The organism is Flavobacterium pedocola, assembly GCF_053764385.1.
In genome coordinates this window covers 288358-346028 of sequence record NZ_JBSNCR010000002.1, presented here as the reverse complement: position 1 = coordinate 346028, position 57671 = coordinate 288358, and the positions used below count along the sequence as shown (strand labels likewise).

Sequence of the window (57671 nt, the reverse complement as noted above, 5' to 3'; positions counted from 1 at the left end):
AACGGATAAAGAAGCGTCTAACTCCGGTGTCGAATTGATTTACAAAGATTCAGATTATAAAAAAGACATCGTTACCGTTAAGGACCTGAAGGATAAACTTGCTGAAGAACTTGCTCTTTCCATGCTCAATTCCAGATTGGAAGAACTTACGCATACTGCAACGCCACCGTTTACTTACGGCTATTCTTTTCACGGGAGCTGGACCAGAAAAAAGGAAGCTTTTCAGTCGAATGCAATGATGCAGGAAGGCAATCAGCTTGAAGCTTTAAAAGTTTTGGCCAGGGAGAATAAAAGAGTTCAAAAATATGGGTTTACACAAGGAGAGTTGGACAGGGCAAAATCTGAAATTATGGCTTCCCTTGAAAAAATGTACAATGACAAGGATAAAACGAACTCTTCCTTTTTTGTGAATGAATACCAATCCCATTATTTGGATAACGAACCGGTTCCTGGAATTTCATGGACTTTCAGTAGTTTAAAGCAAATTTTACCTTTAATCAATCTTAAGGAAATTAATGCGCTGGTTGGAAATTTTATCAAAGAAGAGAACCGAGTAATTATTCTGACCGGTCCTGAAAAAGCCAATCTGAAAAAGCCGACGGAGCAGCAAGTTTTGGATGCGCTGAAAATTAACGAGGCAGAAATTACGGCATATCAAGATGTTGCCGTTGCTAAAGGATTGCTGAAAACGGAGCCAAAAAGCGGTACAATCGTAAAGCGTGAAAGCAACGAGAAGTTAGGAACCAAAACGCTTTATTTGTCTAACGGTTCGAAAGTGACCTACAAAAAAACCGATTTCAAAAACGATGAGATTTTGTTTGAGGCGATAAGTTTCGGAGGAAGCAATTTGTATTCAGACACCGATATGAAAAAAGTACAGTTCGCTAACGGTGCTTTAACCGAAGCTGGTTTCTCCGGACTGAAACTGAACGATATCAATAAGTTCATGACCGGAAAAATTGCGAATGTTTACCCTTATATTTTAGGTACAACGGAAGGTTTACGAGGGAATGCAACGCCAAAAGATTTGGAATATTTGTTTCAAATGGCTCATGCCTATTTTATGGACCTGAATTATGACAAAGAAGCTTTTGAAGGTTATAAGCAGAAACAATCGGCGGTGTACAAAAACATGTCTTCTCAGCCGAATTTCTTCTTCCAACAAGAATTTTATACGTTTCTGAATAAAGAAAACCCGCGTTTCAACGGATTGATTCCAACGGATAAAACCTGGTCTGAAACTGATTATAAATTGGCATATGACAAATACAAAGAGCGTTTTTCCAATGCCGGCGATTTTGAGTTTTTCTTCGTTGGAAATGTAGATGATAAAGCAATGGAAGAATATGCTACTAAATATTTGGCTTCTTTGGCTGGAAATGCAAACAAAGAAAAAGCTAAAGATTTAGGGTATCGATTACTGAAAGGCGAACACAAAAAAGTGGTGAACAAAGGAAAAGATCCAAAAAGTAATGTAAACATTATGTATTACGGTGATGCACAGTATTCTGCTAAAGAAGCATTTGCCATGCAGGCTTTAGGGGAAATCCTTACCATTAAATTAGTGGAACAGTTGCGTGAAAATGAAAGCGGGGTTTATGGCGTGAACGCTCGCGGAAGCATGAGTAAAGTTCCGTACGGCTATTATAATTTCAATATTATGTTTCCTTGCGGACCGGACAATGCAGAGAAGTTAACGACTTCGGCTTTAAATGAACTTCAGAAAATCATCGCTAATGGTCCTGAAGCTAAAGATCTGGCTAAGTTTAAAGAAGCAGAAGTGCAGGAATTTAAGAAAGAAAGCAAGGAGAACAAATTCTGGTTGTCCAATTTCACCCGCTCGTTCACTAATGATCAAAGCGCAGAAGAAGTGTTGAAATTTGAAGAAAAAGTAAACGCTTTAACCGCAAAAGAAGTTCAGGAAGTGGCTCAAAAATACCTTACCAAAGACAAAGTAGTGGGGATGCTGATGCCTGAAAAATCATAATCAAAGCAAATCAAACGAACAGTTTTAACGAAAAAGTGCTGCAATTGCAGCACTTTTTTATTTATAACAAACCGGAAGGATTTCTCCTTTGGCCAGACAATATTTTGCTACCAGATCCGGTGAAATTTTATGGGTATAATCTTCTTCGGTTACTTTAAAGCCGATACTTCTTAATTTGTCGAAATAATCTCTTCCGTAAACACGTACATGGTCGTACTGTCCAAATATTTTGGCACGTTCTTTAGAATCGGTAATGGTATCATCTGAAAACGTTACGGCTCTTGACAGATCCTGCGGAATCTGGAAAATACCCATACCGCCCGGTTTTAAAACACGGTAAAGTTCCTGCATCGCTTTGGTATCGTCCGGAATGTGTTCCAAAACGTGGTTACAGAAAATAATGTCGTATGTGTTGTCTTCAAACGGAAGGTTGCAGATGTCGGCTTTTACATCGGCCAGAGGAGAAAATAAATCTGTGGTTGTATAGTCGATGTTGGTCTGCTTCTTAAAACGTTTGTAAAATTCCTGTTCCGGTGCGAAATGCAGTACTTTTTTCTTTTCCGTGGCGGTGAAAAAATCGGTTTCGTTTTTCAGGTACAGCCAAAGTAAACGGTGTCTTTCCAGGGATAAAGTGCTTGGGGACAATACATTGTTTCGCTGTGTGCCATATCCGTAAGGCAAAAACATACGGAAACTTTTTCCGTCAATAGGATCGATAAAGGTGTTCCCTTTCAGCAGAAAAGCCAAAATCGGTCGGACAACAATGCTTAAACGGATAAGAATTGGTCTGGGAATCGTATTTAAGATGAACTTGAAAAGTTTTTTCATGGCTTAAATGTACTTTTATGCCTTATGTGGTTTTGAACAGATAAGTCACATAAGTAACTTAAGTTTTATAAAGTTAAAGGCTGTTTTCTGAATTCGTTTTCTTCGTCGGAAGTAATGCCCAACGCCTGATAAATGTATCCGAAAGTGGAAAGCAATTCCGGTTTTCCGTCAACAATAGCCACGTCGTGCTCGAAATGCGCCGATGGTTTACCGTCAGCCGTAGTGATCGTCCAGCCGTCTTTATGCTGTTTGATGTTTTTGGTACCCTGATTGATCATCGGTTCGATGGCTACCACCATTCCCTCCTGAAGTAATTTTCCGCGTCCTTTTTTGCCATAGTTGGGCATTTCGGGCGCTTCGTGCATTGTACGTCCGATGCCGTGACCTACCAGCTCGCGAACTACGCCGTATCCGTTGTTTTCACAGTATTTCTGAATGGCGTTTCCGACATCTTCGGTACGGTTACCTGTTTTTAATTCACGAATACCGACGTAAAGTGATTCTTTGGTTACTTTAAGCAGTTTTTTGGTCGCTTCACTTACTTCACCTACTTCAAAGGTATAGGCGTGGTCTCCGTAAAAACCGTTTTTGAGTGCGCCGCAATCTACCGAAATAATATCGCCGCTTTCTAAGGGTTTGTCATTTGGGATCCCGTGAACGACTTGGGAATTAGGGCTCATGCATAAAGAATTCGGAAAGCCGTACATGCCTAAAAAAGCAGGAGTAGCACCATGATCACGGATGAAAGCTTCTGCGAGTTTGTCCAAATACAGGGTGCTTACTCCGGGTTTGATTTCCGAAGCAATCATGCCTAAAGTTTTGGAAACAATCAGCGCACTTTCGCGCATCAATTCAATTTCTTCACGGGTTTTAATGATAATCATAAGCCTAAATTTCAGTTGACAAAAGTAACCAAATTTAACTAAATGTGAACAAATTATCTTTTCAGGGAGAAATGTCCGCTGAATTCCTTTTCAAGGCCGTTCTTTTTGTATTTCAATCGGAACCAGTAATCGGAGGAAGGCAGCATTTTTCCGTTGAAGGTGCCGTTCCATCCTTCCCCGTTCGGATTTAACTGCTTCACCAGTTTGCCGTATCGGTCGAAAATATAGATTTCAATGGAGTCTAAAGCCTTAACGCCTCCAATTTTCCAGGTATCGTTGTAATTGTCACCGTTAGGGGTAAAAAATTTAGGGTAATCCACCACGATGATATTGGCGCTTAAAGCACCACAATTGTATTTGTTGCTTACCGTGATAGTGTGTTCACCGCCGGCAACATTAGTAAAGACGTTGCTGGTTTGCCAATCGCCGTTGTCAATAGAATACAGATAGTCGGGTGATGCAGGTGTTGCTATGGCCGTAATAGTGTTTTCCAGTTCGAAAGCGATTAATTCATCCGGTTGACCGTTTATGGAGTCTGGGATATAGGAATTGTTTACAGTAAAGTTAAGTGTTCGGGAACACGCTGCCGGATTGACTTTGTTAGTGATTTTTACCGAATAGTTTCCGGGAATATCCGTTTGGAACAAAGTTGAGGTTTCCCCAGGAATTTCACTTCCGGTTATCGCATTAAAACCGTTGAACCAAACGAAATCAAAATCGTCTGAAGACAATTGCGTATCGATCACCGCAGCAGTAACAGGAGTATTGTTTTTGTTTACACAAACAATATAAGGAAGACCTGAGATATTATCGACTGGGTAAATGTAAATGCGGGTTACATTTGAATCGGCAAAATTACAGGGAGCGTTGCTTACCCTTACAAAATAATCGCCGGGTTCGGTTGGCGTGTAGTTCTGACCGGTAGCGCTGGGTATAGGGTTGTTGTCCTGATACCACTGATAGGCCAGGACATCTGTTGTTGTGTTTAAACTGGCTTGATTTGTAATGTTTGCCTGTAAAACCGGATTCGTGTTCAAACACACGCTATTGGTGTGGGATACGTTTACCTGAGGTGTTGTATGAAATTTCAAAGTGATTTCATCGGTACTAACTCTTAGGTTGGCGATGATAACCGTAGGGTCGGTACTGTCATAAGCTGTTGTTTCAACTTTATAAACCCCGGATTCGGAAACTGTTAGCGTATTAGTGCTTGACGTTGAGTTGGTTATGGTGTTGATGAGGGTGTTGTCTTTGTACCATTTGTAATTGAATCTCAGGTTAGACGGAAGTCCAGGGAAATCACGTACGTCAATTCGGGCCACAATATCTTTGGTTTCCGGTTTGCAATAATCGATCTGTGTTATTTCGTTAAGCGTATTGTTAAGAATGTCTACTGCGGAAAGGAAATCGCAATTGGAACTCCCAGTTCCTCCGGTTTGGGTAATGGTGATGCTTCCCGGCTGGTTGGAATAGTTGTCAATCAGCAATACATATAATTGTCCGGTTACGGCATTAGGTAAAGTTACCGTTTCAACGCTGTCCGGAGCCCAACTGCAATCGACTTCTGTTGTGGGGTTAAGTTGGTTGCAGATGTTGTTCAGGTTGTTAAAAGGGCCCCAAAGGATAAAATCTACATCGGTTCCGCTTCCGCCATTGTTTACCTGGCTGATTTGAAGGATGATGTCTCCGCTGGTCTTGATTTCCATGAAGAACCAGGTAGGGCCTCTGAAGGGTTGAGGGATACAGGTTGAGGTAAAACTCTCATTGTTGGCACCCGTTGAATTCTGGAAAGGGATGTTGGTGGCACACGATTGGTACAATTGGTAATTGGCTTCCAACTCGGCACACGACGAAGCGCCTTCCTGAGCGTTTAATAGGGTTGCATTCAGCAAAAACAGTAACCAAAAAAGGTTAAATACTTTTGTCATTTCAATATGAAAGTTAAGTTAGGCGTGCAAAAGTATTGATTAATTCTGATACGCGTGTTTATATGGTTGGTTGGTTAGTATTTTTAACATATCCTTTTCAATACTTTCCATCGGGCTTTCCACTATTCGTTGCAGTTCCTTTTCATTTTTGTAGAAGATGAAAGTGGGTACATTGGTGATGTCGAATCCGTTTTCCAGTTTTTCAGGGGTTGTTTTCGATTTGTCAACGGTGATTAAGGTCACTTTATTGTTATCAAAACCGATTTCTTCCAGAATTTTATAGAATTCAGGGATTCTGTGCTGGCTGTCTTCACACCAGGTTCCCATAAAAACCGTTATGGAAACACCGTCCAGATGTTTTTTCAGTTCGGCAACAGTTGAAGCGCCGGGCTTGTAATTGTCGTGATTCGGGATGAACCATATCGAATACGGAACATTCAGAAGGGCTGCTTTGTGTTGTTTTCCAATCAGCATCTCGTTGGATTGTACGGTGGTTACTTCTGAAGTCATTAATGGTTTTCTTTGTGCCTGGCCTTTGCTAAAAGCAAAGGTCAAAACTAAAATGAAGATGATTTTTTTCATAATTACAGTAAAGAATGTCTTGTCATTGATTCGGGTTTTTCAACACCCATTAACGCTAAAATTGTTGGTGCGATGTCGCCCAGGACGCCATCGTTAATATGTTTTAATTCTTTGTCAACTAAAATAATTGGTACGGGGTTGGTCGTGTGTGCCGTATTGGGAGACCCGTCGGGATTGATCATGGTTTCGCAATTTCCGTGATCGGCAATAACGATGGTGGTATACCCGTTTTCCAGTGCGGTTTCAATCACTTCTTTCGCACAAGTATCTACAGCTTCGCAGGCTTTAATCGCGGCTTCCATTACACCGGTATGCCCGACCATGTCACCGTTGGCGAAATTCAGGCAGACAAAATCCACTTCGCCTTTTTTCAGTTCGGGAATCAAAGCATCTTTCAGTTCATAAGCGCTCATTTCGGGCTGTAAATCATAAGTGGCGACTTTGGGTGACGGACATAAAATTCGGCTTTCCCCGTTAAAAGGTTCTTCGCGACCACCGGAGAAGAAAAACGTTACGTGCGGGTATTTTTCGGTTTCGGCAATCCTGATTTGTTTCTTTCCGTTGCGTTCCAGTACTTCGCCCAGGGTTTCGGTGATGTTGTCTTTGTCGTAAATCACATGAACGTTTTCGAAAGTGTCGTCGTAATTGGTCATCGTGACATAATACAACGGCATTTTGTGCATGTTCTGTTCGTGGAAGTCCTGTTGCGATAAGGCTTCGGTAAGTTGTCTTCCTCGGTCGGTTCTGAAGTTGAAGAAAATTACCACATCGTCTTCCTTGATGGTAGCAATCGGCTTGTTGTGTTCATCGACCATTAAAATAGGTTCGATAAATTCATCGGTCACGTGATTGTGATAACTCGCCAGTATGCTCATCACCGGATTGATGGAATGCGTGCCGATACCGTTTACAATCAAATCATAGGCCTTTTTTACACGTTCCCATCGTTTGTCACGGTCCATGGCGAAATAACGTCCCACGATCGAGGCCAATTTAGCCGACGAATGCTTCAGGTAATTGTTTAAATCTTCAATGTATTTTGCTCCGGATTTCGGGTCTACGTCACGTCCGTCGGTAAAGGCGTGTACGAAAACGTTTTTCAGTCTGAAATCATTAGCCGCATCCAGCAAACCTCTTAAATGTGAGGTATGGGAATGCACGCCACCATCGGAAACCAAGCCTAAAAAGTGAACATTTTTGTTGTTTTGCTGGGCGTAAGCAAAAGCGTCATGCAATACTTTTTCCTGGTTCAGGGTTTTGTGCTGTACCGCCAGATTGATTTTGGCCAGATCCTGATAGACAATGCGCCCGGCTCCTAAGTTCATGTGGCCCACTTCGGAATTCCCCATTTGGCCTTCCGGTAAGCCTACGTTTAAACCGTCCGTTCTGAGGGAAGCGTTCGGGTATTGGGTATATAAACGGTCAATAAAAGGCGTGTTGGCATTATCTATGGCAGAAACTTTCGGGTCGGGCGATTTTCCCCAGCCGTCCAGAATCATCAGTATTACTTTCTTGTTCATTGTGTTGAAATTTGAAACAAAGATAACGAAACCCCAACGTAGCTGAAAATCCCTTTAGACTTTTTTACTCCATCCCTTCATCTGGTTGTAGTCGATAAAATAACGCAGACTGATCGAAAAAGTATTGTTAAGATTGTCGCTAACCGTATGATTCAGGTTGTCGATGATGTTTTTGTTCACCCGTCTTTCAAAATGGGTGGCATTGTTGCGGTACAATACCGAAATCTGGCTACCCGGGGCAAACCACCAGGAGTAGGAGAGGTCGAAATTCCAGATTTTGAAATTGTTGTCCTGGTTCTGGTTGTAAGTGGTGTTGGCTTCATAATGGCCGTCATCGGTTAAATTCATGAACTCCAGACTTTCGGTGTAGGACCAATAATAGCGTACTTTTAAATTGAAGGTCATTTTGTGGCTTAGCGAATATTTTCCCGTGATCGAATTCTCAATGGTGTTTCGGTCCCGGTTGGCAAAAATAATAGCACCTGTCGAAGCGTCTTCATCAACCCATCCTTTTTCGGAATTCTGCCTGTCGTGCTTAAAGTTGTAGATCAGCATTAAGCGGTCGCTAAAACGGTAGCGCGGGCCGAAATAAAATCCTATGTTATGGCGTATTCCCTGATCGTAGCGGTCGTACCACATTCCGGTATCAAGGGCAAAAGGGTTGTTGTAATTGGTTGAAATATCAAACCAGCTACTGATATACCGTGGGTTGTATACAAAACTGCCTTTTTTTCTCGGCTGGTAGAAATCGTAGGTTTCAAAAGGGCTTGCTTCCATGCCGCCGCCGAAGTAGTGGTTTTTTTTGCTTGTTGAATTTACAATGACGTTAAAGTTGGCTGCCTGCGCTCTGCCGGTAGCATTGTTGAATTCTGCGTAAGAATTGGCGCTGATATTGAAACTGTTGAAAATTTTCGTCGGGTTTAAGATCTGATAATTGACAGACGCATAAATGTTATGGTAATTGGTGATGAAATTGATCCCCATGTCATTAATGTCGTATTTGTCGGAAACGTATTTGCTGTTTACCGAATACCTGTATTTTCCACTTGTTTTGGAGAAATTCAGAAAAGTGGCAAAACCGTTTCTAACGGTATGAATGTCGTTTACATGACTGAATTTAGCATCACCGGAAAGTTTATAGGTATTGGCTTTTGTGTTTAAATCGAAAAGTAAAGCGGAAACATTCGCATCCCGAAATTCGCCGTTGCGTATTACATTGGTATTTACAAGACTAACCGAAGAATTTTTACGGAAACGCTGGTCCAGGACCAGAATGTTGTAATTGGCCAGTGGTTCTACTGTTTTGCTTGAGTATTCGTATTCGGTAATAGGAGGGATGTTCGGGTCTGGATTTACTATGGTTTTTTGTTTCTCGATGGTAACATTTGTTTTTTCAGTAATGGCATTTAAGACCCCGATTCCTAATCCTTTGGAGGTTCTTCCAGATACTTTCATTGCATTAAGAAGATTGATGCTGGCTGGGTAATCCAGTACTGTTTCGTCATCTTCCAATTCAAGATCGGTGTTGGGTTCGCCCCCTATTCTTCTGGAATAGAAAAGGCCACCTTTGTTGAACAGGTCGGTGCCTTCGGTGAAAAAAGGTCGGTTTTCATTAAACTGCTGTTTGAACGGGCCAAGATTCAGCACAACATTGTCGAAGGTTGTCTGCCCAAAATCCGGAACCAGGATGGCGTCGAGTGTAAACGAATCGTTGATGCCGTATTTGATGTCCATTCCGGCTTTGAATTTGTCTTCGGAACCGTTTTTGTTCGTGTTCAGATAATAGGAAGAATAAGGTATGAAAAACAAACGGGTTGGTGTTTCGATGTTTTCAATGCCTTCCAGTATTCCGGCCTGTTGGATAACCGTCCCGATTTTGTTGTCGATATAGTTCCAGGTGAATTTCTGTCGGTCCCGACGGATTTCGCGGAAAAAATTAATGCCCCAAACCTGTTTTTCTTTTTCGGAGAAACGCAAAGCGGCATAAGGGATTTTCATTTCCACTACCCAGCCGTAATCGGTCAGGGATACACTGCTGTTCCAGATACCGTCCCACGAAAAGTCTTCGTTTTTTTCCGTGGCAAGCGCGTCCATTTGCGTACCGGCCGCACTAACAAAAAACCTGAAATCCTGCTGTCCGTCATTATAACCGTTCACGAAAACCCCAAAAAAATCGGAAGTTCCAAAATTATCCCGTTCGGTGATTTCTTTTAAAATTTTAGAAGGATCGTCGTAAAGGACCGCACCTATATAAATGCCTTCATTGTCATAAAGCACCTTGACTTCAGTTCTCTTTTCGTTTTCCAGTGGTTTACCATTGTCAGGGGTGAACATGATGAAATCGGAAGCGGTTTGTGCGGAATTCCATTCTGCTTCAGACAGTTTGCCGTCTATCGAAATCGTGTTGTTTTTTTTGAAGGCGTAAACCGTCTTTTTCTCTTTAGGTTTGTTTTTCTCTTCATTTTCGACCGTTTGACAAAAACCTGAAAAAGAGCTGATTAGTGTGATTGTGAATAAAAAAAAATTGCGCATTTTTTTAAATTGATGATTGATATGTCAAATGTACTGAAATATGCCGTGATTGTTGAGATTTAAGAAATGTTTAACGTCTATTTACAAATAAAAACATCGACGAAATGTTAAAATTTACCGATAAAATGCAAAAAAAATTTGGATGGTATTGTTTTTTATTTAATATTTGCTACAACCTAACACCAACTTAATTAAAAGATTATCAATGATTTACAAAATTTTGCCAGTTCTTTTTGCTTTGCTTGTATCGTTCAAACCCATCGATGTAAAAAAAGGCAATGACCCAAAACTTACGGCAGCTAATGCGAAAGTTTCGTTAGAGGCTAAAGTGAAAAATTTGTACAGTTCGCTTGATGTGAAATCCTTCCAGATGCCCAATATGGAATGTTTTTCAAAAGCGGTAGAAGGTTACTTTCAGTTGAAAGAGCAAGGAGTTATTCAAAAGGAAATTTTGACCATTATCGACTTCAGTCTTTCGTCTACCCAAAAAAGACTTTGGGTGATTGATATGGCGACCAATTCTGTGTTGTTGCAATCCGTTGTGTCACACGGAAGAAACAGCGGTATGGAATTCGCATCTTCTTTTTCCAATGAAAACAATTCCAATAAAAGCAGTTTAGGTTTTTATGCAACCGGTGAAACCTATAACGGGAAACACGGTTTGTCATTGAAATTGGACGGATTGGAGTATGGGATCAATCATAATGCAAGAAACAGAGCGGTAGTAATGCATGGTGCGGATTATGCGTCAGAAAGCGTAATCAGAGAACAGGGCAGATTAGGAAGAAGCCAGGGTTGTCCGGCAATTCCTTACGCTATCCACAAAGAAATCATTGAGCTGGTAAAAAACAAATCGTGTTTGTTTATTTACCATCCTTCAAGAACATATGAAGCACAGTCGAAATTAATTTCGTAACTGATTGTATAATTCCGAATCGAGATTGTAAATATCGTTTCGGAACTGAAATCCATCTTCATTCATAAAAGCGGTCCAGTACAGCAAGTGAATAAAGATGGGTTTTTTTATGGGGATGCCCGAAGTTTTGTTGCTTTCGATTATTTTCTCGACTCTTTTCTGGTTCATGATATTCTCATCGGTCTCCAGAAGGTAATACGCCAGCTCCAGCGGATTTTCCACTCGTACACAGCCGGAACTTAAGGCACGTCCGCTAAGCCCGAAAAAATCACGGTGATTAGTGTCGTGAAGGTAAACCAAATGTCCGTTCGGGAAATTGAATTTTACTAGGCCAAGGGAGTTGTTGTACCCCGGTTTTTGTACGTATCGGTAATTGTTAGGTTTGGCAGCGTTCCAGCTGTACGGATCCACTTCCTGGCCTTTGGTGTTGTAAATGGTGATGCCGGTTGCAGCAAAATAACCTCTGTTTTTAGCGGCGGTCGGACCTAAATCTTCTTTGATGATTGTTGGCGGAACCGTCCAGGTCGGGTTGATGACCAGATTACTGAATTTAGAAGACAATATCGGTGTCTTTCTTTTGTCTCTTCCCACCACGACTTTGTGTACACGCATGGTGTCTTTACCTTTTACGGCGTGAAGTTTGAATTCCGGTATGTTTACGATCACATAATCGTCTCCCAAGTGTCTCGGGAACCAGCGCCAGCGTTCCAGGTTGGCAATGATCTGTTGTTTGCGTTGGTTTTTAGAATAATTCAAAGCGGCGGCCGTGCCTGGGCCAATAACACCATCAGCTAATAAACCGTGTCGCGCCTGAAAACGTTTTACGGCTTTAACGGTTTTTTCGTCATAAATGGTGGTAAGGGTGTCCGGTTTTCGGTAATCGCCCCAGTAGGCTAGTCTGTTTTTTACGGTTTTAATAATGTCCGTGGTATCGTTCGGCTTTATTTTTTCAGTGATGTAAACAGTAGCGATATCGTCGTTCGGCATTTCATTGATCTTCACCAGACTTTTTTTGAGCAGGTGGTATACCAGATGATTGGGTTTTAAAGTGTCCAGGGTTTTTTCAACAGTGTGGTTTCGAATGGCTTCCTGAAGCAGGTCGATGGCTTTCAGGTTTTTCTCGTACAGGTCCCAGTCCTTGTAAAGTTGGGTTGGCGTCACTTTTCCGTTGTACAGGTGATTGGCCAGCCGTTGAAAAGATTCGGTTAAAAGAATATCGGTCAGTACGATGTCTTTGCTGGCAAGCTTTTCTCGCGCTTTTTCTTTTTTCTCAATTTCGGAGATGCTGTAATCATCCGGATTTAGGCCTTCCGCTTCCGTTTCTTTAATAAGCGCGATCAACTGCTTCCGGTCATCGTTTTCCGTCCAGACTGTTTTGAATAAATTGTTCCGGTAAAATTCTTTGATTCTTTCGGATTTGCCCCGGAGTAAAACCGTGTCGATGTCGATGGATTTTGGCGAGACAATCGGGATTACTTTAATGGTGTCCTGTTCTTTGTTGTTGGCCAACGCAGGCTCTTTCTTGCAACTGATGAAAACTACGGATAGAAGAAAAAAGAGGTATTTGTAAGACATGATTAAGTTGTTTTTAACACTATGTAAGTTACAAAAAATGCAACCGACGTGAATGGATTTTAACATTTAGATGCTTTTATGCATCACAAAATGCGTGCCGATTTCATTGATGTCAAAAGGCTCTCCTTTGATTTTGTAGTCTAATTTTTCATAAAACGGAACAGCTTTTTCCCTGGCGTTGAACCAGATAAGTTCTCCTTTTTGTTCTTTTATATGGTGCTCAGCTTTTTTTACTAATTGTTCTCCGATGCCTTTTCTTTGGAATTCCTGTAAAACTGCCATGCCGCGAATTTGATACTGTTCCTTTTTGGAAAAGTAAGGATGGTTCACTTTGAAGATTGATACTACGCCAATTAGATCGTCGTGTTCGTATAATCCGAAATGCGCCGTGGTGCCAAGGTCGTCCCCATCAAACTGACAGCTTTCCATGGGTTTTCCCGGGCGCAGTACCGGCTGTCGTACTGAAAATGTTTCTTCTGCTTCTATTTGATGGATAAAAATCATAACACGTGTTTTTTTAAAGCGGTTGACAAATTCGTAACGGATTAATACTAAATTAATTATTCTTATAGATGCTAAATTTATGATAAAGTTGCTTTAAAAAGTTCAATATTTTTTCTTTTAAAATTTGTTTGTAACAAAAATATTTTTCTATATTTGCACCCACAATTACGAAATCATTGTACGCCGATTACGGTAAGGTTTTGTAAAAGTAAATGCGGAAGTAGCTCAGTTGGTAGAGCGTCAGCCTTCCAAGCTGAATGTCGCGAGTTCGACCCTCGTCTTCCGCTCTTGGAAAAACCCGATGAAGTTTTAAAAAGCATCAAAATGCGGAAGTAGCTCAGTTGGTAGAGCGTCAGCCTTCCAAGCTGAATGTCGCGAGTTCGACCCTCGTCTTCCGCTCCAAAAGGGCGAAAACCACACTGAAAAGTGTGGTTTTTTTATTTTAGGCCTTTTCTGGGTATTCTTATTTATGTGAAAATAAGGTAAGAGCAATCTCAAATGCTATCAGTATAATAATAATCCATTCCAGTCTGGCGCTTTCCCTAACGTTCAATACATCGGTAAAGAGCGTTAGATTGTCTTCCACAATCTGTAAGCGGTAATCCAAGTCCCTGAAACGTGGGTTGATGTCGAAATTGGCTTTCAGGTTTTTGTTCAAAAGGTTAAGCTCTTCGTTGTCCCAGACCAGGTTAGGGTCGTCCAGGATGTATAAATTATCGACAATACTGTTTTTTACATTTAAAACTTTTCCAATGTATTTGAGCAAATCGGTTTTGGAAATGCTTAGTTTTCCTCGGCGTTCCAATTCAAGGATGTATAATTTAGAAGAGGTGATCAGGTCATCGGTCAGCATCTCGTAATATTCCAGGGCCACGGACTGGCCTATGTTGAGCATTACGGTCCGTAAAATATCGGCATCGATTTTAGGGGCAGTTACATAATCGTTGCGGACCAGGTATTTATTATAAGTCGAATCTGCGCGGATTAGATATTCTTCCGAAAGATCCAGATTCACGGGAATGCCGGCGTAATTTTTAACGAAATTGAGGAATTCGCTTTTGGCCACGGCATCGAAATTGGCAAAAACCACAACGCCATAATCGAACAGGTACAAATACCGGTTGCTTTCGGCTAACGCATAAAAAACTTCGGATGTGGAGCCGGAGAAGGCTTCAGCACGGAATTCGGCACGAAACTTTTTAATGTTGATGGCTTCGGCAATCTGAACGGCTTCGATTCTCATTTCCATAACCCACTGCTTTCTACAAATTTAAGAAAATTTTCTTACTAATTTACGGCCTGTGGGTTATGAAAAGGTATGTTTAGTGTAAGTCGGACAAATCGGAACCGGTTTCCAGTTCAACAGGGGTTTGTCCTTGTTGGAATAAACGTGCGCTCAATTCGCCTTTTAAGAGTATTCTTTGTCCGGTTACCTCCAGCCAGCTGCCTTCGCGTAATCCTAAAACCGGCTGCGAATTAAACTGATGGAACTCGTTGATGCGGGTTTCGCGGGTTTCACCCATGTGTGTCGAACCTTCTATCGGATCCAGATAATGCGGATTAAGATTAAACGGCACCAAACCTAAGGTGTTGAAACTTGGCGGATACACGATAGGCATGTCGTTGGTTGTTCCCATAGTCAGGCCGCAAATGTTGCTTCCCGCCGATGTGCCCAAGTATGGGGTTCCGGTTTTAACCACTTTTTCAAGGGTTTCGATGATACCGGTTTTGTACAATTGGGTTACCAGTAAGAATGTATTTCCGCCACCGGTAAAAATACCTTCCGCTGTTTCAAGGGCCTTAATAGGGTTTTCGAATTCGTGGATTCCTTTAACCGCAATACCTATTAGTGCAAAAGCTTCACTAACTTTACGGGTGTATTCGTCGTGCGAAATTCCGCTGGGACGGGCAAAAGGGATGAAAAGCAGTGTCTTTACCTTTTCAAAGTGATTTTTAAGGGTAGGCAATAAATAATCCAGGTAACTTCCACCGTGTAAAGTAGAGGTGCTGGCAATAATTACTTTTTTCATAATCCGGAAATTTGCTCCAAAGGTACATGATTTTCGTTTTTCGATTTAACAAAAAATTACAAAGTTGTTGGCAAATAATTGTGAGAATAATCAGATATTTTTACATCGACTTTACATACAGGCATGAAACAAAAATTACTTTTTATACTCTTTTTTTTAACTACACTCTGTTTCGGACAGTCCGGCAAAGTATTGCGGGGTAAAGTCGTGGCGGAAACCAAGGAGTTGGGTGGTGTCAATATTCGAAACCTTTCGTCACGAAAAGAAGTGACTGCCCAGGCGGACGGCACTTTTGTAATTACTGCAAAGGCGGGCGATACGTTATTGTTTACTTCGGTGCAGCTCAATTCCAAAGAAATAATTCTGGAGAAAGAAGATTTTGACTACCTGCCTTTCGTGGTTCGGATGAAATTAAAAGTGACCGAATTAAAAGAAGTGGTAGTGGAAAAAAGCAATCTGGACGCCGTGAGCCTTGGCATTGTTCCATATAAGGTGAAAAAACTTACCCCGGCAGAAAGAAGGTATTATACCGCTACTACCGGTTCGGGCTTCGTTTCTGTGGACGCCATCCTTAATGCCATAAACGGAAGAACGGCCATGATCAAAAAAGAAATCCAGGTGGAAAAACATCAGGTGGTCCAGGCGAAATTAGGTAATATGTTTCAGGCCGAGTATTTAATCAGTGAACTGCATATTCCCGAAGAATATATTGATGGTTTTGTGGTCTATGCCGCGGAACAACCGAAAGTAATGGATGCCGTGAAGGCTAAAAACAAAACGCTGACCCTTTTCCATTTGGGAGAACTGGCCTTGGTTTATAATGCTATGCTGAAAGATGCGAAATAGTATTTTTGTTTTGCTTCTGCTGCTGATTTCTTTCTCGGGGAAAGCTCAGGATGTTAACCGTTCCCTTTTGCGGGGGAAAGTAGTTTCCGATTCGCTTCAGGTTGAAAATATTACCGTGCGCAATTCGACTTCCGAAAAAATGACGGTGACCGATAAGCAGGGAAACTTCAGTCTTTATGCGAAAGAAAAAGACACGCTGGTTTTCAGTGGAGTGGCTTTTAAATCGTCGGTTCTGATTGTAAGCCATTCCCATTTGGTCGATGAAGATTTGAAAATCCGCCTGGAGGTAAGAATCAACGAGTTGGACGAACTGATCGTCAGGCCTTATACCTTAACCGGAAATCTTGAAACGGATACCAAAAAAATAAAAGTAAAAACAATCGATCTGAATCTTAAAGCTATTGATTTTTCCGCTGTTGATATTAAAATCGATCCTGTGAATACTGCTTTGAGACAGGCTATGGGAACTCCCGGGAATAACTTCAACGGGATTGATTTTGCTAAATTGGGACAAAGTCTGTATAAAATAATTTTTAAGCCCAAGCCTAAAGAGAAGCGGATAGAGTACGTTACTGAAAAAATATTTTCGGAAGCTGTAAAAGAAAAATTTACGCCTTCGTTTTTCACCGGAACCTTAAAACTTAAACCTGAAGAAGTCGATCTTTTTTTGGCTTTTTGCGATGAAACACCACTGGAAAACAGAGGGTTGTTGAATCCTAAAAAAGAATTCGAACTCATTGATTTTCTGCTAAAAAAAAGTGAAGAATATCTTAAAAAAAATCGATAAATAGTTTCTTTTATTACATTTGGCGCATGAAGCCCTTTTTTCAGCGTTTTGTGCCTTTCTTTTTGTTGGTTGTGCTTTGTTCTTTTACATTGCATAAATTTTACGTGGGCGTCTACCAGGTGAATTATGTGCCTAAGAAAAAAGAGCTCCAGATCACAGCTCGGATCTTTATCGACGATCTTGAAAAAGTGCTTGAAAAGAAATACAAAAAGCGTATTTATCTGGCAACACCGAAGGAAATTACAGAAACCGACAACTTGCTGAAAAGCTACCTGAACGAGAAACTCCAAATTAAGATAAATTCGTCACAAAAAACCTTCAAATTTTTAGAAAAAGAGGTTGAAGATAACGTGCTGATTTGCTATCTTACAGCTCCTGTTTCGGAAAAAATAAAAACCCTGTCAGTTTACAATTCCGTTTTGACCGAAATGTTTCCGGATCAGCAAAATATAATGCATGCCAATATAAATGGCAGTAAGAAAACTCTTTTGCTTACCGATAGTGAGCCGGAAGGGAATATTGAATTTTAGACAAATAAAAACGACAACGATATATTATGAAAAAAGCAACCTCAGTTTTTTCGTTAATGGTTCTGGCAGTACCGTTTATGGCATTAGCTCAGGAAACCAAGCCGACTGAAAAAAAACGTGAGAATGGACATTATGACACTAATAAGTTCAGTCAGATGTACCACGAAATGGCAACGCCCAATTCTTATCGTACCGCTTCCGGAGCACCGGGGCCGGCATATTACCAGCAACAGGCGGATTATAAAATCGATGTGGAACTGGACGATAAAAACACTAAACTGTACGGTAAAGAAACGGTAACCTACCATAACAATTCGCCTGAAACCCTGACTTATTTATGGGTGCAGTTGGATCAGAACCAGAAGAAAAGAGGAGGGCAGTCCAATTTGGTTCAGAACGAAAGAATGGATGGTGCGATGTCTCCGGGTGGTTTTGCCAAAAAATTCATGGAAGAAGACTTCGACGGAGGTTTCAATATTGAGTCTGTGACAGATACCAAAGGCAATCCGATGAAGTATGTCATCAATCAAACCATGATGCGTATAGATTTGGACACACCTTTGAAGAAAGGCGAGAAAGTTTCTTTTTCCATCAAATGGTGGTACAACATCAACAATTATATGGTCGACGGAGGTCGTTCAGGATATGAACATTTCGATAAAGACGGCAACAACTTATATGTAATTGCCCAGTTCTATCCGAGAATGGCGGTTTATAATGATGTGGAAGGCTGGCAAAACATGCAGTTCTGGGGTTCCGGAGAGTTTGCGTTGCCGTTTGGGAATTTTGAAGTGAGTATCACTACGCCTGCCGATCACGTTTTGGAAGGAACCGGAGTGTTGCAAAACAGAAAAGATGTTTATTCGGCCGAGCAGGTAAAACGTTATGAATTAGCGGAGAAAACCTATGATAAGCCAGTTGTGATTGTAACTCAGAGCGAAGCTGAAGCAGCTGCCAAAGGTTTTTCGACTAAAAAGAAAACCTGGAAATTTAAGGCTGACAATGTTCGTGATTTTGCATTTTCGACCTCAAGAAAATTCATTTATGATGCGATGGCCGTTAAATTGGAAAACGGTAAAACCGTAATGGCGATATCTTGTTATCCGCCGGAAGCCAACCCGTTATGGGGTGATAATTCAACCCGTGTTGTGGCACATACTTTAAAATCGTATTCAAAATATACATTTGATTATCCTTATCCGAAAGCCATTTCCATTTCTGCAGAAGATCAGGGAATGGAGTATCCGATGATTTGCTGGAACTACGGTCGTCCGGATGAAAATGGTTATATAAGTGACCGTGTGAAATACGGGATGATGGGTGTGATTATCCACGAGGTAGGCCACAATTTCTTCCCGATGATCGTTAATTCCGATGAGCGTCAATGGACCTGGATGGATGAAGGACTGAATACCTTTTTAGAATACCTTACCGAACAGAGCTGGGACAAAAACTTCCCGGCAAACCGTGGCCCAGCCGCTAAAATTGTACCTTATATGAGTGGCGACCAGAAATACCTGGAGCCGATTATGTCCAATTCGGAAACGATCTACAATTTTGGAGCCAACGGCTATTCAAAACCGGCTACCGGATTGAATATTTTACGTGAAACCATTATGGGACACGAGTTGTTCGACCACGCTTTCCGTACGTATGCGCAGCGTTGGAAATTCAAACACCCAACCCCGGAAGACTTTTTCAGAACGATGGAAGATGCTTCGGCTGTAGATTTGGATTGGTTCTGGAGAGGCTGGTTCTATTCAACAGATTATGTAGACATGGGAATTAAAGAAGTGAAACAGTATTTTGTTTCTGAAAACCCGACCAAGCAGGTAACCGAGCAGTTTAACAGAAGAGGCAGAAAAATAAGCGACGCCCAGCCAATGGTGTACATGGTTTCGGAAGCCTCAGAGGATTTCAAACCGGAACTGAAAAAAGCGCTTGAGATTAAAGATGTAAAACTTTTGAGTGACTATATGGCAAAACTTTCTCCGGAAGAGAAAAAAGGCCTGAAGACCCCGAAATATTTTTACGAAGTGGAATTCGACAAATTAGGCGGTATGATGATGCCGGTCATTGTTGAATTACAGTTTGAAGACGGAACAAAAGAAAATCACCATTTCCCGGTACAAATCTGGAGAAAAGGAAATGATACTGCAAAACGTGTTTTCGCTACGGATAAAGCGGTAAAGAAAATCCAATTGGATCCTAAATTGGAAACCGCGGATATCGATGTAACCAACAATGTTTGGCCGAAAGAAGAAGTAAAATCGAAATTCGACGAACTGAGCCAAAACAAATAAAATACAAAAGACCGTCTTTTCAGGCGGTCTTTTTGGTTTTTCATAACACATGGCAAATGAAAACTTTGTAACTTTGCCCTGCTACAATTTGTAACACTACGATTATGTTTGGAATAGGAGGGGGAGAGATTTTCCTGATAATAATGATAGCCTTGATGTTGTTCGGATCGGAAAAGATTCCGGATATCGCGCGTACTTTAGGGAAAGGGATGGCACAACTTAAAAATGCCACCAACGATATTAAAAGCGAAATCCAGAAAAGCGCCGAAATCAACGAACTGAAAGACCTGAATCCGATGAACCAGATTGATTTCACAGCGGATATCAATAAGGAGATCGATAAGGCCAAAGAAGATATCGACGATATGACCGGCCCGATTAAACGCCAGATGTAATTGTGGATAAAATCATTCAACTCGACAAACAGCTTTTTGTCTTTCTGAACGGATTGGGTTCGGAACCCTTTGATGGTCTGTGGTTGCTTATTACCAAACAACTGCACTGGACACCGTTATTTCTTTTTGTTTTTTATCTGTTGTATAAGAAATTGGGTTGGAAGCATCTGCTCTTGATTGCGGTTTCCATTGCTCTTATGATTGCTTTTACGGATCAGGTTACTAACCTTGTCAAAAACGCAGTACAGCGCTTACGTCCCTGCAACGATCTGGAAATAAAAGACATCATCCGAATTGTAAAATCTAGTGATACCTACAGTTATTTTTCAGGACACGCAATGAATTCCATGGCCTCGACGGTGTTTGTGTTTTTTATATTGAGGAAATATTACCGTTACGCCTTTTTACTGTTCCTTTTCCCGCTGATTTTTGCTTACAGCCGAATTTATTTAGGCTTGCATTTTCCAAGTGATATCCTGTCGGGCTATTTGTTTGGGGTTATTGCTGGTTTCGGGTTTTTAAAACTTTACGACATTTTCAGAAGGAAGTATTTTCCGGAAAGCTTATAAATCAAATACTATATTATAAATTAGCCACGAATGCACAAATGAAAAAATAATTTGTGAATCTGTGGCTAATATTTTTTGGGCCTTTTTGCGACTATTTATAGACTGCCTTCTGCCAACTGATTACTGTAATCTTATAAAACGCGGCTCATGGTCAAACCGTCGCGAATAGGTAGCAAAACCGTTTCCACTCTCGGATCGTTTTTCAGGATTTCGTTGTATTCCAATAATACTTTGGTGCTTTTGTCGTTGGCTTTTACTTCTTCCAGTACTTTGCCGCTCCATAGGACGTTATCGGATAAAATCAGGCCGCCTTTGTTCATCATCGGCACAATCATGTTGAAGTAATTGATATAGTTTTCCTTGTCCGCATCAATGAAAACCAAGTCGAACTTTTTATTTAAGTTCGGAATAATTTCCAAAGCGTTCCCCAAATGCTGGTGAATCTGGTTGCCCCAAGCCGATTCGTCAAAATACTTCCGTTGGAAATCGAACAGTTCTTCGTTGTTGTCGATGGTGTCCAGGGTTCCGTTTTCGGTTAGTCCTTCCGCTAGGCATAAAGCCGCATAGCCGGTATAGGTTCCGATTTCGAGGATAGCAGTCGGACGCGTCAGTTTCGACATCAAACTTAAAAACCGTCCCTGAAAGTGCCCGCTCAGCATTCTGGGTTGTAATATTTTCTGATGGGTTTCCTTATTTAGGCGTGCCAGCAATTCCGGTTCGTTTTCGGTATGCAGGGCTACGTAGTCTTCTAAAGCTTCGGATATAAAGTGCATAGTTCTGTTTTTTACAAAATTACAAATAACCCTACAATCAAATTCACAAATTGTAAGTAACTTTGCGCCATGCAAACGGAAAAGAAAGACATACGCGCATTAACCAAAGACCAGTTACGTGATTTTTTTGTGGCCAACGGCGATAAAGCCTTCCGGGGCAATCAGGTGTACGAATGGTTGTGGCACAAACGCGCGCATAAGTTTGAGGACATGACCAATATTTCCAAACACACGCGTGAAATGCTGGAAGCGAATTTCGTAATCAACCATATTAAAGTAGATACGATGCAGCGCAGTTCCGACGGTACCGTAAAAAACGCCGTTCGTTTGCATGACGATTTAATCGTGGAATCCGTTTTAATTCCTACTGAAACAAGAACCACTGCTTGTGTTTCCAGTCAGGTGGGCTGTAGTCTTGATTGTAATTTTTGCGCTACGGCAAGGCTGAAACGGATGCGTAACCTGAATCCGGATGAGATTTACGATCAGGTGGCCGCCATTGACAGTGAAAGCCGTTTGTATTACGACAGACCGTTGTCGAATATCGTTTTCATGGGCATGGGCGAACCGCTGATGAATTATCCCAACGTGATGAAAGCGATAGAAAAAATCACTTCACCGGAAGGATTGGGCATGTCGCCGAAACGTATCACGGTTTCCACATCTGGAGTTTCCAAGATGATTAAAAAGATGGCCGATGATGAGGTGAAATTCAAACTGGCGGTATCCCTGCATTCCGCGATTGAAGAAATCCGAAACGACATCATGCCGTTCACCAAAAGTTTCCCGTTGACCGAATTGCGTGAAGCACTGGAATATTGGTACAAGAAGACCAAAAGCAAAGTGACTTACGAATACGTGGTCTGGAAAGGCATCAATGACGATAAAAAATCAATTGACGCCTTGGTGAAATTCTGCAAATACGTTCCGTGTAAAGTCAATTTAATCGAATACAACCCGATTGACGACGGTCACTTCCAACAGGCTTCTCAAAAAGCCATCGAAGATTATATTATTGCCCTGGAACGAAACGACATCGTAGTAAAAGTGCGTCGCAGCCGCGGAAAAGATATCGATGCCGCCTGTGGTCAGCTGGCTAACAAAGAAGCTTAAGTGTAGCTGTTTTTCTGCAAAGAATTAGCTATATTTGGGCAGATGAAAATCGTAGAGCAAATAAAGCAGCCTATATTGGATGAAATGGAACTTTTCGAAACAAAGTTCCGCGATTCGATGTCTTCTAAAGTGGCGCTTTTAAACCGGATTACCCATTATATCGTAAACCGCAAGGGGAAACAGATGCGTCCGATGTTTGTTTTCTTAACGGCCAAAATGGTGTCCGGCGGAACGGTAAACGAGCGAACCTATCGCGGAGCGGCAGTAATCGAATTGATCCATACCGCAACCTTGGTTCACGACGATGTGGTGGACGACAGCAACAAACGCCGCGGTTTTTTCTCCATCAACGCTTTGTGGAAAAACAAAATTGCCGTTTTGGTCGGGGATTTTCTGCTTTCCAAAGGTTTGTTGCTTTCCATAGATAATAACGATTTCGACCTGCTGAAGATTATTTCTGTTGCCGTTCGCGAGATGAGTGAAGGCGAATTGCTTCAGATTGAAAAAGCCCGCCGCTTGGATATTACCGAAGACGTGTATTACGAAATCATCCGTCAGAAAACCGCAACCCTGATTGCCGCATGCTGTTCCTTAGGAGCCTGCGCCGTTAAACCGGAAGATACGGAAGTCGTAGAGAGAATGCGTAAATTCGGGGAGCTGATCGGGATGGCCTTTCAGATCAAAGACGATTTATTCGATTATACCGACGACGCCATCGGAAAACCAACCGGCATCGACATCAAGGAACAGAAAATGACCTTGCCGCTGATTTATGCGTTGAACAATTGTACGTCCAAAGAAAAAAATTGGGTGATCAACTCGGTTAAAAACCACAACAAAGACAAAAAACGTGTTCGCGAAGTGATCCAGTTCGTAAAAGACAAAAACGGATTGGGCTACGCCGAACAGAAAATGGTGCAATTCCAGCAACAAGCCCTTCAGCTGATACAGGATTTCCCTGATTCGCCCTATAAAGAATCCCTTATTTTGATGGTGAATTACGTGATTGAACGAAAAAAATAGTTTTACTACGTCAATTCGTTACACTCGGGTCAGTCACAGTTTTCAGTATTAGGATAATGAATTGAGTTTCGTAATTCGTAATTTGCAATTCGTAATTAATATTTTTTTTTACCCCCATGCAACTATTTTACCACTTCAATCGTCTATGCTAATAGAAGTCGGTTAGTAATACTGTTTTTGGACTTCAGAACTTAAAAAAAGGAATGAAAGTAATTCACTTACATCAGGACGAAAAAGAAACGATCCGTTTGGCTGTCGAAAATAATCGACACGCACAACATCAGCTCTATTCTCAGTTCGCGCCAAAGATGTTAAGTGTTTGCCGACAGTATATAAAAGACATTCATCAGGCGGAAGATATCATGATTACGGCCTTTATGAAAGTTTTCGGAAATCTGAAAAATTTCGAGCACAAAGGCAGTTTTGAAGGATGGATCCGCAGGATTATGGTAAACGAGTGCATTTCTTTTTTACGGGTGCAGAAGCAGGTGCGGTTTGCCGAAGACGAAACGTTTTTCGAAGAACGCTTCAACAATATTGAAAGCCATTTTTCGGTGGAAGATATTCAGCTGTTGATCGATAGTCTTCCGGACGGCTATCGAATGGTGTTCAACCTTTATGCGATTGAAGGCTATAAGCATCAGGAAATTGCCGAGATGTTGGGCATCAGCGAAGGGACCTCGAAATCACAATTGTCACACGCCCGAAAAATGCTTCAGGAGCAAATTAACAAACAAAAAAACTATGTGTATGGAACCGAATAGAATGGAGGAAGCGTTTAGAAAGAAGCTGAATGAAAGGGAGATACAACCTTCAGGCGCAGCGTGGGATCGCTTGGATGCGATGCTTTCGGTAGCCGAAGAAAGTAAGCCAAAGCGCAGTTTGACCTGGCTTTATGTGGCGGCAGGTGTGGCAGTTTTTTTTGCAGTAGGTTCGTTTTTGTTTCAGCAGGAAAAGGCAAACACAACAGTGTCACCAAATGTAAACGACGCGGTGGTAAATACGGATACCGCGACTAAAACAGAAAATACTTCCGAAGATTCAAATATCGTTGCGCCTGCTGTTTTTGAAGAAGGAGCCCAAAACGAAGCAATTGCGGAAAGTCGTCAAAATGGTTCAGTAAAAGTTGTAAAACAGGACAATACTACCGCTAAGTCATCAGTATTACCGCAACAGCAATTTAAAAAAGAAGCCGTTGCAAGTACGGAACCTAAAACAAATGAGGTTCAAAAGACAACGCCGGAACCGGAAAAAATGCTGGCGGTAAATGAAGCGCCGAAAGAAAAGCCTAAAGTAAAAGTAAACGCCAATTCGTTATTGTCATCGGTGGAAGGCGAACTGAATGAGGAATTCAGGGAAACCACTTTAGATAAAATCAAAAAGAATTTCAAAACGGTCAAAACGGCCGTGGCCAACAGGAATTACGAGTAACAATCAATAATCGAACAGTTAAATTTTTAAATCATGCAGAAAATTATTTTTTATGTAGCGGTATCGTTATGTCTTTTTGTGAACAAACTGACCGCTCAGGAAACCTTTGAAAGTAGAGCTAAAGTTATTGCTCAGAACATTGAGAGAATCACCAATGAAGAGAAGCAAATCTTAAAAGAGCGCGTAGAAACAATCAATAGACAACTTGAATCCGGAAACGTAACGCAGGAAGAGGCTGATAAGATGAAAATGGAAGCGGCGACTGCTCAGGCTAAGAAAATTGAAGACCGGGTTGCCATGGAGCAGGCAAAACTAAACGAACTGGTTATGGAGAAAGTGGATGGTGGGATTTCGGATACGACTAAAACCAAGAAAAGACATTTTGCTATCAGATTTCTTAGCTCGGAAAAAGAACCTGGTATGGAGCGAAGAACCACCACCCAATTTGTGTTGGCCGGAGGATTTAATAACCTGGTAACAAACGGAGCCGTGGCAAATTCAGATTTCGGTTATGGGAGATCGTCTTTTTTCGAATGGGGAATAACGCGAAGAACACGTTTGGGAAAATTTGGCAGCCCTTTACATTTTAAATACGGTTTTTCATTCATGTACAATACGATTAAGCCTACGGATAACCGCTATTTTGTTGATAACGGAGAAGAGACGGTTTTGGAGACTTATCCGATCTATTTACGAAAAAAAGGGAGTTATTTTAAAAATGTATATTTTGCAATTCCGGTGCATTTAGAATTTGATTTTTCTAAAAAAACCATTAAGGACGGGGTAACACAGTATAAATCGCATTCAGGTTTCCGTTTTGGTGTGGGAGGGTTTGTAGGCTATAATACCAATTCAAAACAGTTTCTGGTTTATAATGTAGAAGGTTATAAAATCAAAGAACGCCAAAAAGGGGATTGGAATGTAAACGACTGGAATTACGGATTGAGTACTTATGTGGGGTGGAAAGAAACCAGTTTGTATCTTAAATACGATTTGAATCCTTTGTTTAAAGACAATCCGGTGGATCAGCACAATGTTTCCCTGGGCATCCGTTTCGATATGAATTAATTTGGGATAGTTTTTATACTTTTTTAGAAGGTGTTTCGAAAGAGGCGCCTTTTTTTGTATTAAGCGTTGAAAGGTTTAACTAGTTGGTTTATTTGGTTATTTGAGTAATGAAAAATTTCAGAAATTCTGTTTAAACTTTGGAACTTTGTATCTTTGGAACTTTGCCACTGAAAATGATATCACAAAGCACCATAGAAACCGTATTTGAAACCGCCCGAGTTGAGGAGGTAATTGGTGATTTTGTCCAGTTGAAGCGAGCGGGAAGCAATTTGAAAGGCTTGAGCCCGTTTTCCAACGAAAAGTCGCCTTCTTTTATGGTGTCGCCTGTGAAACAAATCTGGAAAGACTTCAGTTCCGGAAAAGGAGGAAACGCCGTGACGTTCTTAATGGAGCACGAGCATTTTTCGTATCCGGAAGCCATTCGTTATCTGGCCAAAAAATACAACATCGAAATTGAAGAAGATGTGCAAAGTGATGAGGCCAGAGCCGAAGCCAGCGAGAAGGAAAGTATGTATCTGGTGTCTGAATTTGCCCAAAAATATTTCCATTCGACCTTGCTGAATACCGATGAAGGAAAAGCGATTGGGTATTCTTATTTCAAAGAGCGTGGTTTTACCAAGGATACGATTGAGAAATTCGGTTTAGGTTATTCGCCGGAAACCTGGGATGCCTTAACCATGGAAGCGCTTGGTAAAGGTTATAAGCTGGAATATTTGGACAAAACCGGACTAACGATTGTTAAAGACGACAAGCAATTCGATCGTTTCAAAGGCCGTGTGATGTTTCCGATTCAAAGTATGTCGGGGCGTGTTTTAGGGTTTGGAGGCCGTATTCTTACCAATGACAAAAAAGCAGCCAAATACGTCAATTCACCGGAAAGTGACATCTATCATAAAAGTAAAGTTCTCTACGGAATTTATCATGCCAAACAAGCCATCGCAAAACTTGATAACTGTTTTTTGGTGGAAGGGTATACCGATGTGATTCAGTTGTATCAGGCCGGGATAGAAAATGTCGTGGCTTCTTCAGGGACCGCTTTAACCCCGGACCAGATTCGTCTGGTGAACCGCCTTACCCGAAACATTACCGTGCTTTTTGACGGCGATGCGGCCGGTTTGCGCGCGTCCATCCGTGGAATCGACCTGATTCTGGAGGAAGGGATGAATGTGAAAGTCTGTACCTTTCCCGATGGCGAAGATCCGGACAGTTTTGCCAAGAAAACCCCTTATGATGAATTGGTGAGCTACCTGAGTGAAAACGCCATGGATTTTATCCAGTTCAAGGCATCGTTACTGATGAAGGAAGCCAAAAACGATCCGATCAAAAAGGCTGAACTCATTCGGGACATGGTTGCCAGTATTTCCAGAATTCCGGATAAAATCAAGCGTGAAATCTATATCCAGGAATGTTCTCGGATTATGGATATTTCCGAAGATGTGCTTTTTAATACTTTAGCGCAGTTACTTCAGAAAGACATCCAGGAAGCCGGAAAAAAACTAAAGCCCGAACAGAAGGCATTTGAGGTAGTAAAAACCGAGGATTTTCAGCAGAACGCTAAAATTGATGTGCTTTATGAACTGGAGCGTAAGATCATTGAAATCCTTTTGCTTTACGGAACGGTGGAAGATGAATTTGAGGATGTTCTTTTAAAAGCCAACGAAGAAGGGGAAGCTGTTGAGGTGAAAGAAATGAATACGTATAAAGTCTATCAACGTATTTACCTGAGCTTGCAGGAAGATGAGGTGGAATTGGCGAATCCGTTGTTCAGGGCGATTTACAATGACCTGATCAATTATTTCCATCAGCATGAAACCTTTGAACTGGAGCAGTATTTAATGCGTCTGGAGCCGACACTGGCACAGGAAGTAACCCATATTTTAATGGAAGAAGAGCGTGATCTGCTGCACAATTGGGAAGCGCAACAAATCATCGTAAAACAAAAAAACCAAACGGTAAGTCAATACGTTTCAGAAACAATATTGACTTTACGCTGGTTTTTAGTGGATAAGATTATCAACGAACTTAAAAACAGTCTGTCTGCCGAACCTGAAGCAGATAATTCCGAAGCACTGTCAATGGCTATGGAATACTACAAGCTGATCAATTCGTTTTCGTCCAAATTAGGTAGAGTAATGTCTCGCTATAGTTAAACGATTTCCAAAGCTTTTGCCTTGTTTACTAAATCTACCAAATTGGTTACATGCAGTTTGGTCAGTAATCGCAATTTGTAGGTACTGATCGTTTTTTCGTTTAGTGTAAGTAATTTGGCAATTTCCTTGTTTTTCTTACCGTCGCTTAAGTAGCGTAATACCTCGATTTCACGGGAGGAAAGTTTGCGGTACAAACGGTCTGATTTTTTTCCTTTGTTCAGTAAAGCCAGGTTTTTCTTCACGGCTTCGCTGAAAACCACATGTCCTTCGTTTACTTTTTTGATAGCGCTCTCTAAATCTTCCATTTTGGAATTTTTATGAACGTAAGCTGAAACACCAGCTTTTAAGGCATTTGGAGCATAAATTTGCTCGCCCAGATTGGTGAATACCACAAATTTGCTGTCTGAATATTCGCGAATCAGCGATTTTACCAGATTGATGCTGGTTAAACCTTCCAATTCAAGATCCAGGACTACGATATCCACGGCTTTCTTTTTTAGTAATTCGTCCAGGTCGTCTAAATTACTAACCACTCCTACAAAATTTACAGTCAAACTGTCTTTGAAGTAGGATTTCACCCCATGATGCACCACAGGATGGTTGTCTGCTAAACACACTCTAATCATTTCACGTAGTTTTTTAATAGTAATTGTCTGTAAAATTACTAAAAAAATACAATATACTGATAATCAATGATAAGAAATTTATTTCAATTCGTTAGGAATGTCACAAACTGGTATAGGAATCATCTTATGTTGGTTGATTGTGTTAAGTTTGTTGTAAATCTTAAACACTTCCTTTTCGCGACCAGTAAAATTGTCTTCGGTTTTACCGGCTGCCACGGCATCCATTGCAGCTTCCAATTCGTCGTAGCTGGCCCCTAATTGGTCTTCGTCACTTCGGTCGTCCCCAAAAAGGCCGTCGGTGGGTTTGGCAGCTAAGATACTGTCCGGAACGGCTACATATTTAGCTAATTGACGTACTTCGCTCTTGACAAGATCTGCAATCGGGCTGATATCAACCCCGCCATCGCCGTATTTTGTAAAGAAGCCCACGCCAAAATCTTCAACTTTATTTCCGGTTCCGGCTACCAATGCGGAATGTAGCCCGGCAAAATAATACAGGGTCGTCATGCGCAAACGGGCACGGGTGTTGGCAAGCGTAAGGTTAAGTGTAGCCTCGTTATCAGAACTTGGTACTTCGGTTTTAAATTCTTCAAAAACTGGGGTTAAATCTGCAATAACACTGGAAACATTGTCAAAGCGTTTTTTTAACTGTTCAATGTGTTCCTGGCCTCTTGATATTTGTGAATGCTGTTGGTGAATGGGCATTTCCACGCACAAAGTCGGTAATCCGGTCTGAGCACAAAGTGTTGAAGTTAGTGCCGAATCAATTCCGCCGGAGATGCCCACAACAAATCCCTTTACTTTTGCGTTTGATGCATAATCGCGTAGCCAATTAACAATGTGAGTGTTGATTTTATCTGCCTGAAAAGTGTTTGCCTTTGCCATACTATTTTTTATGAAGATTTTATAAAAACTCTAGCGTATATTTGCGCCGGTTTTGATGCCATAAAAATATAAATTTTTTGATTAACGACTATGAAGAAGTACCTGTTGCTTTTTGTTTTTGCTGCCTTTGTGACTTCCTGTAAAAAAGAAGATAAAGTAACCGAAGCTGTAGCGGCTATACCTGTAAAGATGAAAATCGAACGTTTTGACAAGCTCTTTTACGAGTCAAAACCGGAAGATTTAGCCGGGCTGAAATCAAAATACCCGTTCTTTTTTCCGGCCGGGAATCCCGATACGGTTTGGACCAACAAACTTGCCAATCCGTTATTGCGTGAATTGTACGGAGAAGTTAAGAAGAAATTCCCTAACAACGATGCCTTCGAAAATGATCTGGAAGATTTGTTTAAACGCATCCAATATTATTATCCGGAATACAAAACGCCAAAAGTGATCACCCTGATCTCGGAAGTAGATACCGATGCCAAAGCCATTTATGCCGACAGTTTAGTGCTGATTTCATTAGATACCTATCTTGGTAAAGACCATCGTTTTTATGAAGGTTTTCCTAAATACCAGCGTCAGGGCTTTGAACCTTCTCAGATGTTGCCGGATCTGGTAGCCAGTTTTTCCTTAGGGAAGATTGCGCCGCCAAAGGACAGGACTTTATTGGCTCAGATGGTTTATTTCGGGAAAGAGCTTTACATGAAAGATATGTTGCTGCCGGATGCTACAGATGCTGCCAAAATTGAATATACGGAAGAGCAAATCAAATGGTGCCAGGAAAATGAAAGTGAAATGTGGCGTTATTTTATTGAAAACAAAGTGCTTTTTGATACCGATACCAAATTGATGCAGCGTTTTGTTTCCGTTGGGCCTTATTCTAAATTTTATTTGGAAATCGATGCGGAATCCCCTGGCCGTGTCGGGCAATGGATAGGCTGGCAGATTGTTCGTTCTTATATGGATAACAATGATGTAACCCTGCAGAAAATGTTAGCGATGGATGCTAAGGAAATCTTTGAAAATTCTAAATACAAACCTAAAAAATAATGTCAAAAACTATTAAATCCGAAATACGACTAACGGTTGAATTAGACGAAAACCGCGTACCGGAAAAATTATCCTGGACGGCCAAAGACGGTGGCGTTGATAAAGAAGAAGCCAAAGCGATGTTGTTGTCGATTTGGGATAGCAAAGTTCAGGAAACCCTGCGCATCGATTTGTGGACCAAAGACATGCCGGTGGATGAAATGAAGGTATTTTTTCACCAGACGCTTGTTGCGATGGCCGATACCTACCACCGTGCTACCGAAGACGAAAAAATGACCGCAACCATGCGCGATTTCTGTGATTATTTTGCAGAAAAACTAGACCTCAAAAAATAACCACTTAACCTATTAATATATTTATACATGAGAAAAATCCTTTCTTTAGGAGTTCTGATGGCATTCGTTATGGCTTCTTGTAGCAGTGACGACAGTACTTCTGATGCTTCACAAAGCTGTACTTCAACCATCCCTTTCTTACAAACCGGAAAAGTGTTGAACTATAATATGACACAATTCGGTTTTCCATCCGGAACCATGAAGCTTACCTTTGGGGATTGCAACGGATCGGGATTTCTGGTGAATAGAAAAATACTTAATACAGCTGGTGATCAGATTTCTGCCTCTACAGATTTGATGAAGCAGGACGGTGATTTCCTTTTGGTGGATTCAAGTAATAATGGGGATTATTTTTCCAAAACGTATAAAAAGAATGCAACATTGGGTCAGACATGGCAATATACACGACCTGACAATTCCGTTGTGACGCATGAGGTTGTGGATATTGATTCTCTTATAACGGTTCCTGCGGGGACTTTTCACTGTAAAGTGTTCAAGTATACAACAACTTCTGCCATAAACGAATCACATATTTTCTGGCATGATGAGATTGGTAATATCAAAGAAGACGGAGGATTCTTTACGATGGAGTTAAGCTCCTACAACTAATAAAAAAGCAACCAAAATGGTTGCTTTTTTATTTTATAATTGATTGTTTTTAAACAAATCGTCATTTACCTGATCAATGAATTCCAACAGTGGTTCCCTTCCGATTTCTTCAGAAGAAGAAGTTACGAAATACTGCGGCATTTCTTCCCAGTTGTTGGCTAATAAGGCTTTTCGGTAAGCGGCCACGTGTTGGTCTATTTTGCCTCGGCTTATTTTGTCGGCCTTAGTGAAAATGATGCAGAACGGTACGCCGGTTTCGCCTAAATAAGTGATGAATTCCAAATCGATTTTCTGGGCTTCGTGACGGATGTCAACCAATACAAAAGCACAAACCAATTGCTCGCGCTGTTCAAAATAATCCGTGATGAACTTCTGGAAGGTCTCTTTGGTTTTCTTGGAAACCCTTGCGTAACCATAACCCGGTAAATCGACCAAGAACCAGTTGGAATTGATTTTGAAATGGTTGATAAGTTGGGTTTTTCCCGGTTTTCCGGAAGTTTTTGCCAAATTTTTATGGTTGGTCAACATGTTGATCAACGACGATTTTCCTACGTTGGAACGGCCAATGAAAGCATATTCCGGAAGCGGTTCTTTCGGGCATTTGCTCACTTCGGAATTGCTGATGATAAATTCGGCGGTATTGATTTTCATATGTCTCAGTTTTTTTTAAAGGTCATATGGTATCGCATTTCTTGTTGCTTTTGCTTTCGCAAAGATTTATTTTGTGCGATTTCATTTTCTATTAAATTTAAAAAGTTACAGGCAACTGTAACTTTTTAGTTTATAAATTCGATTTTGTAAGCCATTCAAGCATTAAACGGTTGAATTCATCAGGATGCTCCATCATAGCGGCATGCCCGCATTTTTCAATCCAGTATAAATCGGAATTCGGTAACAATCGGTTGAATTCTTCTGCTACGTCCGGAGGTGTCACAACATCGTTTCTTCCCCAGATAATGCAGGTTGGTGTTGTCATTTTTGGTAAATCCTTTGCCATGTTATGACGGATTGCGCTTTTGGCAATGGTAAGCGTTTTCAAAAGTTTGATTCGGTCATTTACAGTAGCGTATACATCGTCCACAATCTCTTTGGTGGCTACTTTTGGGTCGTAAAAAACGTCTTCGGCTTTCTTTTTAATGTATTCGTAATCACCGCGTTTCGGGTAACTTTCACCCATTGCGCTTTCGTATAAACCGGAACTTCCGGTTATTACTAATCCGGCCATTTTTTCCGGATACATTTTAGTATGGTATAAAGCGATATGGCCTCCTAAAGAGTTGCCAAGCAAAATCACTTTGTCGAAATCCTTAAAGGTGATAAAGTCTTTTACAAATTTTGAAAAAGCTTTAACGTTGGTTTTTAAAATATTGTTGGTGTATAGCGGCAATTCCGGGATAACAACTTTGTAGCCGTATTTGGGAAAGAAGTTTGCCACGCCATCAAAGTTGCTCAAACCTCCCATAAGACCGTGTAAAATAATGATAGGCGTGCCCTCTCCAGCTTCAAAATATCTGTATTTGCCTTCTTTTTTCAACATGTGTTTCTGGTGTATAATTATCCAATATCAAAATCAGACAAATATATGACTTTCTCCATAAATAGGAAGCTTTCAAAATGAAAATCGAAAATACTTTCTTATTAAAACCGATTTTTCGCCGGTGTTTGGTTTAAGGTTCTAATTATCAACATTTTTCAAAATTTCTGGCTTTTATTGTCGCAAAAAATCTTTTTTAAAATTCTATAAGAAACACGGTCGAAAACAATTTTTGATTGCTGAATTTCTTGTTATTCTTTTAAAATACTGCAATTTCTTTAAAGATTAAGAATGAGAAGTTTAGCAGATTTTCCTACGAATCATTACGGAGGTGTAAAAACTTATCAACAAAGTGGGAATTTGTGGTAAAATGTGGTAAAAAAAACTGTACTTTTGTTCTAAATCAATTCAAAAACCGTTTCGCTTGACGAATATTATCGGAACATACGAGTGTAAAATCGACGCAAAAGGAAGGCTGATGGTGCCGGCTCCGCTGAAGAAGCAATTGCCTTCTTTGGAGGATGGTTTTGTGTTGAAACGTTCGGTTTTCGATAAGTGCGTGGAGCTTTGGCCGAAGTCGGAATGGGATTTGATGATGCTGAAAATCAACAAGCTGAACCGCTTCAATAAGAAAAACAACGATTTCATCCGCAAGTTTATGGCGGGGGTGAAAATGGTGGAGATTGACGATGCCGGCCGTCTGTTGATTTCAAAAGATCTGATTGATTTTGCCCAGATTTCGAAAGATTTGGTGTTGAGCTCTAAAGTGAACATCGTGGAGATTTGGGATAAAGAGTTATATGAACAGGCTATTTCAGGCGACGATATTGATTTTGCTGATTTAGCGGAAGAAGTAATGGGTGATTTAAACGACGATACCAATGGAATATCATAATCCTGTTTTGTTGAAAGAAACTGTGGATGGTTTGGATATCAAGCCGGACGGGGTGTATGTGGATGTGACTTTTGGAGGCGGCGGGCATTCCAGAGAGATCATGCGTCGTTTGGGGCCTAACGGAAAACTGTTTGCCTTTGACCAGGATCAGGATGCTTTAGCGAATGCTATCGATGACGAGCGTTTTACCTTAATACATGAAAATTTCAGGTTCCTGAAGCGGTTTCTTCGCTTTCACGGCGCCAAAGAAGTAGACGGGATTCTTGGGGATTTCGGGGTTTCGTCCCATCAGTTTGATGTGGCGGAACGCGGTTTTTCCACACGATTTGATGCGGAGTTGGACATGCGTATGAACCAGAAGAGCGATATAAGTGCCTATCATGTGGTTAACGAATATGAAGAAGCAGAGTTGCGAAGAATTTTTGCAGAATACGGCGAACTGACCACGGCAAAAGGCTTGGCCAACGCGATTGTAACGGCAAGAAAAGAGCAGCCTATTAAAAATTCGGAACAGCTAAAAAAAGTGTTGGCGAAATTTTTACCGGCACACAAAAGTAATAAGATTTTAGCACAGATTTATCAGGCGATCCGTATTGAGGTGAATCAGGAAATGGATGTGCTGAAAGAGTTTTTGGAGCAATCTTTGGAGGTTTTAAAACCGGGCGGTCGCTTAAGTGTGATTTCGTACCATTCCTTAGAAGACAGATTGGTGAAGCGTTTTATGAAGAACGGCATGTTCGAAGGGGAGCCGGAGCGTGATTTCTTCGGACGTTACGAAGTGCCTTTCAAGTTAATCGGAAAAATGATCGTGCCGACTGAGGAAGAAATTAAAGAAAACAACCGTGCCCGCAGTGCCAAATTGCGAATCGCAGAAAAAAGATAGGGATGAAAGGCGGCGTATACAGTTTGTTAAAAGCGAAATTCCTGATCGACGACGATGCGTTGAAAAACTGGAAATTCATCGTGTTTCTGATTTTACTGGCGATGGTGATGATTGGAAATTCCCACCGTTACGAGCAGAAAACCTACAGAATTACTGAGCTGACCAATGAAGTGAAAGAATTGCGATCGGAATTTGTAGACCGACGTTCCCAGTTGATGGAGCTGAAGATGGAGTCGACAATTTCAAAAGAAATGGAGCCTAAAGGTGTTTTGCCTTCTTCGGTTCCGCCAAAAAAAATTAGAGTAGTAAAAGAAGATAAAGGAATCCTGCGGAATTTATGGCAGTAGACGGTAAAAATACATCTTATAGAATTTATCTGGTAGCCTTCGTGATCTTTACGGTTTCGGTGGCTGTTGCCGTTAAATTAACCAACATCCAATGGGTGGAAGGGGATTATTACCGTAAGCTTGCCAAAGAAAGAACCGTTAAAAATTTCGTGATTCCGGCGAACAAAGGGAATGTGTATTCCGCCGATGGAAGTTTATTGGCGACATCTATCCCGAATTATACCATCCGTTTCGATGCCATGGCACCTACTGCGGAGAATTTTGAGAAGAACGTTAAGCCGTTATCGGATTCACTTGCGCTGGTTTTAGGAAAATCCTCCGGTTATTTTCAATCGGAATTGCGAAAAGCAAGAGCCAATAAAAACCGCTATTATCTTTTAGCCAGAAAACAGAGTTACACAGAATACATGCGCATCAAAAGTTTTCCGTTGTTCAATCTGGGTGCTTACAAAGGCGGGATGATTACCGAGCAGAAAACTGTGCGCGAACATCCCATTGGGAAAATTGCCGAAAGAACTATCGGTTACGAACGTTTCGACGAAAAAGGAAAAGGAACCCGTGTGGGAATTGAAGGTGCTTTCGGTGAATATTTAAACGGGAAAGACGGCCGTCGTCTGATGCAGAAAATTGCCAAAAACCAATGGAAACCCATCAGTGATAACAACGAAATTGAGCCAAGAGACGGTTACGATATCATTTCAACGATTGATGTTTACATTCAGGATATTGCCCACCACGCCTTATTAAAGCAACTGGAATATTATCAGGCAGATCACGGATGTGTGGTGGTAATGGAAACCAAAACCGGCGAAGTAAAAGCGATTTCTAACTTAGGGCGTTCGGAAAGTGGCAGTTATTATGAAACCATAAATTATGCTGTAGCTGAATCGCACGAGCCGGGTTCCACTTTCAAATTGGTGGATTTGATTGCACTTTTAGATGATGAAAAAGTCGATACCAGCAAAGTTTACGATTGCAAAGGAGGGAAAATTATTTACAGAGGAAGACCTGTTCGTGATTCTAACGGAAAAGGATACGGAAAAATTTCATTAGCCCGCGGTTTTGAATTGTCGTCCAATACGGTTTTGGTTCAGGCGGTATATGAAAATTATAAAGACAATCCGGAACAATTCGTGAACAGAATCAACGGGCTTGGACTGAACAAACCTCTGGGATTACCATTCAAAGGAGAAGGGAAACCGTATATTCCGCAACCGAGCGATAAAAGATGGTCGGCCATTGCTTTGCCATGGATGGCTTATGGTTACGGAGTCTCTATGACACCTTTACAAACCTTAACGCTTTATAATGCAGTGGCAAACAATGGTGAAATGGTAAAGCCGCAATTTGTTAAGGAAATCAAAGAGTGGAACAAAACCATAAAAAAATACGACAAGCAGGTAATCAACCCTAAAATATGTTCCGATGAAGCCTTGGCGAAAATCAAAGCGGTTTTAGGAAATGTGGTAAAAAAAGGAACGGGTTCAAAATTGTATTCCAAAGATTTCTCGATGGCCGGAAAAACCGGAACCGCCCAAATGAATTACCATAAGGGTGAAGGAGAAATGTATTATGCATCATCCTTCGTAGGTTTCTTTCCTGCCGATGAACCAAAATATTCCTGCGTGGTTGTGGTTCACAAGCCGAATGTAGCGGCCGGATATTATGGTGCCGATGTAGCCGGTCCGGTTTTCAAAAGAATTGCACAAAAGATTTTTACCGATGTGCCATCCACCAATGAAATCAAAAAACTGAACGTTCGCTATAAAAGCCAGGAGAAAAATTACGCCGAATATTATAACAAGGTTCAGAAGAAAGAAGCAGTTGTGCCCAATGTGAAAGGAATGACTGGTATGGACGCTGTGGCGATGCTGGAGAATTTCGGCATGAAAGTGAAAGTGGTAGGTACGGGACGTGTGAAACAACAATCCATACAACCGGGGCAGGTTTTCAGAAAAAATCAACTCATAACATTGGAATTATCGTGAAGATTTTAAAAGACATATTATATAAAGTAGCCATCGAAGCGGTAAAAGGTTCGACGGATATCGAAGTGAATAAAATCGAATTCGATTCCAGAAAAGTGGTTTCGGATGACATTTTTGTAGCCATCAGAGGAACCGTTTCCGACGGACATGATTTTATCGAAAAAGCAATCAATTTGGGTGCAACGGTTATCGTTTGTGAGGAAATGCCAGGTTTGATTGTTGAAGGCATTACGTATGTTCAGGTGAATAATACCAACAGTGCTTTGGCTTATATGGCGGCAAATTTCTACGGAAATCCTTCAGCCGAACTGAAACTGGTAGGTGTGACCGGAACCAACGGAAAAACCACGATTGCCACTTTGTTGTATCAGTTATTTAAGAATGCGGGGTATAAAGTAGGTTTGCTGTCTACCGTTAAAATCATGGTGGATGAAACCGAATACAAAGCCACGCATACCACACCGGATTCTTTGACCATCAACTATTATTTAAGCGAAATGATAGCGGAAGGCTGTGATTATTGCTTCATGGAAGTAAGTTCACACGGGATCCATCAGAAAAGAACGGAAGGTTTGCATTTCGAAGGCGGAATCTTTACCAACCTGTCGCACGATCATTTGGATTACCATGCCACGTTTGCCGAATACCGCGACGTGAAAAAATCCTATTTCGATAATTTGCCGAAAACCGCGTTTGCCATCACTAATGTTGATGATAAAAACGGTACGGTAATGTTACAGAATACAAAAGCCAAAAAGCTTACGTATGCTTTAAAATCCTACGCGGATTACAGAGCGCAGGTGTTGGAAAACCAATTGTCCGGCTTGCTGATGAAAATCAACGATCAGGAAGTTTGGGTGCGTTTGATCGGTTCGTTCAATGCATACAATCTGTTGGCGATTTTCGGAACTGCGGTGCAATTAGGAATGGAAGAACAGGAAGCTTTACGCCTGTTAAGTGAGTTGGAAAGTGTTTCCGGCCGTTTCCAGTTTATCGTTTCCGAATCGAAAATCACGGCGATAGTGGATTATGCTCATACGCCTGATGCTTTGGAAAACGTATTGAAAACCATTCAAGATATCCGTACCAAAAACGAACAGTTGATCACTGTTGTAGGTTGTGGCGGTGACCGTGATAAAACCAAACGTCCTATAATGGCTAAAATTGCTTCTGAAATGAGTGATAAGGCCATATTTACTTCTGATAATCCGAGAAGTGAACAACCCGAAGCCATCATCGAAGACATGGAAAAAGGTGTGGAAGGACAAAATTTCAAGAAAACCATTTCCATAGTCGATAGAAAACAGGCTATTAAAACCGCCTGTCAGTTGGCGCAAAGCGGAGATATTATTTTGATCGCCGGAAAAGGGCATGAAACCTACCAGGAAATTCAGGGTGTGCGACATGATTTCGACGATATGAAAATTGTAAAAGAATTATTAGAACAATTAAACAAGTAGTCAGTAATAAGAATTCAGAAGGCAGTTGACAAGGGTTTATACGCCATAAAGAATCGAAAACTAACCAAAAACTAAAGAGTATGCTGTATTATTTCTTCGAATATTTGCACAAAACAATGGATGTGCCGGGAGCAGGGGTTTTTCAATACATTACCTTCCGCTCCGGATTGGCCATTATCCTGTCGTTGATGATTTCCACTATTTACGGGAAACGCATCATCAATTTCTTAAGAAGACAGCAAATCGGGGAAACCGTTCGCGAATTAGGGCTGGAAGGTCAAACGCAGAAAGCGGGAACACCTACGATGGGAGGTTTGATCATTATCTTTTCGACTTTGATTCCGGTATTGTTGTTGGCGAAACTGGATAATATTTACGTGATGTTATTGATTGTGACCACACTTTGGATGGGTACTATCGGTTTTATCGACGACTATATCAAAATTTTCAAAAAAGATAAAGAAGGATTGAAGGGAATCTTCAAAGTGATCGGTCAGGTGGGCTTGGGGCTTATCGTGGGTTCGGTTTTGTATTTCCATCCGGGCGTTACTGTAAGAAATGATACGGCTACAACCGATGTTTTTAAAGAAGGAACCGTAATTACAGCAGTGGCAAAAGAAGAAAAATCAACGGCTACGACTATTCCTTTCTTCAAAAATAACGAATTCGATTATGCGGAAATTCTGGCTTGGGCCGGAGACGATTACAAAGATTATGCCTGGTTGATTTTCATTCCGGTAGTAATTTTTATCATCACGGCAGTTTCCAACGGAGCTAACCTTACAGACGGTATTGACGGTTTGGCGGCAGGGACTTCTGCGATTTCGGTGCTCACCCTCGGGATTTTTGCTTTCGTTTCGGGTAACATCATCTTTTCGAATTACCTGAACATTATGTACATCCCGAATTCCGGTGAAATGACGGTCTATATTGCGGCCTTTGTAGGGTCGCTCATTGGCTTCCTTTGGTACAACGCTTATCCGGCTTCTGTTTTTATGGGTGACACGGGTAGTTTGACCATTGGTGGAATCATCGCGGTATTAGCCATTGCGGTTCGTAAAGAATTATTGATTCCGGTACTGTGCGGAATTTTCTTAGCGGAGAATTTATCGGTAGTGCTTCAGGTTTCCTATTTTAAATACACCAAGAAGAAATATGGGGAAGGCCGACGCATTTTCCTGATGTCGCCGTTACACCATCATTACCAGAAAAAAGGCTATCACGAAAGTAAAATCGTAACCCGCTTCTGGATTGTAGCCATACTGTTAGCGATCTTTTCATTAGTATCCTTAAAACTAAGATAATTTATGCGGTTAGTAGTTTTAGGAGGAGGAGAAAGCGGCGTTGGGACTGCGATCCTCGGGAAGAAAAAAGGGTATGAGGTTTTTGTCTCTGATTATGGGGAAATCAAGAACAACTATAAAGAAGTTTTGATTTTGAACCAGATTCCGTGGGAAGAGAAACAGCATACCGAGGAGTTGATTCTGAATGCCGATGTGGTTATGAAAAGCCCAGGTATTCCAGACAAGTCCAATATTGTAAAAGTTCTTAAACAAAATAACATTCCGATTATTTCCGAAATTGAATTCGCGAGTCAGTTTACCGACGTGGTAACAATCGGGATTACGGGAAGTAACGGAAAAACCACCACCACGATGTTAACGCATCATTTGCTGAAGCAGGGTGGGATGAACGTGGGAATAGCCGGAAATATCGGTAAGAGTTATGCCTGGCAGATTGCGGAAAACAAATACGAAGCTTATGTTTTGGAGCTAAGCAGTTTTCAGCTGGACGGGATTATAGACTATCGCCCGCACATAGCTGTGATGACGAACATCAGCCCTGATCATTTGGACCGATACAATTATGATTATGATTTGTACATCGCTGCCAAATTCAGAATCACTAAAAACCAAACCGAAGATGACTATTTTGTATACGATGACGATGATGAAGCGATAGTAAAATGGTTATCCGAAAATGAAATACGAGCCAAAAAAATTCCTTTTTCCCTGTTGAAAACATACGAAGAAGGCGCTTACGCAGACGACAACAACATAACGACCAACATTAATAACGAAGAATTTACCATGCCAATCAACGAACTAGCTTTAGAAGGAAAACACAATGTGAAAAACGCAATGGCGGCTACTACGGTTGCGCAATTAATGCGTATCCGAAAAGAAACCATCCGTGAAAGTTTATCCAACTTCCAGGGTGTGGAGCATCGTTTGGAAAAAGTGTTGAAAATTCAGAATGTGCAGTACATCAACGATTCTAAAGCAACGAACGTCAATGCAACTTTCTTCGCCTTGGACAGTATGAACACGCCAACTGTATGGATTGTTGGAGGTGTGGACAAAGGAAACGATTACAGCGAATTGATGTCGTTGGTTCGTGAAAAAGTAAAAGGAATTGTTTGTCTGGGTGTAGATAATACAAAAATCATGCAGGCCTTTGGTGAGGTGGTTGATGTTATGGTTGAAACAACGAGCATGGTTGAAGCGGTTAAAATAGCACAACGCATGGCTGAGAAAGGCGATACGGTTTTGTTGTCACCGGCTTGCGCAAGTTTTGACTTGTTTGATAATTACGAAGACAGAGGAAAGCAGTTTAAAAACGCTGTTCAGAATTTGTAGACAGAGTATAGGATATAGAATAGAGACAGGGTTACTTAAGAAACTCGCAAATAAATAAAATGAAAGAACTGTTAGGAAAATTAAAAGGTGACAAAGGAATATGGGCATTCGTAGCCCTATTGTCGCTGTTTTCCTTTATGCCGGTTTTCAGTGCCAGTACCAATTTGGTGTATGTAGTGGGGAACGGCTCGATAATTGGCCACTTGATCAAGCATCTGGTGCACGTTTTTATCGGGTTCTGCTTTATTTATTTTGTACATCGTACGCCGTATCATTATTTTAAAGCATTCTCCTGGTGGCTGTTGCCGGTTGTAATTGCCTTGTTAGGTTTTACGATGCTACAGGGAACAACTATTGGTGGTGCGAATGCCAGCCGTTGGTTGAAAATCCCGTTCGTGGGCGTGTCGTTTCAGCCGTCCGCTTTTGCCTTCATTGTGATGATGGTTTATGTGGCGCGATATCTGTCAAAGATTGAGGATAAGGAGTATACATTTAAATCGTCATTTATCGAGTTATGGCTGCCGGTTTTTGGAATAATTGGCTTAATTTTGCCGGCCAATTTTTCGACAGCTGCCCTTATGTTTTCCATGGTGTGTATGCTGGTTTTTGTTGGCCGATACCGTTTACAGTATCTGTTTACGATTATAGGATTGGGTATTGCAGCATTGCTTTTATTCGTGTTGATTGCGAAAGCTTTTCCGGATAATAAACTGACCAGCCGTGTAAATACCTGGATGGCTCGTATCGAACGCTTCAGTTCCGATGTGCCGAATGAGGACGATTATCAGATTGAAAAAGCGAAAATTGCAATAGCTTCCGGGAAAGTATATGGTTTAGGGCCGGGGAAAAGTGTTCAGAAAAACTTTCTGCCGCAGTCTTCTTCCGATTTTATTTTCGCCATTATCGTGGAGGAATACGGTTTGATAGGAGGATTGGCTATTATGGGGCTTTATCTGTTGTTGTTCTTTCGTTTTCTGGTCGCCTCGCATAAAGCACCAAGTATGTTTGGAAAGTTGCTCATAGTCGGGCTCGGGTTTCCAATCGTGTTTCAGGCGTTTACGAACATGGGCGTTGCAGTGGAGTTGTTGCCAACGACGGGACAAACTTTACCGTTAATCAGTAGTGGGGGAACCTCGATTTGGATGACGTGCATCGCCATCGGTATCATTTTAAGCGTAACCAAGAAGGAAGAAGAAGTAGCTCAGATTGAAGCGGAGGCCAAACAAAGAGATGAAGCTTTACAGCGAATCATAGACAGAGAAGTAGCGCTTGAGGAAGAGAAGAAAAACGAAATTGACGAAATCATCGAAAGGGCGAAGAAAGGAGAGAATTATTCTATCGAGGACCAATCCGATAATCCGATGAATGCGGTGTTAGGGAAAGAGTAAGGAAAGAGAAAAGAGCCAAGAAAATAGAATATTGAGAATAGAACAAAGAAGGTTTTCAGAAACGGAAAGAAGATGAAAGACAATCCAAAATTCATAATCAGCGGAGGCGGAACCGGAGGACATATTTATCCGGCGGTGGCGATTGCGAACGAACTGAAAAGCCGTTTTCCAAAAGCGGATATTCTTTTTGTGGGCGCCAGCGATAAGATGGAAATGCAGAAAGTGCCACAAGCCGGTTATCCGATCAAAGGATTGTGGATTGCGGGAATTCAAAGAAAACTGACCTTGCAAAACGCAATGTTTCCGTTAAAGCTGATTTCGAGTTTAGCGAAGTCTTTCGGAATATTAAAAAGTTTCAAGCCGGATGTGGTAATCGGGACCGGAGGTTTTGCCAGCGGCGCCGTTTTAAAAGTAGCTTCCATGATGGGAACGCCAACGGTAATACAGGAACAGAATTCCTATCCGGGCATCACCAATAAACTGTTAAGTAAAAAGGCGAATAAAATCTGTGTTGCCTACGAAAATCTGGAGCGCTTTTTTCCAAAAGAAAACATGATTTTAACCGGTAATCCGGTGCGTCAGGATTTGATTTCAGTAGCTGATAAAAGAACTGAGGCTGCTGCGTATTTTAAACTCGATCCGGCCAAAAAAACATTGTTGGTTTTAGGAGGAAGTTTAGGTGCGAGAAGAATCAATCAGTTAATCGCAAAAGAATTGGAATTTCTGTTGTCGCAAAACGTTCAAATCATTTGGCAATGCGGCAAGTTGTATTTTGAAGAATACAAGCATTTTGATGAGAAAGAAAATGTACAAGTGTTGTCGTTTATTGATCGTATGGATTTGGTTTACGCCGCAGCTGATGTTGTGATTTCGCGTTCCGGAGCCTCATCCGTTTCAGAATTGTGTATTGTGGGCAAACCGGTGATTTTTATTCCGTCGCCTAATGTGGCTGAAGATCATCAGACCAAAAATGCAAAAGCCATTGTAGATAAAAACGGTGCGATTTTATTAAAAGAAGCAGATTTAGACGCTCAGTTTGAAACCGTTTTTCAGGATTTGATTTCGAATTCGGAGAAGCAAAACCAATTGAGTGCAAACATAAAAGAGTTGGCTTTGCCCAACGCTACAAAAGATATTGTGGATGAGATTGTAAAACTGATTAAGTAATCCATCTTAAAAAGCAAAATAAGAATGAACCTGAACCAAATACAAAACGTCTATTTCATCGGAATCGGAGGCATCGGAATGAGTGCTCTTGCGCGTTATTTCAAGTTTATTGGTAAGAATGTGGCAGGATATGATAAAACCCCGACACATTTAACGGATGAATTGCTACAGGAAGGTATCCAGATTCATTTTGAAGACAATGTAAAATTAATTGGGCAGGACTATCTGAATAAAGAAAATACGCTGGTAGTGATCACGCCGGCGGTTCCGAAACACCATACCGAATGGAATTACTTTCTGGATAATGGTTTTGAAGTAAGAAAACGCGCGGAAGTATTGGGGATTATCACCAAAGACACCTTCTGTTTTGCCGTTGCTGGAACCCATGGAAAAACTACAACGTCCAGTATTTTGGGCCATATTTTATACGAAAGCGGTGCCGATGTAACTTCGTTTTTAGGCGGAATCGTTGAAAATTACAATTCCAACTTAATCGGAAAAGGGAAAACCGTAACCGTGGTGGAAGCCGATGAATTCGATCGTTCATTTTTGCACCTGCACCCGAACATTGCTTGTGTAACTTCAATGGATGCGGATCATTTGGATATTTACGGGGATAAATCCTCGATAGAAGCTTCCTTTATCGAATTTGCCAATAAAGTGGACGACAAGTCCAACTTGTTTGTAGTGAATGGTTTGCCGATTGATGCTATAACGGTCGGTATCAATGATGATTCAAAGTTTGTAGCTAAAAATATTAGAATAGAAGACGGCTGGTATGTTTTCGATGTGGAAACACCAACTGAGAAAATACAGAATCTGAAATTCGGTCTGCCGGGCCGACATAACCTGACTAATGCGTTACTGGCTTTGGCGATGGCTAAAACATTTGGAACCCCAACAGAAGACATTGCCAAGGCTCTTTTGTCTTTCAGGGGCGTACGCCGTCGTTTTTCGTTCCAGATCCGCAAGCCGGAATTTGTGTACATCGACGATTATGCGCACCACCCGACGGAAATCAACGCGGTACACCAAGCGGTTCGCGAGTTGTATCCGGGTAAGAAAGTGTTGGCGGTTTTTCAGCCGCATTTGTTCAGCAGAACCCGTGATTTTGCAGATGATTTTGCCAAAAGCCTGTCGCAGTTCGACGAAGTTTTTCTGATGGAAATCTATCCGGCGCGAGAATTGCCGATGGAAGGCATCACTTCAAGTTGGCTGTTGGATAAAATGGAGAATGACAATAAGCGATTAGTGCAAAAAGAAGAACTGATTTCCTTAATGCAAGCCTCTGATGCTCCGGTAGTTGTGACAATCGGCGCAGGCGATGTGGGGGAAATGGTTCCTGAGATTAAAAAAGCATTGGAAAGATGAAGAAAATTAAGTGGTCGGATGTGCGTTTAGTGCTCATGATTGGTGTCATGATTTTTCTGTATTCGTTTTCCACCATGCGAAACGAAGCCCGTAAAATTGTGAAAACGGATGTTGCATTTACTGGGGAAAACAACCCTTTTGTGACACATGAAACGGTTAATAACTTGTTAATACAAAATTTTAACGGTGCTTCCACTATACAAAAAGATAAATTAGATTTGAATAGTTTAGAGCATGCCCTCGACAAGAACAAAATGATTGAGAAAGCCGAAGTGTATGCGACTATAGACGGAACCCTTAAAGCGCTCGTTACACAGAAGACCCCAATCGCAAGAGTTAGCAACGAAAAAGGTTCTTATTACATTGACTATCAAGGAGAAGAAATGCCGTTGTCGGACAATTTTGCCGCGCGCGTGCCACTTCTGTCCGGTGAAATGAATGAGGAGAACAAGGCTGGATTGGTGGAAGTTTTCAAGAAAATACACGACGATGATTTCTTGAAGAAAAACATTACCGGAGTGCAGATTCTGCCGACGGGAAGTCTGGAAATGACGAACAGGAATTACGAGTATCGGATTCTTTTCGGGCGGACGATTAACATTGATAAAAAGTTTAACAATTACAAAGCCTTTTATCAGCACGCCTTGAAAGATACTTTGGTAGGAAAGTATAAGTTGATTAATTTGAAGTTTACACAACAGGTTGTGTGCACCAAATAGCAGAAAAATGGAAAAAGAAAGTATTGCAGTAGGATTAGACATCGGGACCACGAAGATCGTGGCGATGATCGGCAAGAAAAATGAGTACGGGAAATTGGAGATCTTAGGCGTTGGAAAATCCAAAAGCCTTGGTGTGGCACGTGGTGTGGTAAACAATATTACACAGACCATTCAATCGATTCAGCAGGCAATTATCGAAGCTGAAGCTGATTCAGGTTATAAAATCAACGATGTGGTGGTGGGTATTGCCGGCCAGCACATCCGCAGTATTCAGCACAGCGACTATATCAGCCGTCCTAATCCGGAAGAAGTGATTGGGGATGCCGATATCGACATGCTGATCAATCAGGTGCACAAATTGGCCATGTTGCCGGGTGAAGAAATCATCCATGTGTTGCCGCAGGAGTTTAAAATCGATGGCGAATCCGAGATCAAAGAGCCAATCGGAATGTACGGCGGTCGTTTGGAAGCAAGTTTTCATGTAGTGGTTGGACAGGCTTCGTCTATCCGTAACGTTGGAAGATGCATCAAAAGTGCCGGATTGGATTTGTCCGGGTTGACTTTAGAACCATTGGCTTCGGCTGATGCGGTTTTAAGTCAGGAAGAAAAAGAAGCCGGAGTGGCGTTGATCGATATCGGTGGTGGAACCACGGATTTGGCCATTTTCAAAGATGGAATCATTCGTCATACCGCGGTAGTGCCTTTCGGTGGAAACGTGATTACGGAAGATATCAAGGAAGGTTGTTCGATTATCGAAAAACAGGCGGAATTGTTAAAAGTGAAATTCGGTTCGGCTTGGCCGGGTGAAAATAAAGACAACGAAATCGTTTCGATTCCGGGGTTAAGAGGGCGTGAGCCTAAGGAAATCTCCTTAAAGAATCTTTCGAAAATCATTCACGCGCGAGTAGTGGAAATTATCGAGCAGGTCTTTTCGGAAATCAAAGCTTATGGTCATGAAGATCCCCGTAAAAAGTTAATTGCAGGAATTGTGTTGACCGGAGGAGGTTCTCAGTTGAAGCATATCAAACAATTGGTGGAATACATCACTGGAATGGATACCAGAATCGGTTACCCTAACGAGCATTTGGCGGGGAATTCAGATGAGGAAATTTCTAGCCCGATGTACGCAACAGCTGTTGGTTTGGTGATGAACAGCATCCGAAACAACACCAAAAGCGCCACGCCACTGGTGGAAATGAAGCGACCGGAACCAAAAATCGAAATAAAACAGCCGGTCTATCAACAACCGGTAGTTGAAGAAGAAGAAAGGGAATTGGTGCATGAAGAACATATCTTCGAGCAGCCAAAAGCTGAAGCGCAAAGGCCTCATGTGGAAATGGAATCCACAGGAGATAAGATCAAGAGAGGCTTTTTTGACAAGTATATAGACAAGATTAAAGAATTTTTAGATAACGCAGAATAAAACCGATACAGTATGGAAAGCAACAACGAATTTGGAAGTATTTCATTTGATTTGCCGAAAAATCAATCAAATGTGATTAAAGTTATTGGTGTAGGTGGCGGTGGTAGCAATGCCATTAACCACATGTTTAAGCAGGGGATTGTAGGGGTGGATTTCGTAATCTGTAATACCGATTCTCAAGCGTTGCAAAACAGTCCGGTGCCTAACAAAATTCAGTTAGGATTAAGTTTAACCGAAGGTCTTGGAGCAGGAGCAAATCCTGAAGTAGGCCAACAATCGGCATTGGAAAGTATCGAAGAAATAGAAAAGATGTTGGACAGCAACACCAAGATGATCTTCATCACTGCCGGTATGGGTGGTGGTACAGGTACAGGTGCAGCTCCGGTAATCGCACAATTGGCTAAGGAAAGGGATATTTTAACTGTAGGTATCGTAACCATTCCGTTCCAGTTTGAAGGCAAAGTGCGTTCCGAGCAGGCGTTGCAGGGTGTGGAGAAACTGCGCAAACACGTCGATTCTTTAATCGTTATCAACAATAATAAGTTAAGAGAAGTATACGGAAACCTAGGGTTCAAATCCGGGTTCTCCAAAGCGGATGAAGTGTTGGCAACCGCTTCACGTGGTATCGCGGAAGTAATTACCAATCACTACGCGTTGAACATCGACTTGCGTGATGCGAAAACCGTGTTGTCAAACAGCGGAACAGCAATCATGGGGTCGGCTACGGCATCGGGTGAGAGCCGAGCAAAAGATGCAATCGTGGCAGCTTTGGATTCTCCGTTATTGAACGATAATAAGATTACCGGTGCGAAAAATGTATTGTTGCTAATCGTTTTCGGAACCAACGAAATCACGATGGACGAAATGGGTGAAATCAACGATTACATCCAGACCGAAGCGGGTTACAGTGCGAACATCATCATGGGTGCCGGTGAAGATGAGTCGTTAGGAGACGCTGTCTCTGTTACGATCATCGCTACAGGTTTCAATGTAGAACAACAAGCGGAAATCGTGAATTCTGAGCCTAAAAAGATCATCCACACGTTAGAGGGTGAGCAGAAACTAGTGCAGGATTTAACGCAGAAACCAATTGTTCCTTCTTTTGATTTTTCTTCAATCGCTCAGGAAGTGAAGCCAGAGCCGGTAGTGGAAGTTACTCCGGTAGCAGCCGAAGAAAAAATCGTTTTTGCTTTAGAGGAGGAAGTAGAGGTAGTGGAAAAAAAGCCGATAGCGGAAGTGGATTTGATTCCGACTTCTGAATTCATCAATAACCTGGACGTTTTCTTTGAAATTGTTTCCCCGGTAAAAGAGGAACCGAAATTTGAAATCAAAGACATCCGCGAAATAGAAGTTTTCGGTGCTGAAATCGTGAAACCCGAAGTAAAAGAAGTGCAGGAACAGATTTCGTTCTCCTTTGATTTAACTAACGGTGGGGTTTCTACAAACGACGACCGTCTGGTTTTTGATTTAACGGAAGAAACCCGTGAAATGAAAGTAACCGAGCCTGTACAGGTAGTTCCGGTAACGGAGGTAAACGAATCAGGCGTAGTGCGTTATTCTTTGGACGATTATATGGAAAAAGAAAACGAACTGGCGGCTACCAAACCGGTGGCAGAGGTGAAAGAAGAGCCGGTTGCTCCGGAGTTGGACATCACCATGAGAAAATCTGAAGAGCCTGCTCCTGTGGTGCAGTCGTTCTTTGATGATGTGTCTCCGGTGGAAATGACCATTGAAGAAACGCTTCGTATGCGTGCGGAAGAGCGCAAAAGAAAAATGAAAGAGTTCAACTATAAATTCAACAACAGCGCGACCCGTGTGAATGAATTAGAGCGTGAACCAGCGTATAAAAGAATGGGGGTGGATTTGAATGCTGCTCCTGTAGACAATAGTAAATCACGTATGTCATTAGGGTTTGACAGTAACGACGACGTTCAGTTGCGTTCCAACAACTCCTTCCTTCATGACAATGTGGATTAACTAACCCAATGAGAAACCTTTAACCCGAAGCCAAAAGTTTCGGGTTATTTTTTTATCTTCGCAGGGCAAAATTTTTAATGGTTTTTGGAGCGACCCGAGTGATAGCGAATTGGCGAAGTAATGGACAGTTTGTGTCTGGGAGCCTTAATCCCGTCATCCGCTTTATCTCGTTACGAATAACGAGACCGCTACTGTCGGGGCTAGGCAGGAAACCTTTTGAATTTTTGCAATCGAAATATCAAATAACCGAATAAACAACTACAGATATGAGTTTAGGAGCACAAATCATGGACGAGATGAAAACCGCCATGAAAGCAAAAGATACCGTAGCATTAGAAGCATTACGCGCTATTAAATCCGAGATTTTATTGGCACAGACTTCTGCGGGTGGAGGTGATTTAACGGCGGAAGACGAAATCAAATTACTTCAGAAGCTGGTAAAACAAAGAAAAGACAGCGCCGCTATTTTCAACGAACAAAACCGTGCAGATTTAGCAGAGCCGGAATTGGCTCAGGTAGCGGTAATCGAGAAATTCTTGCCGGCACAGTTGTCCGAAGCGGAAGTGGAAGCGATTGTGGCTAAAATCATCGCGGCAACCGGAGCAAGCGGAATGGCGGCTATGGGCCAGGTAATGGGTCAGGCTTCCAAAGAATTAGCCGGTCAGGCGGATGGGAAAACCATTTCGACTGTCGTGAAGAAATTATTAGTATAAAAATAGTTGCGGATTGCAGTATTGGCGTCCGCAAACCGGCCTCGTAGTTCAACTGGATAGAATATCAGATTTCGGCTCTGAGGGTTGGGGGTTCGAACCCCTCCGAGGTCACGAATAAATAAAAGAGAATAAGGAAAATGTCCAAGCTTGCTTGAGCATTTTCCTTATTCTCTTTTATTTTCAAAGCGGAGCTTTGTAGGGGAAGGCGTAGCCAACCCCTTCGTGTAAATGGTTTTTTGTCCAAGCTTGCTTGAGTTTTTCCTTCAAACTGATTGGCGCAGTAATCAATCCCTTGATTTGTGTTTTCTTCTCTATTGTGTTTCAAAAAAGGCTTTCAAAATCCTTAGCGAAAATTCACTCATCGATGCTAAATTTGAAAACTTCTGTTAAGAATATTTCGTATATTTCCTGAAATATTTAACCCAATTCCTAACGTATGCCTTTAGAAGACATCTTGTTAGCTGTAATCGTGCTTATGTTTGTCGGACTCCTTGCTTTTAGAGTCTTCGAGCAAGGCTATATCGCTTTTTACAACAGGCCGCTTTACGTCCATTTTTATCCCTTTTCCAAAAGGCTGACCCGTCGTCAGCGTTCCTTTCTTAAAAAAGGGTTTGTGTTTTATCAGAAGTTGCCCATTAAAGAGAAGAAATACTTCGAATACCGCGTGGCCGATTTTATAGCCGAATACGAATTTGTGGGGAAAGACGGTCTGAAAGTGACTGACGAAATGAAAGTCCTGATAGGCGCTACTTCCACCATGCTTACTTTTGGAATGAAACATTATCTGTATGATGTTTTTGAACGCATCATCATTTATCCGGACGAATATTATTCCACCATGAACGATGAATTTCATAAAGGGGAATTTAACCCGATGGTGAAAGCGATTGCGTTTTCCTGGAAGGATTTTTTGGAAGGGTACAGTATCGAGAACGACAACCATAACCTGGGGCTTCATGAATTTGCCCATGCGCTCAATTTTCAGGCCATGAAAAGCAATAATAGCAGCATGACGATTTTCTCGGATATGTTCAAGGAAATCCTGGAAGATATCCATCATCCGCCTAATGCTAAAAAGCTCGTGGAATCGGATTATTTCCGGATTTATGCCTACACTAATAAATTTGAATTCCTGGCCGTGGTTTTGGAACATTTTTTTGAGACTCCAAAGCGTTTCAAGCAGGAATTTCCGGAGTTGTTTCACAAAGTTGAGCTCATGATTAACTTCAAGGAAAGTCGCTAAATTTTTGTTAAAAACTCTTCAAAATTAGCGGTATAGGTTTGATAAGAAGTAGCTTTGTTTATCCAAATCAACAGATCGAAATCTAAAAGCTACTATCTTACTTTTATGAAATCAAAATACATAATTTATACGTTGCTCTCCGTAGTGTTGGGAGGGCTGATTGTTTACCGTATTTCCGAAAATAAAACCAAAGACGATGGAGGGAAAGGAAAAAACGGAGGAGATAAAAAGCCGGCAAAAGTAACCGGTATTGTTTTGAAACCACAGGTCTTTTCCGATAATCTGTCACTTTCTGGTTCCATAGATGCCAACGAGCAGGTGGAAGTACGCAGTGAAGTGTCCGGAGTCGTGGAAAGTATCAATTTTGCAGAAGGAAGTTACGTGAGCAAAGGCCAGCAGCTCTTAAAAATAAACGACTTGGAACTCAGGGCCCAACTTTCCCAGGCGAGAACCAAACAAACCCTGGCCTCCGAAAACGAAAGAAGAGCCCGTTTGCTGTTAGAAAAAGAAGCGATCAGCCAGGAGGAATACGACATCGCCAGTGCCGATTTTCGTTCCGCGAAAGCACAAACCCAGCTTATACAGGCACAAATCGCCAAAACTTCGGTGCGAGCTCCCTTTTCAGGAAAAATAGGCTTGCGTTCCATCTCAAAAGGAAGTTATGTGACCCCAACGACTTTAGTGACCAATCTGGTCAATACGAGTCAGGTGAAGATCACGTTTTCCATTCCGGAGAAATACGCCGGTCAGATGAAGGTAAATACCAGTATTTCGTTCACGATTGCAGGTTCAAAAGAAAAATTTGCGGCTAAAATCTATGCCATCGAGCCCGGAATCGAAGTGACTACCCGTACATTGAAAATGAGAGCGCTTGCGGAAAATGGTCAAGGGAAATTAATACCGGGAACCTTTGCCAACATCGCCTTGCCGTTAGAAAATATTAATGATGCCTTATTGGTGCCTACAGAAGCGCTTATTCCGGTGCAAAACGGTAAGAAAGTATTTGTTTCGGTTAACGGAAAAGCCAAAGAAATAATGGTGGAAACAGGAACAAGAACCGATAAAGACATTTTAGTGCTCTCCGGACTCAAAGCAGGCGATACGGTTTTGACCAGTGGGGTAATGACACTGAAAGACGATGCTCCGGTAAAAGTAACGGTAAAGTAAGACAGGTATGAGTTTATCGACTTTAAGCATTAAACGACCGGTTCTGACCATAGTGCTGAACCTGCTGCTGATCCTTTTCGGGATTATCGGCTATACGTTTCTTGGGGTACGCGAATTTCCGTCCATTGATCCGGCCCAGATTTCCGTGCAAACGAATTATTCCGGTGCCAATGCCGATATCATCGAATCCCAAATAACGGAACCACTTGAAAAAGCAATTAATTCCATAGACGGGATTCGTAATATTTCTTCGTCCAGTAGTCAAGGGCGTAGTAGTATCAGTATCGAATTCAATCTGGATAAAAATCTTGAGGAAGCCGCGAATGATGTGCGGGATAAAGTTTCACAAGCCGTTCGGAGTTTGCCACAGGATATCGATGCGCCGCCTGTAGTGTCCAAAGCGGATGCGGATTCCGAGCCGATTATCACCATGACGGTGCAAAGTGATAATAAGAATGTTCTTGAGCTTTCCGATTATGCGGATAATGTTTTGTCACAGCGTTTACAGAGCATTCCGGGCGTTAGCAGCGTTCAGATCTGGGGCTTGCGAAAATATGCCATGCGTTTGTGGATCGATCCGGTTAAACTTGCGTCTTACGGTTGTACAGTCGCCGATGTGCGTACCGCGCTGAATAAACAAAATGTGGAATTGCCCTCCGGAAAACTAACCGGTGCAAATACCGAATTGACAGTAAAAACCATTGGGAATATTTCTACGGAAGAAGGTTTTAACGATATCATCATCAAAGCGGAAGGTGATAAAATTGTCCGTTTGAGCGATGTTGGAAAAGCCTCGCTGGAAGCTGAGAACCTCGAGACCAAACTTTCCGATTCCGGACAACCGATGGTCGGGATGGCGATAATTCCGCAACCGGGAACCAATTACCTTGATATAGCCGAAAAATTCTACGAGCAATACGGCCAATTGCAGAAAGATTTACCTAAAGATTTTAAACTGAACATCGCCATCGACAACACGGTTTTTGTTGAGAAGGCTGTTTTGGAAGTTGCAGAAACGCTTTTGCTTTCCCTTGTTCTGGTGGTCTTGATCATTTACCTTTTTTTCAGGGATTGGGCAATCGCTTTCCGACCGTTGATTGATATACCGGTTTCGTTGATTGCGACCTTTTTTATCATGTATTTATGCGGCTTTTCCGTAAACGTACTGACCTTGTTGGCTATTGTGTTGGCAACCGGATTGGTGGTTGACGACGGAATCGTGGTCACCGAAAATATTTTCAAGAAAGTGGAAGAAGGCATGTCTCCGATTGAAGCCGCCATCAAAGGTTCCAACGAAATTTTCTTTGCGGTTATTTCCATTTCAATTACGTTGGCCGCTGTATTCTTACCGGTTATTTTCCTGGAAGGTTTCGTGGGGCGATTGTTCCGAGAATTTGGCGTGGTGATTGGCGCTGCCGTATTGATATCGGCCTTTGTGTCCTTAACGCTTACGCCGATGTTAAACGCGTATTTGATGAAAGGCGGCGAACAGAAGAAATCAAAATTCTATGAATTGACGGAGCCTCTTTTTGAAAAAATGAATTCCGGTTATGCTGAAGCGCTGACAGGTTTTATGAAGAAAAAATGGTTGAGTTTCCCGATTCTGATTGCGTGTTTCGGATTGATTTATCTTTTCTTCAGCATCCTGCAAAAAGAGACTGCACCGTATGACGACAGAAGTTTTATCGGGGTAAACGTTACGGCCCCGGAAGGTGCTTCCTACGAGTATATGGATCGTTTTATGTCGGAACTTACGGAGTTGATTAACGATTCCGTCCCGGAGAAAAAAGTGAGTTTGATTATCACTTCGCCCGGTTTCGGGTCGTCTTCGGTAAACAGCGGTCGTGCCCGAATTGCTTTGGTGCAGCCCAATGAAAGAGAAAAAACACAAAAAGAAATCGCGGAAAACCTGACCAAATGGACCAAGCAGTATACTGAAGCAAAAGTATCCGTTTCCGAATCGCCGACTATTGCGGTGAACCGTCGTGGCGGAATGCCTGTACAGTTTGTGATTCAGGCGCCGAACTTTAAAAAACTGGAGGAGAAAATCCCGCAGTTTATGGAGGAAGTGGCGAACGATCCGACGTTTTCCAATTCGGATGTGAATCTTAAGTTTAATAAACCCGAGATTTATGTGACCATCGATCGTGAAAAAGCGCAAAGTTTAGGGGTTTCAATTATTGATGTGGCTCAGACGCTGCAATTGTCGTTAAGCGGCCAGCGTTTCGGTTATTTCATGCGAAACGGGAAACAATATCAGGTGATGGGGCAGTTCGATAAAAAAGACAGAAATGCACCAATGGACCTGACGTCTATTTTTGTGAAAAACGATAAAGGCGAACTCATCCAGCTGGATAATCTGGTTACGATGGAAGAGCAGAGCAGTCCTCCGCAATTGTATCACAACAACCGATATATGTCGGCTACGGTTATGGCCGGTCTGGCCCCGGGTAAAAGTATCGGTGACGGAATTGACGCCATGGAACGCATCAAAGAAAAAGTGCTCGACGATACCTTTACCACCGATTTGAGCGGTGAATCCCGTGACTTTTTAGAGAGCAGCTCCAATACGTCGTTTGCTTTCGGATTGGCCCTTTTGTTGATCTTTCTGATTCTGGCAGCGCAGTTTGAGAGTTTTATCGATCCGTTCATTATTATTTTAACGGTACCGATGGCGGTAGCGGGAGCTTTGTTTTCGCTTTGGCTGTTCGGGCAAACCTGGAATATTTTCAGTCAGATCGGAACGGTAATGCTGATCGGTTTGGTGACTAAAAATGGAATCTTAATTGTAGAATTTGCGAATCAGTTAAGGGAACAAGGGAAATCGAAATACGAGGCAATCATTCAGGCTTCGGAATCCCGTCTGCGCCCTATTTTAATGACCAGTTTGGCTATTGCCTTAGGCGCTTTGCCGATTGCTCTGTCTTTAGGTGCTGCCTCGACCAGTAGAATTGGTATGGGAGTGGTCATTGTAGGTGGAACGCTGTTTTCACTGATGCTGACGTTGTTTGTTATTCCGGCGATTTACCTGATGTGGTCGCGGGAGAAAAAACACCGTCCGGAATTCGATAATCTTGATAAATATGAAAAGGAATAAGGCTATGAAAAAGGTATTGTTTCCCATCATTGTATTGCTTGCTTTTTTGCAATCCGTTAAGGCTCAGGAAGTATTGACCTTGGAAAACGCCGTGCAGCTTGCCTTGAAAAATAATTATGAGATCCGATTGGCCTCCAATGAACTCAAAATCGATGAGACCAATTTCGGAGTGGCTAATGCCGGAATGTTGCCTCAGGTTAATGCGACTTTTACACAAAACAATAATATACAGAACACTAAGCAAACCCAATCCAACGGCGATGTTCGGGAATTGGATAACGCTAAGAACAACAGTATGAGCTATGGCGTGAACATGGGCTGGACCGTTTTTAACGGTTTTAGGATGTTTGCCCGTTACGATCAGTTAAAAGAATTGCAGAAACAAGGGGAGACGGAGTTGAAGCTAACGATCATGGCCAAAGTAAGCGATGTGATGACGGGTTATTATGATTTGGTGCAGCAACAGCAAATGATCCGGGCGCTTGATACGACTATCATCATTTCAAAACAACGTCTGAAAACTGCGGAAAACCGTTTTACCATTGGGAAAGCCGCAAAACTGGAAGTGTTGAATGCACAGGTCGATCTGAATACAGATTTGTCCAATCTGCTCAAGCAAAAAGAATTGTATCAGAATGCTAAAATACGTTTTAACGAGTTGCTGGCCCGTGAAACCGATATAGATTTTACAGTAGTGGAATTCGGAGTAACCGATGATAAATTGCAATTAGCGGAATTGCGCGAACTCACGAAAAACCAAAACCCTCAAATGCAGTTGGCGGTAATTAACAAAAGAGTGGCAGAGCTGAATCTGAAGCAGGTAAGAGCGAATCGTTATCCGACCGTAAACCTGAATGCAGGCTATGTTTTTACTGAAAGCGAGTCAAGTTTAGGTTTTACTTCGCAATCTTCCTCTCGTGGGTTGAATTATGGTGTTTCGGCCTCGATCCCTGTTTTTAACGGATTTCTGCAAAGCCGTAATGAGAAAGTGGCGAAACTTCAGGTTGAGAATTCAGCTATGGTAATCGAGCAGCAAAATAAGGCGGTTGATGTGCAGCTGGCGACGGCGTATCAAACCTATAAAACCACTCTGGAATTGGTTAAACTCGAGCAGGAAAATGAAGCTATAGCCAAACGTAATTTAGAAATCACTTTGGATAAGTTTAAAATCGGGACCATTACTACTTTGGAATTTCGAACCGCTCAGGAAAATTATATCAATGCCGTAGCAAGACACAGTAATGCTAAATTTCAGGCCAAAATCTCTGAGATTGCTTTACAGGAAATCTCTGGGAATATAAAATTCTAAAAACGACTGATTTCTGCCTTGTATTTTGTAATTTTATAATAGTGATTTTATTGATAATCAATAGTTTACGATTATGAAACAGCATGTGCCCGTGTCGACAATCATGACACAGAATATAATTAAGCTCAATTTGACGGATGATTTGACCAAGGCAGAGAGTTTGTTTAAAGGTCATAAAATCAGACACATTCCTGTTGTGGACGGAAGTCATATCATCGGAATTTTAAGCTATACGGATTTACTGCGGATTTCTTTTGCCGATGCGGTGGACGACGACGATGAAGTGATCGATACCACGGTTTACAACATGTTTACCCTTGAACAGGTCATGACCAAAAAAGTGGTCTGTGTTGCACCGGAAACTACTATAAAAGAAACAGCTGAAATACTAGCTTCTAATGAATTCCATGCACTTCCCGTCTGTACTGGAGATTTGCTGGTGGGCATCGTAACCACAACGGATTTAATCCGCTACCTCTTGGAGCAATACAAATAAAAAAAGCGCTGTAATTAGCGCTTTTTTGTTTTTATAAACTGGTGATTTTCTTTAAATCGGCAATTGTTTCGATTGG

Annotated in this window: 52 protein-coding genes and 3 tRNA genes (2 of these 55 only partly in view); 39 read left to right on the top strand and 16 right to left on the bottom strand. The window is 41.7% G+C overall.

Annotation, left to right across the window (positions count from 1 at the left end; genetic code table 11):
• Nucleotides 1–1987: the 3' portion of a M16 family metallopeptidase gene (locus ACWPKD_RS05590; RefSeq protein WP_455411689.1), read on the top strand. 821 nt of this gene lie to the left of the window's left edge; the window shows 1987 of its 2808 coding nt (coding positions 822–2808); its start codon lies off the left edge, out of view; its stop codon occupies nt 1985–1987.
• 57 nt (nt 1988–2044) lie between these two features.
• Here the strand turns inward: ACWPKD_RS05590 and ACWPKD_RS05585 are convergent, their stop codons facing one another.
• The 6 genes from ACWPKD_RS05585 to ACWPKD_RS05560 form a co-directional block, all read right to left on the bottom strand.
• A complete protein-coding gene (locus ACWPKD_RS05585) occupies nt 2045–2815 on the bottom strand; it encodes a class I SAM-dependent methyltransferase (protein ID WP_455411688.1) in 771 nt (256 codons plus the stop codon).
• A 65-nt stretch (nt 2816–2880) separates the two neighbouring features.
• Nucleotides 2881–3699 (bottom strand): type I methionyl aminopeptidase, encoded by an 819-nt coding sequence (gene map / locus ACWPKD_RS05580; protein ID WP_455411687.1) that lies wholly within the window; start codon nt 3697–3699, stop codon nt 2881–2883.
• A 53-nt stretch (nt 3700–3752) separates the two neighbouring features.
• Nucleotides 3753–5627 carry a T9SS type B sorting domain-containing protein gene (locus ACWPKD_RS05575; RefSeq protein WP_455411686.1) on the bottom strand — a complete coding sequence of 625 codons (1875 nt, stop codon included), beginning with the start codon at nt 5625–5627 and terminating at the stop codon, nt 3753–3755.
• 39 nt (nt 5628–5666) lie between these two features.
• Nucleotides 5667–6209: a thioredoxin family protein gene (locus ACWPKD_RS05570; protein WP_455411685.1), complete on the bottom strand. Its 543-nt coding sequence runs from the start codon at nt 6207–6209 to the stop codon at nt 5667–5669.
• 2 nt (nt 6210–6211) lie between these two features.
• Complete coding sequence (gene gpmI / locus ACWPKD_RS05565) at nt 6212–7729, bottom strand: 2,3-bisphosphoglycerate-independent phosphoglycerate mutase (RefSeq protein WP_455411684.1); 1518 nt, start codon at nt 7727–7729, stop codon at nt 6212–6214.
• Between the two features lie 54 nt (nt 7730–7783).
• Nucleotides 7784–10261: a DUF5916 domain-containing protein gene (locus ACWPKD_RS05560; RefSeq protein WP_455411683.1), complete on the bottom strand. Its 2478-nt coding sequence runs from the start codon at nt 10259–10261 to the stop codon at nt 7784–7786.
• Between the two features lie 205 nt (nt 10262–10466).
• On the opposite strand from ACWPKD_RS05560, the gene ACWPKD_RS05555 reads away from it, so the two are divergent.
• On the top strand, nt 10467–11177 hold the full coding sequence (locus ACWPKD_RS05555; RefSeq protein ID WP_455411682.1) for a murein L,D-transpeptidase catalytic domain family protein: 711 nt from the start codon (nt 10467–10469) through the stop codon (nt 11175–11177).
• Here ACWPKD_RS05555 and ACWPKD_RS05550 read toward each other — a convergent pair.
• Both ACWPKD_RS05550 and ACWPKD_RS05545 read right to left on the bottom strand, forming a co-directional pair.
• Nucleotides 11166–12752, bottom strand: coding sequence for a L,D-transpeptidase family protein (locus ACWPKD_RS05550; RefSeq protein WP_455411681.1), 1587 nt, complete (start codon nt 12750–12752; stop codon nt 11166–11168). The genes ACWPKD_RS05555 and ACWPKD_RS05550 overlap by 12 nt on opposite strands.
• 66 nt (nt 12753–12818) lie before the next feature.
• The gene (locus ACWPKD_RS05545) at nt 12819–13256 is read right to left on the bottom strand and encodes a GNAT family N-acetyltransferase (RefSeq protein ID WP_455411680.1); all 438 of its coding nucleotides are present in this window, start codon (nt 13254–13256) and stop codon (nt 12819–12821) included.
• 214 nt (nt 13257–13470) lie between these two features.
• On the opposite strand from ACWPKD_RS05545, the gene ACWPKD_RS05540 reads away from it, so the two are divergent.
• Nucleotides 13471–13543: transfer RNA gene (locus ACWPKD_RS05540), tRNA-Gly, on the top strand.
• Between the two features lie 39 nt (nt 13544–13582).
• Nucleotides 13583–13658: transfer RNA gene (locus ACWPKD_RS05535), tRNA-Gly, on the top strand.
• A 61-nt stretch (nt 13659–13719) separates the two neighbouring features.
• On the opposite strand, the gene ACWPKD_RS05530 is transcribed toward ACWPKD_RS05535, so the two are convergent.
• Entirely contained in the window at nt 13720–14505 is a 786-nt protein-coding gene (locus tag ACWPKD_RS05530; protein ID WP_455411679.1) for an RMD1 family protein, read from the bottom strand.
• Nucleotides 14506–14578: 73 nt separating this feature from the next.
• Nucleotides 14579–15286 carry a dipeptidase PepE gene (gene pepE / locus ACWPKD_RS05525; protein ID WP_455411678.1) on the bottom strand — a complete coding sequence of 236 codons (708 nt, stop codon included), beginning with the start codon at nt 15284–15286 and terminating at the stop codon, nt 14579–14581.
• A 123-nt stretch (nt 15287–15409) separates the two neighbouring features.
• Between pepE and ACWPKD_RS05520 the strand changes: the two genes are divergently transcribed.
• From ACWPKD_RS05520 to ACWPKD_RS05495, 6 genes are all read left to right on the top strand, one after another.
• Complete coding sequence (locus tag ACWPKD_RS05520) at nt 15410–16132, top strand: hypothetical protein (RefSeq protein ID WP_455411677.1); 723 nt, start codon at nt 15410–15412, stop codon at nt 16130–16132.
• Nucleotides 16122–16919, top strand: coding sequence for a carboxypeptidase-like regulatory domain-containing protein (locus ACWPKD_RS05515; RefSeq protein WP_455411676.1), 798 nt, complete (start codon nt 16122–16124; stop codon nt 16917–16919). Before ACWPKD_RS05520 ends, ACWPKD_RS05515 begins: the two co-directional genes overlap by 11 nt.
• 26 nt (nt 16920–16945) lie before the next feature.
• The gene (locus tag ACWPKD_RS05510) at nt 16946–17449 is read left to right on the top strand and encodes a DUF6702 family protein (protein ID WP_455411675.1); all 504 of its coding nucleotides are present in this window, start codon (nt 16946–16948) and stop codon (nt 17447–17449) included.
• 26 nt (nt 17450–17475) lie between these two features.
• Nucleotides 17476–19752, top strand: a complete 2277-nt coding sequence (locus ACWPKD_RS05505) for a M1 family metallopeptidase (RefSeq protein WP_455411674.1) — start codon at nt 17476–17478, stop codon at nt 19750–19752.
• A gap of 104 nt (nt 19753–19856) precedes the next feature.
• Entirely contained in the window at nt 19857–20147 is a 291-nt protein-coding gene (locus ACWPKD_RS05500; protein WP_455411673.1) for a twin-arginine translocase TatA/TatE family subunit, read from the top strand.
• Nucleotides 20147–20716: a phosphatase PAP2 family protein gene (locus ACWPKD_RS05495; protein ID WP_455411958.1), complete on the top strand. Its 570-nt coding sequence runs from the start codon at nt 20147–20149 to the stop codon at nt 20714–20716. The genes ACWPKD_RS05500 and ACWPKD_RS05495 overlap by 1 nt, the downstream gene beginning before the upstream one ends.
• A gap of 131 nt (nt 20717–20847) precedes the next feature.
• On the opposite strand, the gene ACWPKD_RS05490 is transcribed toward ACWPKD_RS05495, so the two are convergent.
• On the bottom strand, nt 20848–21489 hold the full coding sequence (locus tag ACWPKD_RS05490) for an O-methyltransferase (RefSeq protein ID WP_455411672.1): 642 nt from the start codon (nt 21487–21489) through the stop codon (nt 20848–20850).
• Between the two features lie 69 nt (nt 21490–21558).
• Between ACWPKD_RS05490 and rlmN the strand changes: the two genes are divergently transcribed.
• The 6 genes from rlmN (at nt 21559) to dnaG (ending at nt 28274) form a co-directional block, all read left to right on the top strand.
• Nucleotides 21559–22602, top strand: coding sequence for a 23S rRNA (adenine(2503)-C(2))-methyltransferase RlmN (rlmN, locus tag ACWPKD_RS05485; RefSeq protein ID WP_455411671.1), 1044 nt, complete (start codon nt 21559–21561; stop codon nt 22600–22602).
• A gap of 42 nt (nt 22603–22644) precedes the next feature.
• Nucleotides 22645–23625, top strand: coding sequence for a polyprenyl synthetase family protein (locus ACWPKD_RS05480; RefSeq protein ID WP_455411670.1), 981 nt, complete (start codon nt 22645–22647; stop codon nt 23623–23625).
• 203 nt (nt 23626–23828) lie between these two features.
• Nucleotides 23829–24389 carry an RNA polymerase sigma factor gene (locus ACWPKD_RS05475; RefSeq protein WP_455411669.1) on the top strand — a complete coding sequence of 187 codons (561 nt, stop codon included), beginning with the start codon at nt 23829–23831 and terminating at the stop codon, nt 24387–24389.
• Nucleotides 24376–25056, top strand: coding sequence for a hypothetical protein (locus tag ACWPKD_RS05470; RefSeq protein ID WP_455411668.1), 681 nt, complete (start codon nt 24376–24378; stop codon nt 25054–25056). The genes ACWPKD_RS05475 and ACWPKD_RS05470 overlap by 14 nt, the downstream gene beginning before the upstream one ends.
• Before the next feature lie 33 nt (nt 25057–25089).
• Nucleotides 25090–26124 (top strand): hypothetical protein, encoded by a 1035-nt coding sequence (locus ACWPKD_RS05465; RefSeq protein WP_455411667.1) that lies wholly within the window; start codon nt 25090–25092, stop codon nt 26122–26124.
• Between the two features lie 173 nt (nt 26125–26297).
• Entirely contained in the window at nt 26298–28274 is a 1977-nt protein-coding gene (dnaG, locus tag ACWPKD_RS05460; protein ID WP_455411666.1) for a DNA primase, read from the top strand.
• On the opposite strand, the gene ACWPKD_RS05455 is transcribed toward dnaG, so the two are convergent.
• A complete protein-coding gene (locus ACWPKD_RS05455; RefSeq protein WP_455411665.1) occupies nt 28271–28900 on the bottom strand; it encodes a LuxR C-terminal-related transcriptional regulator in 630 nt (209 codons plus the stop codon). The two genes, dnaG and ACWPKD_RS05455, sit on opposite strands and share 4 nt — an antisense overlap.
• 78 nt (nt 28901–28978) lie before the next feature.
• Nucleotides 28979–29785, bottom strand: coding sequence for an NAD(+) synthase (nadE, locus tag ACWPKD_RS05450; protein ID WP_455411664.1), 807 nt, complete (start codon nt 29783–29785; stop codon nt 28979–28981).
• A 90-nt stretch (nt 29786–29875) separates the two neighbouring features.
• Between nadE and gldB the strand changes: the two genes are divergently transcribed.
• Genes gldB through ACWPKD_RS05435 form a run of 3 tightly spaced genes read left to right on the top strand, consistent with a single transcriptional unit; the run spans nt 29876 to nt 31779 of the window.
• On the top strand, nt 29876–30835 hold the full coding sequence (gene gldB / locus ACWPKD_RS05445; RefSeq protein ID WP_455411663.1) for a gliding motility lipoprotein GldB: 960 nt from the start codon (nt 29876–29878) through the stop codon (nt 30833–30835).
• On the top strand, nt 30835–31170 hold the full coding sequence (gene gldC, locus ACWPKD_RS05440; RefSeq protein WP_455411662.1) for a gliding motility protein GldC: 336 nt from the start codon (nt 30835–30837) through the stop codon (nt 31168–31170). Before gldB ends, gldC begins: the two co-directional genes overlap by 1 nt.
• A 27-nt stretch (nt 31171–31197) precedes the next feature.
• A complete protein-coding gene (locus ACWPKD_RS05435) occupies nt 31198–31779 on the top strand; it encodes a hypothetical protein (protein ID WP_455411661.1) in 582 nt (193 codons plus the stop codon).
• 33 nt (nt 31780–31812) lie between these two features.
• Here ACWPKD_RS05435 and yihA read toward each other — a convergent pair whose 3' ends face one another.
• Nucleotides 31813–32430: a ribosome biogenesis GTP-binding protein YihA/YsxC gene (gene yihA / locus ACWPKD_RS05430; protein ID WP_455411660.1), complete on the bottom strand. Its 618-nt coding sequence runs from the start codon at nt 32428–32430 to the stop codon at nt 31813–31815.
• Nucleotides 32431–32560: 130 nt separating this feature from the next.
• On the bottom strand, nt 32561–33316 hold the full coding sequence (locus ACWPKD_RS05425; protein WP_455411659.1) for an alpha/beta fold hydrolase: 756 nt from the start codon (nt 33314–33316) through the stop codon (nt 32561–32563).
• A gap of 421 nt (nt 33317–33737) precedes the next feature.
• On the opposite strand from ACWPKD_RS05425, the gene mraZ reads away from it, so the two are divergent.
• The 20 genes from mraZ to ACWPKD_RS05325 all read left to right on the top strand — a co-directional run bounded on the left by mraZ (nt 33738) and on the right by ACWPKD_RS05325 (nt 57595).
• Nucleotides 33738–34208 carry a division/cell wall cluster transcriptional repressor MraZ gene (gene mraZ, locus ACWPKD_RS05420; protein ID WP_455411658.1) on the top strand — a complete coding sequence of 157 codons (471 nt, stop codon included), beginning with the start codon at nt 33738–33740 and terminating at the stop codon, nt 34206–34208.
• Complete coding sequence (gene rsmH, locus ACWPKD_RS05415; RefSeq protein ID WP_455411657.1) at nt 34195–35091, top strand: 16S rRNA (cytosine(1402)-N(4))-methyltransferase RsmH; 897 nt, start codon at nt 34195–34197, stop codon at nt 35089–35091. The genes mraZ and rsmH overlap by 14 nt, the downstream gene beginning before the upstream one ends.
• A 2-nt stretch (nt 35092–35093) precedes the next feature.
• Nucleotides 35094–35438, top strand: coding sequence for an FtsL-like putative cell division protein (locus ACWPKD_RS05410; RefSeq protein WP_455411656.1), 345 nt, complete (start codon nt 35094–35096; stop codon nt 35436–35438).
• Entirely contained in the window at nt 35429–37426 is a 1998-nt protein-coding gene (locus tag ACWPKD_RS05405) for a penicillin-binding protein (RefSeq protein WP_455411655.1), read from the top strand. Before ACWPKD_RS05410 ends, ACWPKD_RS05405 begins: the two co-directional genes overlap by 10 nt.
• Complete coding sequence (locus ACWPKD_RS05400) at nt 37423–38886, top strand: UDP-N-acetylmuramoyl-L-alanyl-D-glutamate--2,6-diaminopimelate ligase (RefSeq protein WP_455411654.1); 1464 nt, start codon at nt 37423–37425, stop codon at nt 38884–38886. Before ACWPKD_RS05405 ends, ACWPKD_RS05400 begins: the two co-directional genes overlap by 4 nt.
• Before the next feature lie 80 nt (nt 38887–38966).
• A complete protein-coding gene (gene mraY, locus ACWPKD_RS05395) occupies nt 38967–40190 on the top strand; it encodes a phospho-N-acetylmuramoyl-pentapeptide-transferase (protein WP_455411653.1) in 1224 nt (407 codons plus the stop codon).
• A gap of 3 nt (nt 40191–40193) precedes the next feature.
• The gene (gene murD / locus ACWPKD_RS05390; protein WP_455411652.1) at nt 40194–41525 is read left to right on the top strand and encodes a UDP-N-acetylmuramoyl-L-alanine--D-glutamate ligase; all 1332 of its coding nucleotides are present in this window, start codon (nt 40194–40196) and stop codon (nt 41523–41525) included.
• 59 nt (nt 41526–41584) lie between these two features.
• Complete coding sequence (locus ACWPKD_RS05385; protein ID WP_455411651.1) at nt 41585–42913, top strand: FtsW/RodA/SpoVE family cell cycle protein; 1329 nt, start codon at nt 41585–41587, stop codon at nt 42911–42913.
• Nucleotides 42914–42985: 72 nt separating this feature from the next.
• Nucleotides 42986–44080, top strand: a complete 1095-nt coding sequence (gene murG, locus ACWPKD_RS05380) for an undecaprenyldiphospho-muramoylpentapeptide beta-N-acetylglucosaminyltransferase (protein WP_455411650.1) — start codon at nt 42986–42988, stop codon at nt 44078–44080.
• 24 nt (nt 44081–44104) lie between these two features.
• Nucleotides 44105–45451: a UDP-N-acetylmuramate--L-alanine ligase gene (gene murC / locus ACWPKD_RS05375; RefSeq protein ID WP_455411649.1), complete on the top strand. Its 1347-nt coding sequence runs from the start codon at nt 44105–44107 to the stop codon at nt 45449–45451.
• A complete protein-coding gene (locus tag ACWPKD_RS05370; RefSeq protein WP_455411648.1) occupies nt 45448–46170 on the top strand; it encodes a cell division protein FtsQ/DivIB in 723 nt (240 codons plus the stop codon). Before murC ends, ACWPKD_RS05370 begins: the two co-directional genes overlap by 4 nt.
• Nucleotides 46171–46177: 7 nt before the next feature.
• Nucleotides 46178–47593: a cell division protein FtsA gene (gene ftsA / locus ACWPKD_RS05365; RefSeq protein ID WP_455411647.1), complete on the top strand. Its 1416-nt coding sequence runs from the start codon at nt 46178–46180 to the stop codon at nt 47591–47593.
• Nucleotides 47594–47605: 12 nt separating this feature from the next.
• Nucleotides 47606–49570, top strand: coding sequence for a cell division protein FtsZ (gene ftsZ, locus ACWPKD_RS05360; RefSeq protein ID WP_455411646.1), 1965 nt, complete (start codon nt 47606–47608; stop codon nt 49568–49570).
• Between the two features lie 266 nt (nt 49571–49836).
• Nucleotides 49837–50283: a GatB/YqeY domain-containing protein gene (locus tag ACWPKD_RS05355; protein ID WP_455411645.1), complete on the top strand. Its 447-nt coding sequence runs from the start codon at nt 49837–49839 to the stop codon at nt 50281–50283.
• Between the two features lie 37 nt (nt 50284–50320).
• A tRNA-Arg gene (locus tag ACWPKD_RS05350) sits at nt 50321–50394 on the top strand.
• A 325-nt stretch (nt 50395–50719) separates the two neighbouring features.
• Complete coding sequence (locus ACWPKD_RS05345; RefSeq protein WP_455411644.1) at nt 50720–51526, top strand: zinc-dependent peptidase; 807 nt, start codon at nt 50720–50722, stop codon at nt 51524–51526.
• A gap of 105 nt (nt 51527–51631) precedes the next feature.
• Complete coding sequence (locus ACWPKD_RS05340; protein ID WP_455411643.1) at nt 51632–52693, top strand: efflux RND transporter periplasmic adaptor subunit; 1062 nt, start codon at nt 51632–51634, stop codon at nt 52691–52693.
• A 7-nt stretch (nt 52694–52700) separates the two neighbouring features.
• Complete coding sequence (locus ACWPKD_RS05335; protein WP_455411642.1) at nt 52701–55790, top strand: efflux RND transporter permease subunit; 3090 nt, start codon at nt 52701–52703, stop codon at nt 55788–55790.
• A 4-nt stretch (nt 55791–55794) separates the two neighbouring features.
• Nucleotides 55795–57099, top strand: a complete 1305-nt coding sequence (locus tag ACWPKD_RS05330; protein ID WP_455411641.1) for a TolC family protein — start codon at nt 55795–55797, stop codon at nt 57097–57099.
• Nucleotides 57100–57172: 73 nt separating this feature from the next.
• Nucleotides 57173–57595, top strand: coding sequence for a CBS domain-containing protein (locus ACWPKD_RS05325; protein ID WP_455411640.1), 423 nt, complete (start codon nt 57173–57175; stop codon nt 57593–57595).
• Nucleotides 57596–57626: 31 nt separating this feature from the next.
• Here ACWPKD_RS05325 and rpe read toward each other — a convergent pair whose 3' ends face one another.
• Nucleotides 57627–57671, bottom strand: partial view of a ribulose-phosphate 3-epimerase gene (gene rpe / locus ACWPKD_RS05320; RefSeq protein ID WP_455411639.1) — the end only. 621 nt of this gene lie beyond the right edge of the window; 45 of the gene's 666 nt are visible here — the last part of the coding sequence; its start codon lies beyond the right edge, outside the window; the stop codon is at nt 57627–57629.

Coding starts and splice junctions, on each gene's coding strand:
- ACWPKD_RS05335 (WP_455411642.1), top strand. CDS start 52,701: ATGAGTTTATCGACTTTAAGCATTAAACGACCGGTTCTGACCATAGTG.
- ACWPKD_RS05555 (WP_455411682.1), top strand. CDS start 10,467: ATGATTTACAAAATTTTGCCAGTTCTTTTTGCTTTGCTTGTATCGTTC.
- ACWPKD_RS05575 (WP_455411686.1), bottom strand. CDS start 5,627: ATGACAAAAGTATTTAACCTTTTTTGGTTACTGTTTTTGCTGAATGCA.
- ACWPKD_RS05470 (WP_455411668.1), top strand. CDS start 24,376: ATGGAACCGAATAGAATGGAGGAAGCGTTTAGAAAGAAGCTGAATGAA.
- ACWPKD_RS05515 (WP_455411676.1), top strand. CDS start 16,122: ATGCGAAATAGTATTTTTGTTTTGCTTCTGCTGCTGATTTCTTTCTCG.
- ACWPKD_RS05370 (WP_455411648.1), top strand. CDS start 45,448: ATGAAGAAAATTAAGTGGTCGGATGTGCGTTTAGTGCTCATGATTGGT.
- ACWPKD_RS05500 (WP_455411673.1), top strand. CDS start 19,857: ATGTTTGGAATAGGAGGGGGAGAGATTTTCCTGATAATAATGATAGCC.
- ACWPKD_RS05560 (WP_455411683.1), bottom strand. CDS start 10,261: ATGCGCAATTTTTTTTTATTCACAATCACACTAATCAGCTCTTTTTCA.
- ACWPKD_RS05355 (WP_455411645.1), top strand. CDS start 49,837: ATGAGTTTAGGAGCACAAATCATGGACGAGATGAAAACCGCCATGAAA.
- ACWPKD_RS05325 (WP_455411640.1), top strand. CDS start 57,173: ATGAAACAGCATGTGCCCGTGTCGACAATCATGACACAGAATATAATT.
- yihA (WP_455411660.1), bottom strand. CDS start 32,430: ATGAAAATCAATACCGCCGAATTTATCATCAGCAATTCCGAAGTGAGC.
- ACWPKD_RS05530 (WP_455411679.1), bottom strand. CDS start 14,505: ATGGAAATGAGAATCGAAGCCGTTCAGATTGCCGAAGCCATCAACATT.
- ACWPKD_RS05550 (WP_455411681.1), bottom strand. CDS start 12,752: ATGTCTTACAAATACCTCTTTTTTCTTCTATCCGTAGTTTTCATCAGT.
- ACWPKD_RS05490 (WP_455411672.1), bottom strand. CDS start 21,489: ATGCACTTTATATCCGAAGCTTTAGAAGACTACGTAGCCCTGCATACC.
- ACWPKD_RS05405 (WP_455411655.1), top strand. CDS start 35,429: ATGGCAGTAGACGGTAAAAATACATCTTATAGAATTTATCTGGTAGCC.
- murC (WP_455411649.1), top strand. CDS start 44,105: ATGAACCTGAACCAAATACAAAACGTCTATTTCATCGGAATCGGAGGC.
- ACWPKD_RS05520 (WP_455411677.1), top strand. CDS start 15,410: ATGAAACAAAAATTACTTTTTATACTCTTTTTTTTAACTACACTCTGT.
- ACWPKD_RS05435 (WP_455411661.1), top strand. CDS start 31,198: ATGAGAAAAATCCTTTCTTTAGGAGTTCTGATGGCATTCGTTATGGCT.
- nadE (WP_455411664.1), bottom strand. CDS start 29,785: ATGGCAAAGGCAAACACTTTTCAGGCAGATAAAATCAACACTCACATT.
- dnaG (WP_455411666.1), top strand. CDS start 26,298: ATGATATCACAAAGCACCATAGAAACCGTATTTGAAACCGCCCGAGTT.
- ACWPKD_RS05510 (WP_455411675.1), top strand. CDS start 16,946: ATGAAGCCCTTTTTTCAGCGTTTTGTGCCTTTCTTTTTGTTGGTTGTG.
- murD (WP_455411652.1), top strand. CDS start 40,194: ATGCGGTTAGTAGTTTTAGGAGGAGGAGAAAGCGGCGTTGGGACTGCG.
- ACWPKD_RS05585 (WP_455411688.1), bottom strand. CDS start 2,815: ATGAAAAAACTTTTCAAGTTCATCTTAAATACGATTCCCAGACCAATT.
- gpmI (WP_455411684.1), bottom strand. CDS start 7,729: ATGAACAAGAAAGTAATACTGATGATTCTGGACGGCTGGGGAAAATCG.
- mraY (WP_455411653.1), top strand. CDS start 38,967: ATGCTGTATTATTTCTTCGAATATTTGCACAAAACAATGGATGTGCCG.
- ACWPKD_RS05425 (WP_455411659.1), bottom strand. CDS start 33,316: ATGTTGAAAAAAGAAGGCAAATACAGATATTTTGAAGCTGGAGAGGGC.
- map (WP_455411687.1), bottom strand. CDS start 3,699: ATGATTATCATTAAAACCCGTGAAGAAATTGAATTGATGCGCGAAAGT.
- ACWPKD_RS05455 (WP_455411665.1), bottom strand. CDS start 28,900: ATGATTAGAGTGTGTTTAGCAGACAACCATCCTGTGGTGCATCATGGG.
- gldB (WP_455411663.1), top strand. CDS start 29,876: ATGAAGAAGTACCTGTTGCTTTTTGTTTTTGCTGCCTTTGTGACTTCC.
- ftsA (WP_455411647.1), top strand. CDS start 46,178: ATGGAAAAAGAAAGTATTGCAGTAGGATTAGACATCGGGACCACGAAG.
- ACWPKD_RS05410 (WP_455411656.1), top strand. CDS start 35,094: ATGAAAGGCGGCGTATACAGTTTGTTAAAAGCGAAATTCCTGATCGAC.
- rsmH (WP_455411657.1), top strand. CDS start 34,195: ATGGAATATCATAATCCTGTTTTGTTGAAAGAAACTGTGGATGGTTTG.
- rlmN (WP_455411671.1), top strand. CDS start 21,559: ATGCAAACGGAAAAGAAAGACATACGCGCATTAACCAAAGACCAGTTA.
- ACWPKD_RS05345 (WP_455411644.1), top strand. CDS start 50,720: ATGCCTTTAGAAGACATCTTGTTAGCTGTAATCGTGCTTATGTTTGTC.
- gldC (WP_455411662.1), top strand. CDS start 30,835: ATGTCAAAAACTATTAAATCCGAAATACGACTAACGGTTGAATTAGAC.
- murG (WP_455411650.1), top strand. CDS start 42,986: ATGAAAGACAATCCAAAATTCATAATCAGCGGAGGCGGAACCGGAGGA.
- ACWPKD_RS05545 (WP_455411680.1), bottom strand. CDS start 13,256: ATGATTTTTATCCATCAAATAGAAGCAGAAGAAACATTTTCAGTACGA.
- ACWPKD_RS05475 (WP_455411669.1), top strand. CDS start 23,829: ATGAAAGTAATTCACTTACATCAGGACGAAAAAGAAACGATCCGTTTG.
- ACWPKD_RS05385 (WP_455411651.1), top strand. CDS start 41,585: ATGAAAGAACTGTTAGGAAAATTAAAAGGTGACAAAGGAATATGGGCA.
- ftsZ (WP_455411646.1), top strand. CDS start 47,606: ATGGAAAGCAACAACGAATTTGGAAGTATTTCATTTGATTTGCCGAAA.
- ACWPKD_RS05340 (WP_455411643.1), top strand. CDS start 51,632: ATGAAATCAAAATACATAATTTATACGTTGCTCTCCGTAGTGTTGGGA.
- ACWPKD_RS05505 (WP_455411674.1), top strand. CDS start 17,476: ATGAAAAAAGCAACCTCAGTTTTTTCGTTAATGGTTCTGGCAGTACCG.
- ACWPKD_RS05330 (WP_455411641.1), top strand. CDS start 55,795: ATGAAAAAGGTATTGTTTCCCATCATTGTATTGCTTGCTTTTTTGCAA.
- ACWPKD_RS05480 (WP_455411670.1), top strand. CDS start 22,645: ATGAAAATCGTAGAGCAAATAAAGCAGCCTATATTGGATGAAATGGAA.
- pepE (WP_455411678.1), bottom strand. CDS start 15,286: ATGAAAAAAGTAATTATTGCCAGCACCTCTACTTTACACGGTGGAAGT.
- ACWPKD_RS05570 (WP_455411685.1), bottom strand. CDS start 6,209: ATGAAAAAAATCATCTTCATTTTAGTTTTGACCTTTGCTTTTAGCAAA.
- ACWPKD_RS05465 (WP_455411667.1), top strand. CDS start 25,090: ATGCAGAAAATTATTTTTTATGTAGCGGTATCGTTATGTCTTTTTGTG.